The following is a 57,671-nucleotide window of genomic DNA, read 5'->3' as shown; positions in this document are numbered from 1 at the left end:
ACCAGCGGGTCTCCTACCTGGCCACCATCGAGAACCTGGAGGTGGATCCGGCCACCGAGTCCGCCAAGATCATCGTGAACTCGCGCACCGGCACCATCGTCATCGGCAGTCAGGTCAAGTTGCGACCCGCCGCCATCAGCCATGGCGGGCTGACGGTGACCATCGCCGAGAATCAGCAGGTCTCCCAGCCCAATCCGCTGGCGGGCGGGCAGACGGCGGTCACCAACAACTCCACCATCAACGTGCAGCAGGAGCCGGGCCGGATGTTCAAGCTCGATACCGGCGCGACCCTGGACGATCTGGTGCGGGCGGTGAATCAGGTCGGGATAGCGCCCGGCGATCTGATGGCGATCCTGGAGGCGCTGCAGCAGGCAGGGGCCATCCAGGGGCAGCTGGTCATTTTGTAAATGACGGGGCATGACATCGGGTTGACCCCCTTCGAGGGCTCGGGTGCATTGAACAAGGTGTTGGGCGGCAAGGGTTTGCCACGGGCGGCAACGAGGTAGGTTATGGCAGAGTTCGACTCCCAGAGCGGGATCAATCTTGGCATGGTGCAGGATGTCCAGAACCTGGACAAGCTGCGCCGGATGAGCATGAGCAAGGAGGGGAAGGCCGATGCGCTGATGGCGGCGGCTCGCCAGTTCGAGTCCATCTTCACCCAGACCCTGTTCAAGGGGATGCGTCAGGCCAACTCGGTGCTGACCGAAGACAACCCCATGAACAGCAGCTACACCCAGTTCTACGAAGGGATGCTGGACGAGCAGCGGGTCGCCGACATGTCGAGCAAGGGCGGCCTCGGCATTGCCGAGATGGTGGCCAAACAGTTCTCCCCCGAGAAGAGCTTCACCCACGATGACGGGCGGGTGCTCAAGCTGCCCCAGCGCACCGAGCGTGTCTACAAACCCTATCAGCCGCCGACCTCGGCCCCCAATGATTTGATCGCAGCCTCAAAAGTTGGCAAAGATTTTGCTGAAAAAGAGATGAATAGCGAGCTGAATGGGGCCGAGCCCCGGTTTGCCCCGCCCAGACGCCCCCACCGTACCGTGCCTCCCATGGGAGATAGCCAGCGTCTGAGTGGCAGTCAAGGGGTAGAGGGGGCGGGTGGCAGCGCCAAGGTGTTCGACAGCCCGGAAGAGTTTGTGCATCGGTTGATGCCGCTGGCCAAGAAGGCGGCGGACAAGCTGGGACTGAGCCCGGCAGTGCTGGTGGCTCAGGCGGCGCTGGAAAGCGGCTGGGGCAAGCGGGTGATCAAGGACGGGGAGGGACAGATGACCCACAACCTGTTCGGCATCAAGGCCGATCCGCGCTGGGATGGCCCCAAGGCGGTGGTCAGCACCCTGGAATATGAGCAAGGAGTGGCGTCTCGCCAGAAGGCGGCGTTTCGTTCCTATGAGTCGTTTGAAGAGAGCTTCAACGACTATGTGGATTTCCTCACCTCGGGCTCCCGCTACAAGGGGGCACTGGCCAAGGCGGATAGTCCGGAACGCTATTTCGAGGCGTTGCAGCAGGCCGGTTATGCCACCGATCCCCAGTACGCCAGGAAACTGAAACAAGTGTTGCGCAGTGATGCCATTGCCGGCTACGCCGCGACCAGGAACACAGAGATGGAGCTGTAAGTTATGGCAAGCGATCTGCTTGGAATTGGAACCTCGGGTGTGATGGCCCAGCAGCGACTGCTGCAGACCACCAGTAACAACATCGTCAACGTCAATAGCCAGGGCTATGTACGTGAACGCACCCTGATCTACACCAATTCCGTCGGATTGGGGACGGGGGACATGATCAGCGAGCGGGTCATCAACGCCTATGCCCAGGGGGAGGTACGCCGCGATACTTCCGCCTACAACGCCTCGAACACACGCTATAATCAGCTGTTCCAGCTGGACAGCCTGCTCGGTGACACCAGTAACAGCGTGGGCACCACCATTACCTCCTACTTCAAGGCTTTCCATACCGCCAACGAGTCGCCGGCCGAGATCGGCGGGCGCAAGACGACCCTGAGCGAGCTCAACGGCATGGTGGACAGGTACCACACCCTCTCTGCCCAGCTCGACAAGCAGTCAGACACCATCAACGCCACCATCAGCGACGAGACCGACAGGGTCAACAGCCTGCTAAACAGCATCAACGATCTGAACCAGGCCATCGTCCGCACCAAGGGGACGCCGGAAGAGAGCCTGATGCTGTTCGATCAGCGCGACGAGGCCGTGCGCCAGCTCTCCGAGAAGATGGAGATCCGCACCGTGACCCAACCCAACGGCAGCATGCTGGTCAACATGAGCACGGGCCACTCCCTGGTGCTGGATGGCGGCGTGGCCCAGTTCAAGGTGGTGGCGGGGGATCCCGACTCTCGCGAGTCGGCCCTGCAGCTCAACCTGGGATCCAACAAGGTCAACATCAACGACAAGGACATCGGGGGCGGCATCGGCGGGCTGTTCAGCGCGCGCCGGGATCTGGAGCCCTCCAAGCGGGAACTGGGGCAGCTGGCCGTCGCCATGGCCGATGCCATGAACCAGCAGAACCGGCTGGGGATGGACTTGGACAACGAGTTGGGAGGGGATCTCTTCTCCCTCAAGGACAGTCAGGGGCTCCCTTATGGCAGTAACACCGGCAATGGTGCCGCCAGCGTGAGCTTCGTGCCCGGCAAGGGGACAGAGGTGACCACCTTCGACTACGAGGTCAAGTTCAGCAGCGCCACCGGCTATGAGGTGTTCTCCATCGACGGCACCGGCAAGCGCACCTCGCTCATGACGGGGGCTACCCCCCCCGCCAAGTTCGAGGTGGCGGGACACGGCATCGAGATCGATATCGAAGGTACTCCGGCCGCCGGTGACAAGATATTGCTGCAACCAACCAAGCATGCTGCAGCAGGTCTCGAGGCCGCGATCACCCGACCGGAAGATATTGCGCTGGCCTCACCTATAAAAGCAGATAAAAACTCTCAAAATATAGGCTCTGGTGAGATAAAGATGACCGGTGTCTATCACACCGGCACGGGGTCGGGTTTTGGCGCCAACAGCCTGAATCCAAACGCGCCTCAGGCCGTCAAGATCGACAACGGCGGCAACTACGAGGTCTATGACAAGAACAACAACCTCATCGGGGTCGCCCCGGCATCCAGCAAGGGCCAGAACCTGATGGCCGCCCTCGAGAGCCCGCTGGGGGGGCCCAAGGTCTATGCCGATCCGACCCAGACCCCGGGCTACGACTTCAGCATCACCGGCAAGGTGGAGGCCAAGGACAGCTTCACCCTGAGCTACAACAAGGACGGCTTCGCCGACAACGCCAACGGGCTGGCGCTGGCGGAGCTGCAAAACAAGACGCTGGTGCGCAAGAACAACAACGCCGCCACCAGCAACGACAAGATGACCTTCAACGATGCCTACAGCGCGCTGGTGACCGGGGTGGGCAACAAGACCAGCCAGGCCAAGACCCTGCTGCAGGCCAACGAAGCCAAGTTGACCCAGAGCACCGGCATCTACGAGAGCGTCTCCGGCGTCAATCTGGAGGAGGAGGCGGCCAACCTCATCCGCTTCCAGCAGTCCTATGCCGCCTCGGCCCAGATAGTCAGCACCGCCAAGGCCATCTTCGATACCCTGTTGTCTTCCGTGAGGTAACGCATGCGCATCACCACCAACATGATCTATGACCGCAACCTCGCCACCATGAGCAAGGTCAGCGAGCGCCAGAACACGGCCTACAACCAGCTGATGTCCGGGGACAAGTTCACCCGGGCGGGGGAAGATCCCTCCGGCATGAGCCAGAAGATGGCGCTGACCAAGGAGATCGACTTGTTCAAGCAGTACAGCGTCAACGGTAGCCTGCTGGAGAACAGCCTGGGCCACGAAGACACCGTCCTCACCTCCATCAACACCGCCATGCTCAGCGCCAAGACCCTGATCCAGAAGGCGAACAGCTCGGCCATGGGATCCGAGGAGCGCGGCGCCATCGCAAGCGAATTGGAGGGGCTGCAAAAGCAGATGTTCGACCTGATGAACAGCAAGAACTCCCAGGGGGAGTACATCTTCGGCGGCAACCAGAGCAAGACCCAGCCCTTCGTCAAGGACGCCAGCGGCAACTACGTGTTCCAGGGGGACACGGGCCAGCGCAGCATCCAGGTCTCCCCCACGGTGCAGATCCCGGCCAATGACTCCGGCTTTGATCTGTTCGAGATGGTGGGAACCCGGCGCACCGCCAGCGCCGCCAGCGCCAACATCAAGGTGGGCGTCGGGGATCAGGCGAACTTCGAGAGCTTCTATCGCAACCACTACGACTCGTCTCTTGCCAGCAACCAGTTCACCGTGAGCACCCTGGCGGGTCCGCCGGACACCTACGAGATCAAGGACAGTGGCGGCACTGTGGTGCAAAACGGCGACTACAGCACGGGTAACAAGATAGCCTTCAACGGGCTGGAGCTGACCCTGGACCTGCCCGCAGGCGGCGCGGATCAAAACTTCGTGCTGGATGCACCGAAGAACGACAACGTGCTCAACGGCATGTCCGACTTCATCACGGCCCTGCGCGACCCCACCCTCTCGGCGGACAACTTCCAGCTGGCGGTGGCCAATGCCACCACCCACATGGACAACGCCAGAACCAAGGTGGACAGGGGACAGGGGGACGTGGGCAGCCGGCTCAACAGCCTGGAGCAGGTGATGAGCTCGAACGATGGCCTCAGTACCCTGAACCAGCAGGCGCGAGCCAAGGTCTCGGAGGCCGACATGTACGAGGTGATAGCGACCCTCTCCAAGGAAGACGCAGCCATGAGCGCCACCCAGCTCGCCTTCAGCAAGATAAGCAAGCTGACCCTGTTCGACTATATCCGCTGACATACGCTGAAATAGTGCCCCCCCGTGGCCCGGGGGAGCCTTGTCTCCTCTCCCGCCGTCTGCCGTCCGTTTTCCCACACCGTCGCTCAATTTGTAACAACCCGTTGCCAGGGGCCCTACTAGCTTGACTCGGGCCAGCCTCTGGTCGATGATGCCGCCCGCACAGCCCAGGGCTGTGGCTATTTTTTCGCAGCATCTCGTTAGGCGAGGCTCCTGCATAAACACAGGCCACTGATCTCACGACGTCCAGAGACGCCCAAGATCAGGACAGTTTTCATCGGATTAAGGTGTAAACCCAAGTGGCTTCCGGCATGCCGGATACGTTATGCAGTGCTAAAGCTGGTACGTGGGGATGAAGACACGCCGGACGGCGTCATTTCCTGCCTGTTACTCGTCAATCAAATTGCTGTTTTCTTGCAAACGGCGGCCGGTATGACCGGTTGCTCCCGGGCTCGACCCGGGATCACATGAGGATATCTGTGATGAAGAAAACACACCACCTGCTCAATCGTCATCAACTGCTCGACCTGGCCGCTCTGCAGGGCTGGCTCGCCCGCAACCTGGATCCGGTTGCCCGCGCCGACCAACTGCTGACCCTGCGCCCGGAAGAGCTCAACTGTATCTTCGATACCCTGCCCACCCCTGACGGTGCCGAACTGCTCGTCTCATTGCCAGCGGACTGTGCCGGCCGATTGCTGTTGCGGCTGCATGCCAGCATCGTCGGCCTGTTGCAGGGCGCCATCCCCAGACGGGATCTGCTGGCCATCTTGCGCAGGCTCGATGACGACGATCGCCACCAGCTGCTCGCCCGTTTCCCGGAGCCCGTACAGACCAGCTTCCATTCGCTGCTGGACTGGCCGAGTGAATCGGTCGGCGCCAACATGCGTCACGAATACCTGGCCATCGACGGGCAGGAGACGGTGGGCTGCGCCAAGCAGCTGATCCACGACGCCTGGGACAAGGCCCAGCTGTTTCAGGACTTGTATGTGATCGATGGTGAGCGGCGGCTGCTTGGCAGCGTCTCCCTCAAGTCACTGCTGATAGCGGATCCCCTGCTGCCAGTCAGCGAGTTGATGGAGCGGGAGACGGTGCGCATCGATGCCCGTGCCGATCAGGAGCTGGCCGCCCGTCTGCTGATCGATCGCGATCTCTCGATCCTGCCGGTGGAGGCCCAGGGCCGCCTGGTGGGGGTCTTTCACGTGGACGATGCCGCCGACATCCTGGAGCGCGAGTCCACCGAGGATGCGGAGCTGCAGGGAGGCTCCTCGCCGCTGGATATTCCCTATCTGCAGGCGACGCCCTGGCAGCTGTGGCGCAAGCGGGTGGGTTGGCTGCTCATCCTGTTTGTGGCCGAGGCCTATACCGGCACTGTGCTGCGGGCCTTTGAGGAGCAGCTGGAGGCGGCCATCGCCCTGGCCTTCTTCATCCCGCTGCTGATCGGCACCGGCGGCAACAGCGGCACCCAGATCACCACCACCATAGTGCGCGCCATGGCGGTGGGGGAGGTGAGCCTGAAGAACCTCGGCACCGTCTTGAAGAAGGAACTCTCCACCGGTCTGTTCATCTCGATGACCATCGCGGTGGCGGCCTGGGTGCGGGCCTGGAGCCTGGGAGTGGGTCCCGAGATCGGCATGGTGGTCACCCTGACCATAGTGGCTATCGTGCTCTGGAGCGCCACCGTCGCCTCGGTGATCCCCATGGTGCTGCGTCGTTTCAGGATAGATCCGGCCGTGGTCTCGGCCCCCTTCATCTCCACCCTGGTGGATGGCACCGGCCTCATCATCTACTTCGAGATAGCCAAGCAGATACTGCCCGACTTGCGGTGAGCGGAAATAACAGGGAAAAAACAAAGAGGCAGCCGATGGGCTGCCTCTTTTCGTCTGAGGTGAGGGATCACCCGAGCTGGAACAGCAGGGGCCAGCCCTGCTCCTGGCAATAACGGTGCTCTTTTTCCAGGTTCTGCATCAGCAGGCGGTTTTCGTCGCACCAGTCGAGTGGCAGGGTGACCACCAACTGATCTTCGGCGGCCTGTACGCGCCACTCTGGCAGCAGGTTGTCCTGGCGCCTGTGGTGGGCCGCGACCGCGAGGCGCAGGATACGGATGCAGCGCAGCACCGTCTGTTCGTCGTGGTTGGGCAGGGCGGGCAGCTCGGAGAGCTTGAGCCCCTTGCGCTGAAAGCGCACCAGGGCCGCCAGCAGGGCCTGATCGTCCTGGTTGAAACCGGGTAGATCGGTGTTTTGCAAGATGTAGGCGGAGTGGCGATGGATGCCGCTGTAGTTGATGGCGAGGCCAATCTCGTGCAACCGCGCCGCCCAGCCGAGGATGGCGCGGTAGGGTTCGATGGGCATCTGCCAGGGATCGCTCAAGGCATCGAACAGGGAGAGCACGCTGTGCTCGACCCGGGCCGCCTGGCGCTTGTCGATGCGATAGTGGGTGGACAGTGCCAGGGCGGTGCGCTCGCGGATGTCGTGATGCTGCAGTCGCTCCTCGAACTCGTACAGCAGCCCCTCGCGCAGGGCGCCGTCGGAATATTCCATCCGATCGATGGGCAGGGAGGTGAAGAGCCCGAGCAGTATGGCCACCGCCGCGGCGAACACCTCCTGGCGCTCCTCGGTCAGACCCGCGAGCTTGAGCTGATCGACCCTCTTGTGTGCGAGCATCTCCTGTTTGAGGCGCTCCAGCCCCGCCAGCGTGATGCTGCCATCGGTCCAGCCTTCCCCCTGCAACACATCCCGCACGGTACGAATGGAGCCCGAGCTGCCGAGGCAGCTCTGCCAGCCGAGCTTGCGGTATTGGTTGACGATGGGGGCGAGCTGATGCTGCGCTTCCAGCACGGCGTTGTTGAAAGCCCTCTCGCTCAGCTTGCCGTTCCCAAAGAAGCTCTGGGTGAAGCTGACACAACCCATCTTGCGGCTGGTCAGGGCCTTGTGATCGAAGCCCTCGCCGATGATGAGCTCGGTGCTGCCGCCGCCGATGTCCACCACCAGCACCTGGCCCTCGACGTGCTGGGTGTGAGCCACCCCCTGATAGATGAGGCGCGCCTCTTCCTGGCCGCTGATGATCTCGATGGGATGGTTCAAAACCTTGACCGCCTCGCTCACGAAGGCGCGGGCGTTGCTGGCGCGGCGCAGGGTATAGGTGCCAGCGATGCGGATCTGATCCGGCTTGATGTTGGTCAGCCGCTCGGCGAACAGGGCGAGGCAATCGAGGCCTCGTGCCATGGCCTCGTCCGACATGCGGCGCTGCTCGTCCATGCCCTCCGCGAGCCGGACCCGTTCCTTGAGGCGATCGACGATCTGCATCCGTCCCTCATTGAGGCGGGCGATGACCATGTGAAAGCTGTTCGAGCCCAGATCGACAGCGGCGTACAGACTATTGTCCATGGTTTGACTCTATGCGTTTGAGGTAGTCGTAAATCGCGACCTGAGAACGCACCTTGCGGCGGTTGCCCCGCTTCACGTATTCGTTGCTCTGGCCTGCATCGATGACCCTTGCCTTGCAGGTATCGCTGAGCTGCAGCTGGAGAATATCCAGGATGCGTTGTTTCAGACGCTCGTCGTAGATGGGGGTCCCCACCTCGATCCGGCCGTCGATGTTGCGGCTCATCCAGTCGGCGCTGGAGATGAACAGCTGGGGGTTGCCCCTGTTGTGGAACACCATGACCCGCGGGTGCTCGAGGAAGCGGTCGATGATGCTGATGACCTGGATGTTGTCACTCAGGCCCGGCACGCCGGGGCGCAGGGCGCACATGCCACGGATGATCATCTGGATCGGCACCCCGGCCTGGCCGGCGGCGTAGAGCCGGTTGATGAGGTCCCTGTCCACCAGGTTGTTGATCTTGAGGGTGATGCCGCTGGGCTGACCCGCCTTGGCGTTGGCGAGCTCGGCGTCGATGAGGCGATAGAGCTGGCGGCGGCTGTTGATGGGGGAGACCAGCAGGTGGTTGAACTTGTAGCGCCGGTAGGGATATTCGATGTATTCGAACACCCCCTCCACCTCGGCGGTGATGTCCGGGTGGCGGGTCAGCAGGGAGAAGTCGGTGTAGATCTTGGCGGTCTTCTCGTTGAAGTTGCCGGTGCCGATGTGGGCGTAGCGCACCGCCTCGCCATGCTCGTGGCGGGTGATGAGGCAGAGCTTGGAGTGGATCTTGAGGCTCGGCACCCCGAACACCACCTTGACCCCCGCATCGGTGAGGATGTTGGCCCAGTCGATGTTGGCCGCCTCGTCGAAACGGGCGCGCAGCTCGACCACCACCGTCACCTTCTTGCCGTTGTTGGCGGCGTCGATGAGGGAGTGGATGATGCGCGACTTCTTGGCGACCCGGTAGATATTGATGCGGATGGCGCTCACCGCCGGATCAAAGGCTGCCTGACGCACCAGTTCCGTGAAGTGGTGGAACTTGTGATAGGGGTAATACAGCAGAATATCCTGCTTGGTGATGGCGTCGAAGGCGTTGACGAAGCCGTCGAAGTCGCGGCAATCGAGGGCCGGCAGCTTGGGGTTTTCCAGATAGTCCCGGCCCACGTTGGGGAAGCCGATGAAATCCTTGAAGTTGTGATAACGACCGCCGGGCATGATGGCGTCGTAGGAGCTGATCTGCAGCTTGAGCTTGAGGAAGCTTATCATGGCGGCGGGCATCTCCCGCTCGTAGACGAAGCGCACCGGCATGGCGGTGAGGCGCTGCTTCAAGCCGTCACTCATCTTGTCCACCAGGCTGAGGTCGAGCTGGTCGGAGAGATCGTACTCCGCATCCCGGGTCAGCTTGACCGCGTAGGCCGCTATCTCGTCGTAGTCGAAGAAGCCCTTGAAGATCTCGTCGAGGCAGAAGCGGATGACGTTATCCAGGATGATGATCTGCTTCTTGCGGCGGGTCCCCTCCGGCGGCAGCTGGAAGAAGCGGGGCAGATCGTCGGTCGGCACCTCCACCAGGGCGTACTGGATCACCTGGCCGTTCTTCTTCATCTCGATGGCGAGGTAGGTGTGCTCGTCTTTCAAGAACTTGACCGGGTTGACCTCCTTGTTGAGCAGGATGGGGATGATGTGACGCAACACCTTCTCCCGGAAGAAGACCCGCAGCCACTGCTGAATGGAGTCGGAGATCTGGCTCTCGTTGACCAGGAAGATGTTGTGACGGGCGAGCGCTATCAGCAGCTCTTTATAGGTGTTGTCGAATGCCTCGCCGAGCGCCATCACCTTCTGCTGGATGGCGCGCAGCAGCACCTTGGCCTCGTCGTCGCCGCCGTGCACCTCGTTGATGAGGATGCGGCGCTTGACGTCCGAGACCCGTACCTTGAAAAACTCGTCCTGGTTGGAGGAGAAGATCCCGAGGAAGCGGACCCGCTCGATGAGGGGGACCGTCTTGTCCATCGCCTCTTGCAACACCCGTTCATTGAATGAGAGCCAACTCAGCTCTTTCTCTTCATACTGCTTGTCGGTGCTCATCTGGTGCCTCTGTGATCAGGTTGCGTCTGCGCGGCAGTTATGGCGTCAAACCATGACAATTTTATGACGGCCGGCACTATTCGGTCAGGTCTTGATCGATGTCGACGACGAGATCATCGGAGAGGGACTCCAGCGCCGCGACGAGATCGTCTTGCTCGAGCTGGGGGGGCAAGGCGACCAGGGCATGGGCGTAGAACAAGGGGGCGCCCGAGTGGGGCGCGGGCTCGCAGCCGGTGGTGAGATCGGCGACGTTGATGTTGAGCTGACGCAGTATGCTGGCCACCTCGTGGACGATGCCCGGCCTGTCGTTGCCGGTGACGGTCAGCATCATCTGGCGTGCGGGTTCCTGGCTGAGTTGGCCTTCGGCAAAGCTCACGGTCAGACCCGGCAGCATCACCAGCGCCTCGCACAGGCTGCGGTAGTGTTCATCGGGGACGCTCACGTGCAAAATGCCGGCAAATTGTCCTGCCAGTTCACTCATGGAGCTGGCCAGCCAGTTGCCCTGCTGGCGGCTGATGGTATCGGCCAGACTCTCGACGATGCCGGGCTTGTCTGTTCCGATGACGGTGACGACCAATTGCTTTTGCATCCTGCTCTCCTGTGAGTGGGTTCCCCCCTCATTGTGCCTGCTGTGGCAGGCCATATGAAGCCCCGCCTCGTGCAAAAGTGGTGAAAAAACGCGGAGGCAGGAGGAGGGCTCCATTTCTGCTCTGCCTGTGCAAGGCCCCCCGTGCTAGAGTGTTGCCCCTTCTTCTCCACGTTTTGTGAACAGGATATGTCTTGTGAATGGGATCTGCGCTTATGAATAGCCTTGTCGTATCGGGATTGGTGTTGTTGGTACTGCTCCTGCTGGCGATCGTCTGGGGCAGAGGCAAGAAAGGCAAGGTGTCGCCCTATGATCTGCAGGAGACCCTGTTCAGCCCGGCCGAGCGATCTTTCCTCGGGGTGCTGGATCTGGCGGTGGGCGACCGGGCGCGAGTCTTTGCCAAGGTCCGGGTCGCCGATGTGTTGACCCCACAAGCGCGCATGGGCAAGAGCAAGTGGCAGCAGGCATTCAACCGGATCAGTGCCAAGCACTTCGATTATCTGCTCTGCCATCCGGCGGATCTCTCCTTCCTCTGCGCCATCGAACTCGATGACAGCTCCCACCGTCACCAGAAGCGCAAGGCGCGGGATCTGTTCCTGAAAGAGGCCTGTGATGGCGCGGGTCTGCCCCTGTTGCAGATCCCGGCCAGCAGCCACTATCAGGTGGATGAGCTGCGCGAGCAGCTGTTGCCGCTGCTAAGCAAGGCCACTCCTCAGGTTGAGGATCTGTTGCCAGGGGAGCGCCGTGAGCCCACCTTCAGTCCGCTGCTGCTCGATGGCGTGGATCTGAGCGAACCGCGTCATGGGGGGCAGGCGCCGGTCGCATCGGTGTCGCAAGCCGCCAAGCCGGTGTTGGTCGAGCCGGATCCCGAGCTGGTGGACAACCTGTTCGGCAGCCTGGACGAGGAGGAGGATCAGCCTTCAGCCACGCCGCACTGCCCTCGCTGCGATGCCCCTCTGGTGGAGCGGGAGGCCAAGAAGGGTCCCCATGTCGGCCGTCTGTTCCTGGCCTGCAGCCGCTTCCCCCAGTGCCGTTACGCCGCCCCCCACGGTCAGCTCAAGCACTGAGTCCCGAGTTTGGCTCCGACCTCGGTCGGAGCCTGTCCCCGCTCTGCCTCCCGCCCCTGTATCGGCGGTCTTACCGCCAGCTATCAATGATTAAAATACGCCGGTTGTGATCCCCATCCCGATGAACGGAACAGATCGCGACAGCTTTTGACAATCCGCCATTATTTTGGCACTTTGTGCCCCTTAAAACGTGCATGGCTAGCCATATAAGCACGAGAAAAACAAACAATTTGGCTTCAGGTGCAGAAAAGGATGGAGAGGATGGCAATGGAGGTATTGATTGTCGATGCCGATGAACAGCGGCGCCAGCAGCTGGGGACAGTGCTTTCGTTCATGGGGATCCCCTGGCAAGAGGTGGCGGAGCCTGAGCTGGATGTGGCCATCGAATCGTCCGGCCCGCTGCAAGGGATATTGACGGGAGAACTGCAGGAGCGCCCCCTCGGCGAGCTGCTCGCCGCCTTCCCCCGGATCCCGTTCCTCTCCCTGATTGAGGCCAGTCATCCCAACAGCAACTTCATCGGTGGCAGTGATACCCCCTTCACCTACGAGTCGTTGACTCGCCACCTGCATTTCTGCCAGGCCTTCATCTCATTGCACCCGCGCCAGCAACTGCACGACAAGGGTCAGACCCTGTTGCGGCTGCTGGTGGGCAAGGGCAGGGGCATTCAGGAGGTGCGTCGCCTCATCGGTCAGGTCGCGGAAACCGAGGCCAACGTGCTGATCCTGGGGGAGTCCGGGACCGGCAAAGAGGTGGTGGCCCGCGCCATCCACGAACTCTCCTCCCGCAGCGGCGGCCCCTTCGTGCCCATCAACTGTGGCGCCATTCCGGCTGAGCTCCTGGAGAGCGAGCTGTTCGGGCACGAGAAGGGCGCCTTCACCGGCGCCATCGCGGCCCGTCGCGGCCGCTTCGAGCTGGCCCAGGGTGGCACCCTGTTCCTCGATGAGATAGGCGACATGCCGCTGCCGATGCAGGTCAAGCTGCTGCGGGTGCTGCAGGAACGCCTGTTCGACAGAGTGGGCGGCGGCAAGCCGGTGCAGGCAGACGTGCGCGTCATCGCGGCGACCCACAGAGATCTGGAGGCGATGATCCGCACCCAGCTGTTCCGCGAGGATCTCTACTATCGCCTCAACGTCTTCCCCATCGAGACGCCGCCCCTGCGCGAGCGCTGCGACGACATCCCCTTGCTGCTGCAGGAGCTGCTCAATCGCCATGCCGAGCAGCACAGGGGGATCATCCGCCTGACCCAGCGCGCCATGGAATCCATCATGCAGTACCCCTGGCCCGGCAACGTGCGCGAGCTGTCGAACCTCATCGAGCGGCTGCTGATCCTCTATCCGAACCAGATCGTCGATGTGGTGGACCTGCCGAGCCGTTATCGCCTGCTGCCCTGCGAGCCTCGCGATGAGCGGCTCACCGAGATGGACGAGCGCGATGCCCTGGCCGCCGTGTTCCAGACGCCCCTCGAGCCGGAGCCCGGCAGCGGTGTCTCGCTCCCCATGCAGTTGCCACAGGAGGGGGTCAATCTCAAGGAGATGCTGGCCGATCTCGAGGTGGAGCTGATCCGCCAGGCTCTGGAGTCCCAGGAGGGGGTGGTGGCCCGCGCCGCCGACTTGCTCAGCATGCGTCGCACCACCCTGGTGGAGAAGATGAAGAAGTACGGCATGAGCAAGGACATCTGAACAGCGGCCATGGCTCTGGCTGCGAGATCCTGAGCAAGGACCCTGCGTGGCTCTCCCTGCCGAGGGCCTCTGGCGACAGAGCCTGAACCGATCCTGAGGTCAATGCTTTGACACCAAATGTCTAATGCATTGATATGTAGTTGTTATTTTACTGGCATGAAAATTGAATAACCTGATCCCAAACCCAGTTTGAGGTCAGGTTTATGACAATCGCCCAGCAGGACAACCCGCTCCAGTCTCACGAGGTGAGCCAGCTCTACGCCATCTTCCAGGCACTGCCGACCGGCGTGCTGCTGCTCGATGGGGAAGGCCGGATCACCCGTGCCAACCCGGCCGCCCTCGCTTTGCTGGGAGAGCCGCTGCAGGGTCAACTCTGGCGCCAGATCATCGACCGCTGTTTCGAGCCTCGCGAGGACGACGGTCACGAGATCTCCCTGCGCGATGGACGTCGGGTTCAGCTCTCGACCCAACCGCTGCAGGATCAACCCGGCCAGCTGGTGTTCATCACCGATCTCACCGAGACCCGCCAGCTGCAGGACAGGGTCAACCACATGAAACGGCTGTCGGCCCTTGGCAACATGGCCGCCTCGCTTGCACACCAGATCCGCACCCCGCTCTCCGCCGCCATGCTCTATGCGGCGAACCTCGCGAACCGCACCCTCAAGCCCGAATCCCGCAGCCAGTTCCAGCAAAAATTGATGGCCAGGCTGCAGGATCTGGAAAAACAGATCAACGACATCCTGCTGTTCGCCCGCAACGGCGACAACCAGGTGGTCGCGCCCGTGTCCGTACAGGGGTTGCTGGCGGAGGTGCAGGCCGGTGCCGAGGCGTTCTGCCAGCAACAGGGCTGCACCCTGCAGATGGAGGCTCCGGAGCCGGATCTCTGGCTGCTGGCCAACAGCAATGCCCTGGCGGGCGCCATCAACAACCTGATCGCCAACGCCCAGCAGGCCGGGGCCAACTCGCTGCTCATCAGCGCGGTGCGCAGCAGTGGCCGGGTGGAGCTGCGCATTCTCGACAACGGCAAGGGGATGCCCGCCCAGTTGCTCAACCAGATCTTCGAACCCTTCTTCACCACCCGCTCCCAGGGCACAGGCCTCGGGCTTGCCGTGGTGCAATCCGTGGTGCGTGCCCATCAGGGAGAGGTCAGCGTGGCCTCGGTCCCCGGAGAAGGGACCTGTTTTACCCTGTCGTTCCCCCTGCATCAGCAGGCGGTGCGGCTTGGAGGTGTGGCATGAGCCGCGTCGGATCCCGCGTGCTGGCCGAGGCCAGCCGCTCTGCGGGTATACATCACGATAAGGCCAGGTTGGCCGTGGGAGCAGTAGCATGACCCAGGCCCGTATTCTGGTAGTGGAAGATGACAACGGCCTGCGCGAGGCGCTGGTGGATACCCTGCTGCTCGGCGGCTACGAATGCCGTGAAGCCGACAGTGGTGAACGGGCCCTGCTCTCCCTGTCGCGCCAGCGCTTCGACATGGTCATCTCGGACATCCAGATGGGGGGCATGGACGGCCTGACCCTGCTGGCCAACATCCGCCAGCAATATCCCCAGGTGCCCGTGCTCTTGATGACGGCCCATGCCAACATCGATGGCGCCGTGCGCGCCATGCGGGAGGGGGCCATCGATTACCTCGCCAAGCCCTTCTCCCCCGAGGTGCTGCTCAACCAGGTCAGCCGCTACGTGCCGGCCCAGAAGGTCGAGAAGCGGGCCGTGGTGTACGGGGATCCCAGGACGGCCGAGCTGTTCCAGCTGGCGACCCGGGTGGCCAGAAGCGAGGCCACCGTCATGGTGACCGGCCCGAGCGGTACCGGCAAAGAGGTGCTGGCCCGCTACATTCACGACAACTCCAGCCGCGCCGAGCAGAGCTTCGTCGCCATCAACTGCGCCGCCATTCCGGAGAACATGCTGGAGGCGACCCTGTTTGGCTACGAGAAGGGCGCCTTCACCGGCGCCGTGCAGGGGTGCCCGGGCAAGTTTGAACAGGCCCAGGGCGGTACCCTGCTGCTGGATGAGATCACCGAGATGGATCTGGGGTTGCAGGCCAAGTTGCTGCGGGTGTTACAGGAAAAAGAAGTGGAGCGGCTCGGCAGTCGCAAGATGATCCCCCTCGATGTGCGGGTCATCGCCACCAGCAACCGGGATCTCAAGAAGGCGGTGCAAGACGGCCTGTTCCGCGAGGATCTCTACTACCGTCTCAACGTCTTCCCCCTGCGCTGGAGCTCGCTCTGGGAGCGGCCGGGGGACATTCTGCCCCTGGCGGAGCACCTGCTGGCGCTGCATGCCAACCAGATGGGCCTGCCCGCGCCGCAGCTGCTGGATGATGCGCGCGCGCGCCTGCTGGCCCACCCCTGGCCCGGCAACGTGCGCGAGCTCGACAACGTGGTGCAGCGCGCCCTGATCCTGAGTCCGGACGGGGTGATTGGCTCCGCTCAGCTGATCCTGGAAGAGACGGACGAGGCGCTGGTGCGTCCGCTCGAGCGGCTGGCGGGGGGCGATGGCTTGGGGAGCGAGCTGAAGTTGCAGGAGCACCAGATCATCCTGGACACCCTGCAGGAGTGCAACGGTAGCCGCAAGGCCGTCGCCGACCGACTCGGCATCAGCCCGCGCACCCTGCGTTACAAGCTGGCCCAGATGCGGGATGCGGGCATAGAGTTGTCTGCCTGAGTGCCATGGCCTTGATGGCCCGGCTCGATTATCATGGGTACCTGACGATTTAACCCAGGACCTTGCTGTTGCCTGCAGGAGCAGGGTCTGACTGTGTTAGGAGACCCTTATGATCTCTCATCGAAAACTGGAAACCCTGCTCAACCACCTGCTCGAACCTCATGCCATCAAGGACTACTGTCCCAATGGCCTGCAGGTGGAGGGGCGCGAGCGCATTCGCCACGTGGTCACCGGCGTCACCGCCAGTCAGGCGCTGATCGACGCGGCCGTGGCGGTCAACGCCGATGCCATCCTGGTCCATCACGGCTACTTCTGGAGCGGTGAACCCGCCCAGATCACCGGCATGAAGCAGCGTCGCCTCAAGACCCTGCTGACCCACGACATCAACCTGTTCGCCTATCACCTGCCGCTGGACGTGCATCCCGAGGTGGGCAACAACGCCCAGCTCGCCAAGTTGCTCGGTATCAAGGTGCGCCGCGGCCTCGAGCCCTGGAACAGCAAGAGCGTGGCCATGGTGGGCAAGCTGGAGGAGCCCATGAGCGGCGCCGATTTCGCGAAACGCATCGCCGAGCGGCTCGGCCGTGAACCGCTGTATTGCGGCGACACTGGTCCCGAGCTTATCCGCTCCGTGGCCTGGTGTACCGGTGGCGGCCAGAGCTACATCAACCTGGCGGCGGAGCAGGGCATCGATGCCTTCATCTCAGGTGAGGCCTCCGAGCAGACCATCCACACCGCCCGCGAGATGGGGATGCACTTCTATGCCGCCGGCCATCACGCCACCGAGCGTTACGGTATCAAGGCGCTGGGGGAGTGGCTTGCTACCGTGCACGGGCTGGAGGTGACCTTTATCGACATCGATAATCCGGTCTAGAAAAGGCAGCGGTTTGTATTAGTTAATGACCGTTTTATGAAGATTTTTAGCTGTAAAATTCAATCTTATCATTCATAAATGCTGGCTGTTGAGTGAGTTAAGAAACAAAAAGGAGGCCATTGGCCTCCTTTTTCACATGTTGTCCGGTCACTCGCTGGCATAACCCGCCGGGCCGAGTACTGCACCATCCAGCAAGGCCGCATCCGCTTGCATCCGCAGCCTCCCCTGGCAGAACCACTGCACCACCAGGGGGTAGATGCTGTGCTCCTGGGCTTGCACCCTGGCCGCCACGTCATCGGCATCATCGCCCTCGAAGATGGGCACACGAGCCTGCAGGATCACCGGGCCGCCGTCGAGCTCCTCGGTGACGAAGTGGACGCTGGCGCCGTGCTCGCTATCACCGGCGTCGATGGCGCGCTGGTGGGTGTGCAAGCCCTGGTATTTCGGCAGCAACGAGGGGTGGATGTTGATCATCCTCCCCGCGAAATGACGCACCAGGGGGGCGCTCAGGATCCGCATAAAGCCGGCCAATACCACCAGATCCGGCTTGTAGTCCGCCATCAGCGCCTGCAGGGCGAGATCGTAGTCATCCCGGCTGGCAAATTGCTGCTGGGCCAGGATGGAGGTGGCCACCCCGGCTTCCTTGGCGCGCACCAGCCCATAGGCATCGGCCTTGTTGCTGATGACGCCGACCACTTCGCCCGCGATCTTGCCGCTGGCGCAGTCGTCGAGGATGACCTGCAGGTTGCTGCCGCTGCCGGAGATAAGGACCAGAATGCGTGTCATCGGGCTCATCGGATGATGACCTGCTCCTCGCCATCGGCCGCCTTGGCGATATGGCCGATATGCCAGGCGTTCTCCCCTTCGGCCTTGAGCAGGGTCAGCGCCTTCTCAAGCTGGGAGGCGGGCAGCGCGATGATCATGCCGACGCCGCAGTTGAAGGTGCGGTACATCTCGTGGCGGGTGACGTTGCCGGCCTGTTGTAGCCAGCTGAACACCGCCGGCCACTGCCAGCTCTGCTCGTCGATCACCGCCTGGGTGTTGGCGGGCAGCACGCGGGGGATGTTCTCCCAGAAGCCGCCACCGGTGATGTGGGACAGGGCGTGGATCTCGCACTCCTTGATGAGCTTGAGCACGGGTTTCACGTAGATGCGGGTCGGCTCCAGCAGGGCATTGGCCAGGGTGGTATCGCCCAGCGGCTGATGTACGTCGGCCTTGGAGACTTCCAAAATCTTGCGCACCAGGGAGAAGCCGTTGGAGTGGGGGCCACTTGCGGCCAGGGCGATCAGGGCATCCCCGTCGCCGACCTTGCTGCCGTCGATGATCTCGCTCTTTTCCACCACACCGACGCAGAAACCGGCGATGTCGTAGTCTTCCCCTTCATACATGCCCGGCATCTCGGCGGTTTCGCCGCCCACCAGGGCGCAGCCGGATTGCTCACAGCCCACACCAATCCCGGTCACCACGGCGGCGGCGGTGTCAACGTCCAGCTTGCCGGTGGCGTAGTAGTCGAGGAAGAACAGGGGCTCTGCCCCTTGGACGATCAGATCGTTGACGCACATGGCCACCAGATCGATGCCCACGGTGTCGTGCTTCTTCAGGTCGATGGCCAGACGCAGCTTGGTGCCCACCCCGTCGGTACCGGAGACCAGCACCGGTTCCTTGTAGCCAGCAGGGATTTGACACAGGGCCCCAAAGCCGCCAAGACCACCAAGGACTTCGGGACGACGAGTACGTTTTGACACGCCTTTGATACGTTCAACCAGTGCATTGCCGGCATCGATATCTACGCCAGCATCCTTGTAGCTCAGTGAGGTTTTGTCAGTCACGCGTATTCCCCGTCATATAAAGAAGTGGAGGGTAAAATTCGGGGCGTATTCTACCAGTGGGCGGGTAAAAGCAGAAAGGAAATCGTTTGCGCGTTTTTGCGTGGAAAAGCTCTACAAGCCGCGGCTTTTATTGTATGATTCCGCGATTTTTTGGCGCCGGTTTGAGGAGATAATAATGAAAGTCGTTGAAGTCAAACACCCCCTGGTCAAACACAAGATCGGGCTGATGCGCGAAGGCGATATCAGCACCAAGCGTTTCCGTGAACTGGCCAAGGAAGTGGGCAGTCTGTTGACCTACGAAGCGACCTCTGACTTCGAAACCGAGAAAGTTACCATCGATGGTTGGAACGGGCCAGTAGAAGTTGACCAGATCAAGGGCAAGAAGGTCACAGTCGTGCCCATCCTGCGCGCCGGTCTTGGCATGATGGATGGCGTGCTGGAGCACATGCCGAGCGCCCGCGTCAGCGTGGTCGGCATCTACCGCGATGAAGAGACCCTGCAACCCGTCCCTTACTTCGAGAAGATCGTCAGCAACATCGAAGAGCGCCTGGCGCTGGTCATCGATCCCATGCTGGCCACCGGTGGCTCCATGATCGCCACCATCGATCTGCTCAAGAAGAAGGGCTGCCAGTCCATCAAGGTGTTGGTGCTGGTCGCAGCGCCCGAAGGCATCAAGGCACTGGAAGCCGCTCACCCGGATGTGGAGCTCTACTGTGCCTCCATCGATCTGGGTCTGAACGAGAAAGGCTACATTGTCCCGGGCCTGGGCGATGCCGGTGACAAGATCTTCGGCACCAAATAAGTCTTGGTTCTGTCTCCGTGAAGCCGGCCCCGTGCCGGCTTCACGCTTTTTGGTGCTGCACCTGCCGGTTGCCTTGCTGGGAGGCGCGCCTTGCCGCTACCATAAGCACCATCTCCCATTTCGAGAATCTTCTTTATGCTTAAACGCTTAGCGACACTCCTCTGCTGCTGCTGCCTGCCGTTTGTGGTGTCGGCCGCCCAGGTGGCGGATCTCTATCAGGGCAAGGCGCCCACCAGCGGCGACATGACCGCTGCCCAATCCCAGGCGCTGGGAGAGGTGCTCATCAAGGTGACCGGCAAGCGGGACATTCTCACCCAGCCGGAGGTGGTCAAGGCGCTGGCCGCCCCGGGGGACTATGTGCAGCACTACGGCTATCAGGATCTGGGGCCGGTCAAGTTCCTCAAGGCCGACTTTGACGTCACCAAGGTTAACGCCCTGATCGCCCAGAGCAAGTTTGCCCTGCTCGGACCCGCGCGTCCGCAGTTGGCCATCTGGCTGGTGCTCGATCAAGGGGAGCGTCGCATCCTGCCGGATCAGTCCAGCGATGGCTGGGCCGCCGCCCTGCGAGGCCAGACGCAAGCCATGGGCCTGCCGGTCAGCATTCCGCTGATGGATCTCGATGACAACATGGCGGTCAATGCCACCGATGTGTGGGGGCGTTTCGCCGATCCCATCCTCAAGGCGAGCCAGCGTTACGGCGCCGAGATGGTGGTGCTGGGCAAGCTGGCCCCTGATGAGAAAGAAGAGGGCAAGTGGAGCATCGACTGGGGCCTGTACGGGCCCAAGCCGGGGACTCAGGCCGGTGGTGAGCTGGTCGAGCTGACCAAGGGCGCAGGATCCGGTTCTCAGGCCGAGGTGGCCCAAGGCTTCGCCGATGCCCTGGCCGGCTGGCTGGTGCAAAACTACGGCACTCGCCTCTCAGGTACCATCTCCAGCCAGACTCTGGTGGTGGAAGGACTCGCCGGCATCGACGGCATGATCCAGCTGCAGAAGATGCTGCAAGGCATGGCCAGCGTCAGCAAGGTGGCGATCGGCAAGCTGGAAGGGGACAAGGTCACCTTCAACCTCTCCCTGCAGGGGGACAAGGCCGAGCTGGTGCGGGGGCTGCAATTGGAGAGCCGGCTGCGCCAGATCGAAGACAATGAGAGCGGCTTGCGCTATCAATGGTCGCAGCCTTGATCCTGAGGAAGGGTCCGGATCACCGGTATTGGCAGGGGGCTGAGTCCAGCCTGCGCTACCCATGGTCGCAGGCTTGATCCTGTCAGCTTTGTTATCACCGCCCGGCCGAGAGCATCTGTGCGGTTCTTCGAACGATCTGAGAAGTAACCGTCTGCGCTACCCATGGCCGCAGGCTTGATCCTGTCAGCTTTGTTATCACCGCCCGGCCGAGAGTATCTGTGCGGTTCTTCGAACGATCTGAGGAGTAACCGTCTGCGCTCCCCATGGCCGCAGGCTTGATCCTGTCAGCTTTGTTATCACCGCCCGGTCGAGCGTTGCTGTGCGGTGCTCCGAGCGGTCTGAGAAGCAGCCACCTGCGCTACCCATGGTCGCAAGCTTGATCCTGTCAGCTTTGTTATCACCGCCCGGCCGAGTCCGGGCGGTTCTCTATCTGCCGCTTGGATGATACACTTGGCCTCAAATATCACAGTCAAAGCCCAACGAGTGAAGCAACCGGCCCAACTGTCTTTAGCCGTACAATTACCGGATGATGAAACCTTCGTCAGTTTTTATCCCGGCAACAACGCCCATCTGATCACCGCCCTCAAGAATGCGGCCATCGGTCAGGGCGCACCTTTCCTCTATTTCTGGGGTGCCAAAGGATCCGGGCGCTCGCATCTGTTGCACGCCACCTGTGCCGAGGTCAACGCCCGCGACGCGGCGGCGGCCTATCTCTCCCTCGATCAGTTCGAACAGCTGGATCCCAGCATGCTCGATGCCCTCGAAAGCCTGCCCCTGGTCTGTCTGGACAGTCTGGAAGCCATCGCCGGCAATGCGCTGTGGGAGCGGGCCCTGTTCGATTTCTACAATCGCTGGCGGGAGAAGGGGGAGGGGACCCTGGTGGTCACCGGCTGCAGCGCGCCGCGCAAGCTGGGTCTGCAACTGCCGGATCTCGCCTCCCGCCTCGACTGGGGGGTGAGTTTTCATCTCGACGAGCTGGACGACGAGGGCAAGCTCAGCGCCTTGCAGCTGCGCGCCGAGCTGCGGGGTTTCAAGCTGCCCATCGACGTGGGCCGCTTCCTGCTCAACCGGCTGTCGCGTGACATGCGCACCTTGCTCGCCACCCTCAATCAGCTCGACAACGCCTCCTTTCGTGCCAAACGCAAACTCACCATCCCCTTTGTCAAAGAGATCCTCGAGCTCTGACCCGGCGGTATTGCCCCGTTTCATGTCTCACGCGCAAAAAAGAAACCCCGGCACCAGGCCGGGGTTTTTGTTTTAGCGATATGGCTCGCATCATGCAGTCATCAGTGGAACTGATCTTCTTCGGTGGAGCCGGTTAGTGCAGTGACGGACGACTGCCCACCCTGGATGACGGTAGTGACCTTGTCGAAGTAACCCGTGCCCACTTCCTGCTGGTGCGCCACGAAGGTGTAACCACGGCTGGCGGCGGCAAATTCCGGCTCCTGCACCATCTCGACGTAGTGTTTCATCCCCTCACCACGGGCGTACTGGTAGGCCAGCTCGTACATGTGGAACCACATGTTATGAATTCCAGCGAGCGTGATGAACTGGTACTTGTAGCCCATGTCGGACAGCTCCTGCTGGAAGCGGGCGATGGTGGCATCGTCCAGGTTCTTCTTCCAGTTGAAGCTGGGGGAGCAGTTGTAGGCCAGTATGGTGTCCGGGTACTGGGCCTTGATGGCTTCGGCAAACTGGCGCGCCTCGTCCAGATCCGGCTTGGCGGTTTCACACCACACCATGTCGGCGTAAGGGGCATAGGCGAGGCCGCGGGAGATGGCCTGCTCGATGCCGGCCTGCACCTTGTAGAAGCCCTCGGCGGTACGCTCACCGGTCAGGAAGCCAGCATCGTAAGGGTCGGCGTCCGTGGTCAGCAGGTCGGCGGCATTGGCGTCGGTACGGGCGATCACCAGCGTGGTAGTGCCACAGACATCCGCTGCCAAACGTGCTGCGACCAGCTTCTGCACCGCTTCCTGGGTGGGGACCAGCACCTTGCCACCCATGTGGCCGCACTTCTTGACGGAGGCCAGCTGATCTTCGAAGTGCACGCCGGCGGCGCCCGCTTCGATCATGCCCTTCATCAGTTCAAACGCGTTGAGCACGCCACCGAAACCGGCCTCGGCATCCGCCACGATCGGCAGGAAGTAGTCGATGAAACCGGCATCCTGCGGACCCACTTTGTTGGCCCACTGGATCTGGTCGGCGCGGGCGAAGGAGTTGTTGATGCGCTCCACCACGGACGGCACAGAGTTGGCCGGGTAGAGGGACTGATCCGGATACATGGTGGAGGACAAGTTGTTGTCCGCCGCCACCTGCCAGCCGGAGAGGTAGATGGCCTCGATGCCCGCCTTGGCCTGCTGCACCGCCTGACCACCGGTCAGGGCGCCGAGGCAGTTGACGTAGCCCTTCCTGGCGCCGCCGTGGATCAGCTCCCACAGCTTGTCGGCGCCGCGCTGGGCCAGGGTATGTGCTGGCTGCAAGCTGCCGCGCAGGTTCACCACGTCTTCGGCGCTGTAGCCGCGCTTGATCCCTTTCCAGCGGGGGTTCTCCGCCCAGTCTTTCTCGATAGCCTGGATCTGTTGCTCACGGGTCAGTGCCATATCAGTTCCCTCTTTCATTGATTTCACGTTTCCATTGATTTGTTATGGACGAGCCCCGCCCGGGGCCCGGATTCAGAGCCGCTCGTAACCGGGCAGCGTCAGAAAATCGATCAGGGTGTCGGCGCAGGTGATCTGCTCCATCAGCTCGCTCGCCTCGGCAAAGCGACCGGCCTGCCAGCGGGCATCGCCCAGCTCGGCTTTGACCACCTCCTGCTCCTCGGCCAGCATCTGGCGGAACAGCGCCTTGGTCACCACCTTGCCGTTGGAGAGGCTCTTGCCGTGGCGGATCCACTGCCAGATGGAGGTGCGGGAGATCTCGGCGGTGGCCGCGTCTTCCATCAGACCGTAGATGGGCACGCAGCCGTTGCCGCCGATCCAGGCCTCCAGATATTGCAGGGCGACCCGGATATTGGTGCGCATGCCGGCCTCGGTGCGCTCACCCTCGCAGGGAGCCAGCAGCTCGGCGGCGGTGATGGGGGCATCCTGTTCACGCAGCACCCCGATCTGGTTCCTGGCGCCAGCCGGGATGGCGGCGTTGAACACCGCCATGGCGGTATCGGCGAGGCCGGGGTGAGCCACCCAGGTGCCGTCGTGACCGTTGTTTGCCTCCCGCTCCTTGTCCGCTTTCACCTTGGCGAAGACCTCGGCGTTCACCGCCGGATCCTTGGCCGGGATGAAGGCGGCCATGCCGCCCATGGCCAGGGCGCCGCGGCGGTGGCAGGTCTTGATCAGCAGGCGCGAGTAGGCGCTCAGGAAAGGTTTGTCCATGGTGACTACCTGCCTGTCCGGCAGGACGCGATCCGGGTGGTTCTTCAGGGTCTTGATGTAGCTGAAGATGTAGTCCCAGCGGCCGCAGTTGAGCGCGACTATGTGATCCTTCATCTGATAGAGCAGCTCGTCCATCTCGAACACTGCAGGCAGGGTCTCGATGAGGACCGTGGCCTTGATGGTGCCGCGGGGCAGGCCGAACTTGTCTTCGGTCCAGGCGAACACCTCGCTCCACCAGCGACCCTCCAGGTGGCTCTGCAGCTTGGGTATATAGAAGTAGGGGCCTGAGCCCTTGGCCAGCAGCGCCTTGTGGTTGTGCAGGAAGTAGAGTGCGAAGTCGAACAGGCCGCCTGGGATGGGGTCACCGTCGAAGGTGACGTGCTTCTCCGGTAGGTGCAGGCCGCGCACCCGGCAGATGAGCACGGCGGGATCGGCCTTGAGGGTATAAGCCTTGCCCTCGGGATTCTGGTAGGAGATGGTGCCGTTGACGGCATCACGCAGGTTGATCTGACCCTCGATCACCTTATTCCAGGCCGGCGCCAGAGAGTCCTCGAAGTCCGCCATGAACACTTTCACGTTGGCGTTGAGGGCGTTGATCACCATCTTGCGCTCGACCGGTCCGGTGATCTCCACACGGCGGTCCTGCAGATCGGCGGGGATGCCACGCACTGCCCACTGGCTCTCGCGAATATGGGCGGTTTCCGGCAGAAAATCGGGGAGTTCCCCCCCATCGATGCGGGCCTGACGGGCGACCCGCTGCTTCAGCAGTTCGTTGCGCTGGGGGGCGAAGCGTTCCACCAGTTCGGATACCAGGGCCACCGCATCCGGCGTCAGGATGTGCGCGTACTCGGGAAGCATCTCGCCTTGAATGCGCAGACGGCTGCTGCTGATGGTCTGGGCCGGTGCCGACATAGGGTTCACTCCTTTGAAAGTTACATTTTGAACTTATTAACTACGACTAACGTCGATTCCTGTTTTCATTAAACTCCCCGTAACAGCGGGGTAACACGACTCATAAGGTGCAAAAGTTTGTCCGGCCCGTCAACCTGATTTTTAAAACAGCTGTTTTCGAGCGGTATTTAAGTTTATGTTTTTAATGGATTTACCTGATTAGCATAAAAGCTCTACGTAGATGGTTATGCTCTTGGTTATTCCCCTCGCCTGGTGGGCAGAATGAGCGCCGTGTCGAGCAGCAAAAATGTAATAAATTACGTAATAAAATTACCAATGCAAAAACAAATCCCGACCTTACTCCAGGCTTTGCGAAAACATCTGTATGAAATTCATTCTGCGAATGCAGTCGTTATCTAGCGCCCAGCAAGGTTGGCTGGCGAACTGTTGTTTAAAACTTGATGGCGAGATCCGTGGATAGGGAGGGGCTGGCGCACCCAGGGTTGAAATGACGCGCAATAACGTAGGTTTGTATCAAGGAGTCGAAGGGGCAGGGGAGCCGGAGGTAGGTATGTGACCAGTGAATTATACCGATAATATCTAATTAACCAGCATTTTATGGTTATTTTTTGTCGGCGGTGATTTGGCGGGATTCAAGAAGCGGTGCCGGACAACAAAACCGGCCCTTCATCCGCGGCGTTGATGGGAGAGGGGGAGGCCTTCTTCGCCTCAGTAGTCCTCGTCCGGGGCGGCGAGATCGATCACATCAAGGCGTACCATGCTGCCGCCTTCGGCATCACCGGACTCGAGCGCGGGATGGGAGGGCGAGAGAAGGGGCTGGTCGGGTTGAGTATCAACTGCTTGCGTCATGGGTGCTTGCCTCATTGGATTGCAAGCCGGTCGGTGACTCCCTCACCCGAATATCCACCTCCCTGTATGCATGGCCGGCGGAAAAGTTGCGTATCCTAGCGGCACTTTATAAAAGCTTCAAGTGGTTCTGTATAAAAAACATGCCAATGCTGTGTTTGCGGTCGATGGCAGCAGGATGCGGGTGTAAAGAAGGGAATAAGAGAAGAAGATAGCGAGGGAGAGATGCAGACAAAAAAATAGCCCAGTCACGAGACTGGGCTATTTTCGGGGAAAATGGTCGGTGTGAGAGGATTCGAACCTCCGACCCTCTACACCCCATGCAGATGCGCTACCTGGCTGCGCTACACACCGACGAGGTCAGTTCGAGCTGACGGAAGGGAGTCTAATGATATGAACAACTGGGTGCAACTCCTTTTTTATCAGACAGATGCCGACTGCTTCTTTATTGCGCAGCCCCTCCGTTTCACGGGGAAGTGCGACTTGGGCCCGGGCGAGAGATTTGGCATAATCGCCGCCCACCTCGCCCGGTGCCGGTGGCCCTGGATCCGGGCCGAGCGGGCAGGGCCGTCTTTGATGATGAATACAGATAAATGAGAGGAACGGCCGTGGAGCCAACTCAGAAGAACGCAGCCGAGATGCAGATCACCCAGGACGAGCGCTGGATGCGCCACGCCATGGCGCTGGCCAGCAAGGCCGAAGGGATCGGCGAGATCCCGGTGGGGGCCGTGCTGGTGCTGGGGGACGAGGTGATAGGCGAGGGCTGGAATCGCTCCATCAGCGAGCATGACGCCTGCGCCCATGCGGAGATCATGGCGATCCGCGCCGCCGGCACCCGGCTGCAAAACTACCGGCTGCTCGATACCGTGCTCTATGTGACCCTCGAGCCCTGCTGCATGTGCGCCGGCGCCCTCATCCACAGCCGCGTCAAGCGGGTGGTGTTCGGCGCCCGGGATCTCAAGACGGGGGCGGCGGGCTCGGTGTTCGAGATCCTGCAGGATCCCCGCCACAACCACAGGGTCGAGCTCTGTGGGGATGTGCTGGCGGATGCCTGCTCGGCCCAGCTGTCGGCTTTTTTCAAACGGCGCCGGGCCGAGAAGAAGGCGCAGAAACTGGCATCACAACCCGCGAGCGACACGCCCGCCTGACTCCCGCAGGGGGGCGTCCGCCATCCTGTCCTACTCCCTTTTAAATACCTTATATAAACAAGCGGTTGGCGCTCTCTCACCGAGATGGGTCCAGCCTTGTTTGTCCTTGAAAGAACCTGCGTTTCATCGCGTCCGATGTAACAAAACTGTCATGCAACCGCCATATAATGCCGCCAAGCCTAGCTCACATTGAGGTTTTGCATGTCATCGGAATCGATCAACCTGGTCATGGCGGGCAGTAGAAAACGCCGGATCAAGGACAAACTGGCCAAGTACGGAGTCACCACTGGGGGTGGTCTGGTACTGGTGGCCTTGCTGCTTATATTCTTCTACCTGCTCTATGTGGTGAAGCCCATCTTCAATGGCGCCAGCATGGACGCGACCTCTTCCTTCACGCTGCCGGTGCAGGGCAAGACCGCCTGGCTCGGCGTCGAGGAGCAAAACGAGATAGGTTACCGCTTCAGCGACAAGGGAGAGGTCAGCTTCTTCGTGGTGCAAGCCGATGGCAACCTCAAGGTAGGTCAGGTACTGGGTCAGACCCAGATCCCCGGCAACATCAGCGCGGTCGCGACGCCGGCCCCCGGCCAGAAGCTGATCGCCTACGGCTTTGCCGATGGCAAGGCGCTGGTCGTTCAGCCCTATTTCAAGGTCTCCTATCCCAACGACGTGCGCGTCATCGAGCCAAGCCTGCAATATCCCTTCGGTGAAGAGCCCATGGTGCTCGATCCACAGGGCAAGGCGCTGCAACGCATGGTGTTCGAGGCGACCAAGGACAAGATGGCCGCCGCCGCCGTGACCGAAGATGGCCGTGGTGTGATGGCGGTGCTGAGCGGTGAGGAGAACTTCCTCTCCGGGGAAGTAGAGTGGAGCAGCCAGAACTACGCCATACCCTCCCTGCCGCGCCAGGTGGATCAGATGTTGCTGACCCCCAATCTGCGCATCCTGTTCGTGCGCGAGGGCAACCGCCTGTCGGTCTATGACATCCACAACCTGGATGACATCTCCCTGCGCGACGTCATGGAGATCAATGCTCCGAACGCCAACGTGACCCAGGTCGCGCTGCTCTCCGGCGCCTCTTCCCTACTGGTGGGCAATGACAATGGCGTCATCTCCCAGTGGTTCGAGGTGGCCAAAGATGGCAAACGTGCATTCACCCAAATTCGTGACTTCAAGAATGATGGCCCGGTCGACTTGCTGACCCCTGAGCACTTCCGCAAGGGCTTCATCAGCAGCGCCAAGGACGGTACCGTCAACTTCTTCCACGCCACCGGCGAGACCAAGCTGCTGAGCGAGAAGGTCGAAGGCGGTGCCATGGCGGCCCTGGCCATCTCCCCGCGTCACAATCTGCTGCTGGCGCAGCAGGAGAACAACTTCAAGCTGTTCTCCGTCGAGAATGATCACCCCGAGGTGACCTGGTCGGCGCTGTGGCAGCAGGTGTGGTACGAAGGCTATCCCGAGCCGCAATACGTGTGGCAGTCCACCTCCGCAAGCAACGACTTCGAAGCCAAGCTGAGCCTGGTGCCCCTGGTGTTCGGGACCCTCAAGGCCTCCTTCTACGCCATGCTGTTCGCGGTGCCCCTCGGCGTGGCCGGTGCCATCTACACCGCCTACTTCATGTCGGCGGGCCTGCGCAAGTACGTCAAGCCGACGGTGGAAATCATGGCGGCGCTGCCGACCGTGATACTGGGCTTCCTGGCCGGTCTCTGGCTCGCTCCCATCATCGAAGGGGCGCTACCCGGGGTGATCCTGCTGCTGATCCTGCTGCCCATGGGCATGTTGCTGACGGCGCTGGTCTGGAACTACCTGCCGGAGCGTGGCCGCTTGTGGCTGCCAGAGGGCTGGCACGCCATCCTGCTCATTCCGGTGCTGCTGTTCATCGGCTGGGGGGCCTTCGCCCTGAGCCCGCTCATCGAAAACGCCTTCATGCACGGGGATTCCCGCATCTGGCTGACCCACGAGATGGGCATCAAGTTTGACCAGCGCAACTCCCTGGTGGTCGGCATCGCCATGGGCTTCGCGGTCATACCCACCATCTTCTCCATCGCCGAGGATGCGGTGTTCTCTGTGCCCAAGCACCTCACTCAAGGGTCCCTGGCACTCGGTGCCACTCCCTGGCAGACCCTGAGCCGGGTGGTGATCCTGACCGCGAGTCCGGGCATCTTCTCGGCGGTGATGATGGGCCTTGGCCGCGCCGTGGGCGAGACCATGATAGTGCTGATGGCGACCGGTAATACCCCCATCATGGACTTCTCCATGTTCCAGGGGCTGCGCACCCTGGCGGCGAACATCGCGGTGGAGATGCCGGAGTCGGAAGTGGGCAGTTCCCACTACCGGGTACTGTTCCTCGCGGCCTTCGTCCTGTTTGTATTCACCTTTATGTTCAACACCCTGGCCGAGTTCATTCGTCAGCGGTTGCGCGAAAAATACAGCTCTCTGTAATGAGCCGTTCTATTAAAAAGCGGCGTTCTGTATATGGACAAGGAATCAACAATGGGTAAGTGGTTTAAATCAGGGGCCCCCTGGATCTGGATGACAGGCGGCGCCGTCAGCCTGAGTCTGGTGGCCGTACTGGGTCTGTTGCTGCTGATCGGCTGGCGTGGTCTGGTCTACTTCTGGCCGCACCCCATCTATGAGTGGCAGCTGGAAGACGCGGCCGGCAACAAGAGCGTGCTGATCGGCGAGATCAACGATCGCGAAGAGGTGCCGGTTGAGCGGCTGCGTGCCGCCGGCCAGGCGCTGGCCGGGGAAGAGCGCGAGCTGTTGACCCGTTATCTGGTCAAGACCGGCAACCGTGAATTCGTCGACCTCGATTTCCGCTGGGTGCTGGAGACCGACATCAAGTCCCGCACCCTGCCGGCCGAGCTCGCCATGGTGGAACGCACCACCAACGGCAACTTCTACGGCTACATCACCTCGGTGAAGGAAGATGGCAAGGAGCTGACGTCGGATCTGCACCCTGCGCTGCAGCGGGTGCTGGCTCGGGCCAACGCGCTTTCCGAACAGGCCAACGACCTGCAAAAGGGTGACATCGGCAGCATCAACTATCAGCTCGAGAAGCTGCGCCTCAAGGAGCGCAAGGCCGAGCTGGATGGCAAGCTGACCGATCAGCTGAAATCCCAGCTGGCCGCCGAGCGCCAGGCGCTGGGCGAACGTTACCAGGGGCTGGAGAAGGAGCTGTTCTCCCTGCGCAGTCAGGCGGACAGGGACAGCATCGTCGTCAAGGATATGCGCGGCGAGCTGGTCACCATGCCCATGTCCAAGGTATTGGACGTGGTCTGGCCCAACGACATGAGCCTGCCGGCCAAGGTGGGACACTGGTTCCATCAGATTGGCAAGTTCGTCTCCGACGATCCCCGTGAGGCCAACACCGAGGGCGGCGTCTTCCCGGCCATCTTCGGCACCGTGTTCATGGTGCTGCTGATGGCGATCATCGTGACTCCGCTGGGGGTGGTGGCGGCCGTCTACCTGCACGAGTACGCGGGCAAGAACAGCCTGACCAAGATCATCCGCATCGCGGTGATCAACCTGGCGGGCGTGCCCTCCATCGTGTACGGCGTGTTCGGCCTGGGTTTCTTCGTCTACACGCTCGGTGGTTCGTTAGACCAGCTGTTCTACCCGGAAGCGCTGCCGAGCCCGACCTTTGGTTCCCCCGGCGTCATCTGGTCGGCGCTGACCCTGGCCATCCTGACCCTGCCGGTGGTGATCGTCTCCACCGAAGAGGGGCTGGCGCGGATCCCGAGCACCATTCGTCAAGGCTCCCTGGCACTGGGTGCCACCCAGGCCGAGACCCTGTGGCGCATCGTGCTGCCCATGGCGAGCCCGGCCATCATGACCGGCCTTATCCTGGCGATAGCGCGCGCGGCGGGTGAAGTGGCACCGCTGATGCTGGTGGGGGTGGTGAAGCTTGCTCCCACGTTGCCGATGGATGGCAACTTCCCGTACCTGCACGTGGAGCGCAAGTTCATGCATCTGGGCTTCCACATCTACGATGTGGGCTTCCAGAGCCCGAACGTCGAGGCGGCGCGGCCGCTGGTGTATGCCACCTCCTTCCTGCTGGTGACGGTGATCGTCGGCCTGAACCTGACGGCTATCGGTATTCGTAACCACCTGCGCGAGAAATTCCGGTCGCTGGAGCATTAATCCGGCCACCCCAGAGACAAGAGATGCGCGGCCAGCGGCCGCCATCAACAGCATGATGGTCGCCGGAGTGCATCCGGCCACCTTGAACCGATTGAGGTAACAGATGATCAACGTAACACCGACTTCGACCCAGCATACCGCCCTGGACTTGCTCAATCTGAGCCCGGAACAGACCGCGCTCGAGGTCAAGGATCTCAACCTGTATTACGGCAACAAGCAGGCGCTGTTCAACGTCAACATGAAGATCCCGAAAGGGCAGGTGACCGCCTTCATCGGCCCGTCCGGCTGTGGCAAGTCGACCCTGCTGCGCTGCATCAACCGGATGAACGATCTGGTGGAGATCTGCCGCATCGAGGGGGAGATCCAGCTGCACGGCCACAACATCTATGACAAGGGGGTGGATGTCTCCGCCCTGCGCCGTCAGGTGGGCATGGTGTTCCAGCGTCCTAACCCCTTCCCCAAGTCCATCTACGAGAACGTGGTCTATGGCCTGCGCCTGCAGGGCATCAACGACCGCCGTACCCTGGATGAGGCCGCCGAGCGTTCACTGCGCGGCGCCGCGCTGTGGGAAGAGGTGAAGGATCGGCTGCATGACAATGCGTTTGGCCTGTCCGGTGGTCAGCAACAGCGGCTGGTGATCGCCCGGGCCATCGCCATCGAGCCGGAAGTGCTGCTGCTCGATGAACCGACCTCGGCGCTGGATCCCATCTCCACCCTCACCATCGAGGAGCTGATCAACGAGCTCAAGAGCCAGTTCACCGTGGTCATCGTCACCCACAACATGCAACAGGCGGCGCGGGTGTCGGATCAGACCGCCTTCATGTACATGGGCGAGCTCATCGAGTACTCGAACACCAACACCATCTTCACCACTCCGGCCAAGAAGAAGACCGAAGACTACATCACAGGTCGTTACGGCTAAGGGGTGAGGGAAAGAGTGGTATGAACAGCGTGAATTTCAGCGAACACATTAGCGGTCAGTTCAGTGGCTAAGGCATAATCGGAGCATAAGGATTATTTGTATGGACAATATGAACCTCAATAAACACATCTCCGGTCAGTTCAATGCCGAGCTGGAGAACGTACGCAATCAGGTGCTGGTGATGGGTGGCCTGGTGGAGCAGCAGCTGACCGACGCCATCTCGGCCATCCACATCCAGGATCTGGACGCGGCGCGCAAGATAGTGGCCAACGACCATAAGGTCAACGCCATGGAAGTGGCCATCGACGAGGAGTGCACCCGCATCATCGCCAAGCGTCAGCCGACCGCGTCCGACCTGCGACTGGTGATGGCCATCATCAAGACCATCACGGATCTGGAGCGCATCGGCGACGTGGCGGACAAGATCGCCCGCATGCTGACCGACAACGCCAACAAGCCGCAGCCGCCGTTGGTGTCGCTCGAGAACATGGGCCGCCGCACCATCAAGATGCTGCACGACGTGCTCGACGCCTTCGCCCGCATGGATCTGGAGGCGGCCATCGCCGTCTACAAGGAAGATGACAAGGTGGATCGGGAGTACGAGTCCATCATCCGCGAGCTGATGACCTACATGATGGAGGATCCGCGCACCATACCCCAGGTGCTGAACGTGCTGTGGGCGGCGCGGGCCATCGAGCGGGTCGGCGACCGTTGCCAGCACATCTGCGAATACATCGTCTACTACGTCAAGGGCAAGGACGTACGCCATACCAAGGCGGACGAACTGAGCGATCTGCTCGGCAAGCATTGAACCAGAAATGAATAAAAAGGCGCGTTGAGCGCCTTTTTTGTTGCATTGGGCGACAGGTTAAGATAACGCCACCCAATGGGCGCTTTTCTGCTAGAATACTGCCCCTGTGTGAGTCCCGGATGGACTCACGGTCTGGTATCCCGGGCCCAGTTTGCCGTCTTGTGCTAAGGCGGCTGTCGCAATAGGTTAATCATGAGTTTTGCCGATAGTTTATTCTTTTTGATGCTGCTGGTCGCCGGCAGCGTGTTCTTCTCCCTCTCCGAGATCTCTCTCGCCGCCTCCCGCAAGATTAAATTGCAGGTGATGGCCGACGAGGGAAACCGCCATGCCGAAAAAGTGCTGGCGCTGCAGGCCCAGCCGGGTAATTTCTTCACCGTGGTGCAGATTGGCCTCAACACCGTCGCCATCCTGGGCGGCGTCTTGGGCGAATCAGCCCTGAACCCGGCCATCAAGACCTTCATCGCCGGCTTCTATCAAGGTCCCTGGCTCTCCCAGCTGAGCTCGGTCGTCTCCTTCGTGGTCGTCACCAGCCTCTTTATCCTGATCGCAGACCTGATGCCCAAGCGTCTGGCCATGAGCATGCCGGAGCGGGTTGCCGTGGTGGTAGTGCGCCCCATGCTGCTGTGCGTGACCCTGCTGATGCCGCTGGTGTGGTTCTTCAACGGCATGGCGAACGCGCTGTTCCGCCTGCTGCGGGTCTCCATGATCCGCAACGACGAGATCACCTCCGACGACATCTATGCGGTGATGGATGCGGGTGCCGAGGCGGGGGTCATCCAGCGCGAGGAGCATCAGCTCATCGAGAACGTGTTCGAGTTGCAGTCCCTCGGCGTCACCTCCGCCATGACGGCCCGCGAGAGCCTCATCTACTTCACCCTGCAGGAAGGTGAAGAGAGTATCAAGGCCAAGATCGCCGAGCACCCCCACAACAAATTCCTGGTGTGCGATCACAATCTCGACAGCATCAAGGGCTTCGTCGATGCGAAAGAACTGTTGATCCGCGTCATCAGCGGCCAGAGCATCGATCTCAACAGCGGCTCCCTGGTGCAGAACGTCATCATCATCCCCGACACCCTGAACCTCTACGAGGCGATGGAGTACTTCAAGAATCATCGGGGCGACTTCGCCGTGGTGATGAACGAATACGCCCTGGTGGTGGGCATCGTCACCATGAACGACCTGATGAGCACCGTCATGGGGGAATGGGCCACTCATGCGATGGAAGAGCAGATAGTGCAGCGGGACGAGAACTCCTGGCTGGTGGATGGAGTGACCCCCATCTCCGACGTGATGCGGGCCTTCGACATCGAGGAGTTCCCGGGGAACCAGAACTACGAGACCATCGCCGGCTTCATCATGTTCATGTTGCGCAAGATCCCCAAGCGCACCGACTCGGTGAAATACGCGGGCTACAAGTTCGAAGTCGTCGACATCGACAGCTACAAGATCGATCAGCTGCTGGTCACCCGGGTCGAGCCCGTCAGCACCGACAAGTCGGGGCCGGAGTCACACCCCGCGGTCTGATCATCGGGCTGCCTCGAGATAAAAATGGCCCTGTATGGGCCATTTTTCGATAAGATGTGCAGCCGACAAGTGTGAAGGGGTGGCCAGGTCGGGATTTGCCGCTGACCACCGGAGTGGAACCCATGAATGGAAACCATAGTGACCGAGAAGGTCGTTCAGGAGTCATGAAGATGCCGTCTTATTCCCGTGCGCTCGGCTGTGTGGCGCTGGCCCTCGCCTTGGGGGCCTGTAGCCAGAGTGCCCCGCGCAAGCCTGCCGCCACGCCCAAGCCCGTTGCCCCCCAGGCCGCGGTGGTGGTCCCCCAGCCGGATCCCGATGCCGTGGTGCAAAGCGCCGTGGCAGAGCCGAGCCCGGTCTTCGATGAAGAGTATCAGGGGCCGGATCAGGGCTCTCTGGAGTCGGTGACCGCCCTGTTTGCCCGCGGCTACATCGAGTCCGCCATGCGTGAGACCATGCTGGCGGCGGTGCACAGCGACTACCCGCTGCTCGGCATGCGGGATGTGCGCCTCACCGATCCCGTCTCCAAGTTCCTCACCTCCGCCCAGGCCCGCACCACGGCCCACGACTACCTCTATGCCGGGGTGCAGCGCCGCTTGGGCCGGCCCCTGAGCCCGGCGCAGTGGGAGCAGGTCTGGCAAGGCTTCCCCCAGCAGGGGCGTGTCTCCGACTGGGTCAAACAGACCAAGCGGGTGCTGGCGGGGCGATAAGCCGTCATGACCGGACAAGCGATGAGGCCACCCTTGGGTGGCCTCATTCATTGGGTGCGCAGCGCTTGCTCAGGACGCGGCAGGGCCTGCCGGCTTGCCAAACAGCACCTTGAGCTTCTCTCGCCAGGGTAGGCCTCGTGCCTCGCGCAGCATGTCGCGCCACTCGTGGAAGGTGAGGATGAGCGGGTTGAAGCTGCGGATGGGCTTGGTGATGCCGAAACGGCAGGGCTCGGCGGGATCTTCTTCCACGAAGGTGCCAAACAGCCTGTCCCAGATGATCAGCACCCCGGCGAAGTTGCGGTCTATGTACTTGGCATTGCTGGCGTGATGCACCCTGTGGTGGGAGGGGGTATTGAGGATCCACTCCAGTCGGCCAAGCTTGCCCACTACCTGGGTGTGAACGAAGAACTGGAAACCCAGGCTCAGCAGCACTGTGGTCACCACGGCCTCTGGCGGGAAGCCGATGAGGATCATGGGGATCCAGAACAGCCACATGCCGGAGATGGGGTACATCAGGCTCTGGCGAAAGGCGGTAGAGAGATTGAGTCGCTCCGAGCTGTGATGCACCACGTGGGAGGCCCAGAGCCAGCGCACATGGTGGCTGGCGAAGTGGAACAGCCAGTAGCAGAGATCCTGCAGCAGAAACAGCAGCAGCAGGCTCCAGACATTGAGCTCTATGTCCAGCAGCCGCCAACCCCAGAGCCCGTCGTAGAGGTAGGCGATGGCGATGGCCGCCAGCGCATCCCCTCCCTGATGCATCAGCGCCAGGGAGGCATTGGCGAACAGGTCCCGCCATTGGTAGCCGGCGGTGGGGAAGGCTGCACCGTGCTTGCGCAAATAGAGCATCTCCCAGCCGATGAAGGCCAGAAAGACGGGGGAGAGGTAGAGCAGCAGCAGTTGCACATCCATGTGAGCTATCCGGTTGGACCAGTTGGCTCCCAGCATACCGAATGAATTTAAAAATTCATTAACATTTCATGACCTAGGTGGCGACGGGCCCACCGCCCTCTCCCGACGGGATCCTCACATACACTGGAAGAGAAGGCGCGCGAGTGGGTGGCGCCAAAAGCGGCATGATGTCAGCTGAGGAGGAGAGGATGAGAGCAAACCATGTTTGCGTCATGCTCAGCCTGTTGACCGCGAGTGCAGGGGCCAATGACAGTTTCAACAGCGAGTTGAGTCATTTTGCCGGCGGCGCGGCCATGGGGGCGGGCTTTACGGCCATCGCGGATCACTATGGCTATCGGGAGCACAGGGGCTGGATAGGGTTTGGCGTCTCCACCGGCATCGGCATCGCCGGAGAACTCATCGAGCGGGCAACGGGTCGCGGTGACTTCTCGGCCCTGGATGCGGGTGCCAATGCGCTGGGCGCGGCGGTGGGGGCCTACAGCACGGATCGCTGGCTATTGGCGCCGGTCGTGTTGCCAGAGGCCCACTATGTGGGGCTGATGAGCCGCTACCGCTTCTGATGGCAAGGTGGCCTGGAGCCGTCTGAATGAGAGGAGGGAGCCTGAGCTCCCTCTTTTGTTAGTTGATTCGCAGGATTACAGCACCTGACTCAGGAACTGGCGCAGCCGCGGGGAGGGGGGATTGTCGAAGAAGTCGCTGGGTTTCTCATCCACCAGCAGCTCGCCGCTCTCCATAAACAGCACTCTGTCCGCCACTTCCCGGGCGAAGCCCATCTCGTGGGTCACCACCACCATGGTCATGCCCTCGCGGGCCAGCCCCTTCATCACGTCCAGCACCTCGCCCACCATCTCGGGATCCAGCGCGCTGGTGGGCTCGTCAAACAGCATGATGCGCGGCTGCATGGCGAGCGCCCTGGCGATGGCCACCCGTTGCTGCTGGCCGCCGGAGAGCTGGGACGGGTAGCTCGCGGCCTTGTTTGACAGCCCGACCTTGAGCAGCAGCGCCTTGGATCTGTCCTCGGCCTCCTTGCGGGAGAGTCCCCGCACCTTCTGGGGGGCGAGGCTGATGTTCTCCAGCACGTTGAGGTGGGGGAAGAGGTTGAAGGACTGGAACACCATGCCCACCTCTTCACGCAGCTTGTTGACGTCGCCGGGCTCGGTCAGGCAGATGCCATCGACCCAGATGTCGCCGTCGTTGATGGTCTCGAGCTGATTGAGGGTGCGCAGGAAGGTGGACTTGCCAGAGCCGCTCGGCCCGACGATCACCACCACTTCCCCCTCCGCTACCTGGGTGCTGACGTTCTTGAGGGCGTGCACTTCGCTGCCGTAGAACTTCTCGACCGCCGTCGCCTTGATGATGGGATCAGTGGCTTTTCGCATGTTTCACCTCCAGCTGATGGACCAGGCAGGCGCGGGGCGTGCCGGTCACAGCAGAACTTCTCGACTCCTGTCGGGCTTTGATGATGGGGTTAGTTGCCTTTCGCATGTTTCACCTCCAGCTGATGGATCAGGAAGGCGCGGGGCGTGCCGGTCGCAGCAGGATGTCTCGACTCCTGCAGGGCGTGCCGGTCGTAGCAGAATGATTCGATTCTTGCCGAGCTCGGATAATGGGGGTTAGTTGCTTTTCGCATATTTCACCTCGAGACGGCGTACCAGGAAGGAGAGGGTGCCTGTGAGCACCAGGTAGAGCAGGGCCACGGTGAACCATACCTCGAACGGGCTGAAGGTGGAGCTGACCACCTCACGCCCGGCCTTGGTGAGATCCGTGATGGAGATGACCGAGACCAGTGAAGAGTCCTTGATCAGGTTGATGAACTGGCCCGCCAGGGGGGGCAAGACCCGCTTGAACGCCTGGGGCAGGATAACGTAGCGCATGGTCTGGGCCGAGGTCATGCCAAGGCTGCGGCCCGCCTCCATCTGCCCCTTGTGGATGGAGCTGATGCCGGCGCGCACGATTTCGGCCACATAGGCGCCGGTGAAGACGGCCAGCGCCGCTACCCCGGCGGTGAATCTGTCGAGGTTGAGCACAGTGCCGATAAAGAAATAGACGATGAAGATCTGCACCAGCAGCGGAGTGCCGCGAATGAGCTCCACATAGGTGACCGCCAGGTTGCGAAGGGCGGGATTGGGGGAGAGGCGGGCGAGGCCGGCCAGGGTGCCGAGCAGGATGGCGAAGACGCCCGCGACCAGGGAAAGCTTGACCGTGACCCAGACGCCCCAGGCGATGGGGCCGGCGGTCCAGCTCAGTTGGGTGTCCAGGGTGTCGCCCTGGAAGACGGTATCCCCTTCGGCAACCTGGGCGCCCTTGGCGGCGATGGCCTGACGGTGCTTGGCATCGAGATCGTCTTGCAGGAAGAGCTGGCCCTTCTCTGCGGCGGTGGTGCCAGCCACCACTGTGCCGTCAAATTCTGCGTACTGTTTCTGTTCGGCCTGGTAGGCGATGTACTGGGGAATGCGTTCCCAGCGCCAGGTGTAATCCACGGCCTGCACGGCCTTGTAGATGCCGAAGACGGCGACCAGCAGCATCAGCAGGAAGACGCCGTGCCAGAGCAGCCGGTTGGGTTGTTTTTCCATCTGTCTTGTTGGGTTGTGCACTGTCGCAACCTCTTTGTAGTTATTGTGTGGGGATCATCTGCGTGAAGGGGCGGCAAGCCGCCCCTTGAGAGGTTATTTCAGCTGGTTGAGCCAGGTGTTGGACTCAAACCATTTCTTGTAGAGACGGTCGTAGCTGCCGTCGCCCTTGATTTGGCGCAGGTAGTTGTTCAGCCAGTTGAGGGTGTCCTGATCACCCTTGCGGATGGCCCAGGCCAGGGGTTCGAAGGTGAACGGCTTGTCCAGGTGCACCACGGCGCCCTTGTTCTGGGACGCGAAGATGGCGTTGTAGGGCAGGTCGTAGATGAAGGCATCCACCTTGCCGTTGATCACTTCCAGCTTGGCGTCGTCCTGGGTTTCAAACTGCAGCAGGGTGGCTTTCGGGATCATGCGCTTGACCGCTTGCTCGCCGGTGGTGCCGAGTTTGACCGCGATCTTGTACTTGGGATCGTTCAGATCGCTGAAGGACTTGATCTCGCCCGCCTTGTCCTTGCGCAGCACTATGGTCTGACCAACGACGATGTAGGGGTCGGCGAAGTTGACGCGCAGGTTGCGTTGGGGGGTGACCGTCATGCCACCCATGATGACGTCGAACTTGTCGGTCAAGAGGGCCGGGATGATGCCATCCCAGGCGGTGTTGACGAATTCCACCTTGACCCCCATCTCCTTGGCGACCATTTTGGCAAGATCCACGTCAAAGCCGATGTATTGGCCCTGCTTGTTGGTCATCTCGAAGGGTTGATAGCCGGCATCGAAGCCGACCCGCAGCACACCGCGCTCCAGCACGGCATCCAGGGTAGAGCTGGGCGCGGCGTTGGCCAGCCCGCACAGCAGCAGGGTAGAGAGAATGAGTTTTTTGATCATAAGTGACGTCTCTGTCGAAAAGTGTGTTCGGCCTTGAACCTGCTCCCGTGCGACTCCATGGCACAAGAGACTGCTGCATCCGGCAACAGGCAAGACAGGATTATTGTCTTGGGTCGGGCAAAAGCCCCATATGAGATTCTATGAATGGTCGGCTGAGTGAAAAATGTACCAAAAGTTGATTGTGCCAGAAGACTCAATAAGTTAGTGGGACTTTTTCCTCGCGGCTTGGCTCATAAAACCACATGAAAACAACATATCTATCTAATGGCGTGGGTTCAAGTGCAAAAGTTTGCGCGGGGCACTTTGCGCCCTTTTCCCCGACAAACGGGAATCAAATGGACTCGCTTATCGCCACCCGTCGTTGAATTTCTCTCCCTCTTTCCCCTGGCGGTGGAGACCCGGAAAATTATTTCATCGGGAAGGATGGCTCCCTCTGTGTCTTGTCATGGGCTTCCAATATACTCAGCCATCCTCATCGGAAGGCCTGGGTATGGACGCCTCAATACTGCTCAAACTGGATGTGTTCACCCTGATGCTGATGGCCCTCGGGGGCTACGCCCTGGGTTTCATCACCCTCTCCATCATCTGGCTGACCCACAGGGAGATCCCGGGCCTCGGGCTCTGGTGGTGGTCCAGCCTGTGCGCCCTGGCGGCCCAGTCCCTGTTCTTCCTGCAAGCCTTCATGCCCAACATGACGGGGATCTGGCTCGCCAATCTGCTGATCACCCTCTGCATCGCCCTGATGCCGCTGGCCTTGCAGCGCTTCTTTGACAAGGCGCCGAGCTGGCGGGCATTCGCGGCGTTCATGGTGGTCTATGTGCTGTTGTTGAGCTGGAGCGTGCTGTTCAACGACGAGATGGCGCCCAGGGTGCTGCTGGCCTGTTTGAGCTACATGGTGCTGGGGGCGGTGATCGTCCTGCTCATCTGGCGCCACGGCTATCCGGCCTACCTGCCCGCGGTGCTGGTGTTTACCGTGGTCAACATACTGCTATATGGCTTCAACCTGGTGCGCATGGGGGCCCTGCTCAGCGGCGAGGTGCGGGTGCTGATGGATCAGCATGCGGTCAACGTGCTGCCCTTCCTCTCCATGCTGATGGGCAACTATCTCTCCACCTTCGGGGTGTTGTTGCTCTGTACCCAGTACCGGGCCCTGGCACTGCGCCAGCAGGCCAGCCAGGATCCCCTGACCGGCCTGCTCAATCGGCGGGGCTTCATGGCGCGCTGCGCCAAGGCATCCAGACGCGGCGCACTGGTGGTGCTGGATCTGGACGACTTCAAGCAGATCAACGATCGCCACGGCCATGAGGCGGGAGACAGAGTGCTGGCGGCGGTGGGGACTTATCTGGCGGGCCAGCGGGATCTGGTGGCGAGCCGCTTCGGTGGCGAGGAGTTTGTGTTGCTGCTGCCACAGGTCGAGGCGACTGCCCAACAGGCCCGTTGCGAGCAGATCCGGCAGGGGGTGGCGACACTGGCGCTGGATGGCATAGGCGTGACCGCCAGCCTGGGGCTGGCGCCTTGCACCCAGGGCTGGCACTTCGACACCCTGTTCAGTCAGGCCGATCGGGCGCTCTATCAGGCCAAGCGCAGCGGCAAGAACCGGGTCTGCCAGAACGCCTGACTCGGGTCGTTATTCACATTCGCTCGGTAGCCAGGGCACGCTGGGCCTTGAGTTTGAAGAAGTGCAGCCGCCACGGGGTCGGGCTCCCGGCCGCCCCGTCCAGCTCAGCTCAGTCCGGCGCGGCGACGAGGGTGCGTGGCGCTTGGGCTTTGAGGAAGGGCAGCAGCAACAGGGCTGAGACCCCGGCCGCCACCGAGATCACCACGAAGAAGCCGTTCCAGTGCCAGATCTCCATCACCTTGGCCAGGGGATAGCCCGCCAGCGCCGCCCCCATGTAGGCGAACAGGCCGACGAAGCCGGTGGCGGCCCCGGCGCAATCCTTGTGGGAGCACTCGGCGGCGGCCATGCCGATCAGCATCTGCGGGCCGAACACGAAGAAGCCGATGGTGAAGAAGCAGGCCGCCTGCATCACGTAGCTGAAGAAGGGCATCAGCCAGAGCGATCCCACCGCCAGCAGTATCCCCACCGCGAAGATGAGGTTCATCGGTCCCCGGTTGCCGTTGAACAGCTTGTCCGATCCCCAGCCCGCCACCAGGGCGCCGATAAAGCCCCCCACCTCGAACATGGAGATGGCGGAGTTGGCGCTCATCAGGTTGAAGCCGCGCTGCTCCGTCATGTAGAGGTTGCCCCAGTCGTTGATGGCGGTGCGCACCACGTAGACCAGCACGTAGCAGCAGGCCAGCAGCCAGATGTAGGGGTTGCCGAGCACGTATTTGCGCAGGATCTGGCGCGGCGTCAGATCGGCATCCTGGGTCTGCTGGGCTATCTCCAGCGCATCGCTTCGCCACTCGCCGACCGTGGGCAGCCCCAGGGTGCTCGGGGTATCCCGCAGTCGCCAGCACAGGATCAGCCCGACCAGTATGGCGATGAGCCCCGGCACTATCATGCCGTAGCGCCAGCCATGCTGCAGGGCTATGGTGCTGACGATGAGCGGGATCAGGGCGCCGCCCACGTTGTGGGCCGTGTTCCAGGCCGACCACCAGAAGCCGCGCTCGGTGCGCGAATACCAGCTGGTCAGCAGCTTGGAGCAGGGGGGCCAGCCCCAGCCCTGGAAGAAGGCGTTGGCGACCCAGAGTGCCGCGAACAGCCAGAGCGACGAGGAGAGGCCGAACAGTATGTTGATGACCCCGGTCGCCATCAGCCCCAGCCCCATAAAGTAACGGGGGTTGGCCCTGTCGCTGATGATGCCGGAGAAGAACTTGGAGCAGCCGTAGGTGAGGTAGAACAGGGTCCACAGCATGCCGATGTCGGCCTTGTCCAGGATGCCGCTCGCCAGCATGTCCGGCATGGCGAAGTTGAAGCTCTTGCGGGTGAAGTAGAACACCGCGTAGCCCAGATACATGGTCAGCAAGATGTGCAGGCGCCAGTGGCGATAACTGGCATCGATCTCGCGCTGATCCCGCACCAGGGGGGCGGCCGGGCGGCTCTTCATAAAGTTCAGCATGGTACTGGGCTCGTCCGGAGTGGGTCGTTACGCATGGGGCTCGTCTCGCTTGCGGCTGGGCAGGCTCAGGGTCAGCTGGGTGCCGTGGAGGCAGGAGAGCTGCAAGTTGCCCCCCAGCGCCTGCACCCGCTCGCGGATGCCGAGCAGGCCGTAGCCCTGGGCCGTCTGCTCGGGCAGGCCGCAGCCGTCGTCTTCCAGCAGCAGTTGCAACCGCTCCCCCTGCTGCTGGGCGCTAATGCGGACCGAGCTGGCGTTGGCGTGCTTCACCACGTTGTTGAGCCCCTCCTGGCAGACCCGGAACAGGGTGGCCCGCTGGGCATCGGAGAGATCCTCGTCCGCCAGCCGCCATTCGAGCCGGGTGACTATGCCGTGGCGTTCCAGCTCCAGCTCCCGCAGCAGGCTCTGCACCGCCTGCTCCAGGCTCATGTCGTCGAGCTGGCGGGGACGCAGCCGGCCGAGCAGGCCGCGCACGGCGTCATAGATGCCGAGCGACAACGTATCGATGAGGGCGCTGCTCTGGCCGACCCCAGGGTTGTCAGGCGCCAGCCGGCGCACTATCCCCGCCTGGGTGCGGATGGCGGTGATGGTCTGGCCTATGTCGTCGTGCAGCTCGCGGGCCACCTCCTTGCGGATGCTCTCCTCGGTCTCCAGCAGCCGCTCGGTGAGTTGGCGGTTGTGGGCGAGCTGGCGGGTCAGCGCCTGGTTCAGCTCGCGCTGGCGCTGGATGCCGGCGCCGAGCAGCAGGCCGGTCAGGCTCTGGGCCAGCAGGGAGAGCAGCAGGTCCAGCGGGTGATCGTGCCAGGCCTGGCCCGCCATCAGCGCCACCGTGTTCATCAGGGTGGCGAGCAGGGCGCCCTGCCAGCCGTAACGCCAGGCCATGGCCATGATGGGAATGGCGAGGCAGAAGGGGGTGAAGCGCATCAGCGAGTCCGGCAGACCGAGCTGCAGCCAGAGGCTGAGCACGAACAGCAGCAGGTACCAGATGAGGTGGCGAAAGCGCCAGTCCACCGGCTGATCGATCAGCGCCGGGCCGAGCGGCACCCAGGTGGCGCGGGTGAGGTAGTGCCAGATCAGCATGCAGGTGGAGGTGAGGGTCAGGCCGCCGGTCAGGGTCAGCAGCAGGGCGGTGAGCCCATCCTCCCCGGCCAGGTGCCAGAGCAGGGATTGCAGCAGCGCCGCCGCCGTGACTGTGGCCAGCAGCACCAGCAGCTGTTGCCAGTCGTTGCGCACCCGCTGGCGGCGGGCGATGAGCAGCGGCAGCAGGGTGAGCAGGGTGCCGGCCTGGATCAGCGGCCAGGCTGGCAGGCCTATCTCGCCGTCGAGCCAATAGAGCAGCAGGGTTTCACACAGCAGCAAGGGCGGCCAGTAGGCGAGGGGGCTTTGCAGCAGCAAGCCGAGCCGCAGCCCGAACGGGAACAGCAGCACCGCCAGCACCGGGCCGCCCGCCAGGTGCAGGCCGATGCTCCACAGGCAGAACCAGCCGGCGGCGAAGATGAAGCAGGCCGCCAGCGAGATGGTGACATAGCTGGCAAGGCGGGGGATCACCAGCTGTCCAGCATGCGGTGGGCCAGCTCCACGTTGTTGCTGACCTGGAGTTTGTCCATCAGGTTGGCGCGGTGGACGTGCACCGTCTTGGGGGAGAGCCCGAGCTGCTCGGCGATGGCCTTCACCTCCAGCCCGTGGGCCAGCAGCTGTGCCACCTCCCGCTCTCTGTTGGTGAGGGGATCCCGGCTGTGGCTGGCGAGCTTGTGGGCGATGTCCGGGGTCAGGTAGCAGCCGCCGTGGGCGGCGGTGCGCACCGCGGCGATCAGCTCCTCCGGGCTGCAGCGCTTGGAGAGAAAGCCCTTGGCCCCCGCCTGCAGCGCCTGCTCGATCAGCGCCGGGCTGTCGTGCACCGACAGCATCACCACGGCGAGGCCGGCGGGCAGGCGCTTGAGCAGCTCCAGCCCGGACTGATCCGGCATGGAGATGTCACACACGCACAGCTGGACGCCGCTGCCGGGCAGGCCCGCCAGCGCCTCGGCGGCGCTGCCGAATTCGGCAACGACCCGCAGATCGGGTTCGAGATTGAGCAGTTGGGCGAAGCCGGAGCGGACGATCTGGTGATCGTCGATGAGGGCAATTTTTATCATGATGTCAGCCTGAAATCTGCGGCCAGGGTGCTGGCGCGGCCAACAAGATACCCGTGGCCGAGGTCAGGCTCAAGGGGGAGGGCAAAGAGTGACCAAGATAAGTGGCGACGTGCACCCAAAGCTTGATCGGGATCAGGAGGACAGGCGCCTGGCCACTCAGCAAGGGACGCGCCGCCCGAGGCTGACGCGCGTCCGCGGCGACTAGCGGTGCAGCTCGCCCGCCCGCTCCGGCTGGTAGACCACTTCCAGGATCTCGACCTGGATGGTGCGACCGGCGGGACCTGGCCAGGCGATGCTGTCACCCACCTTCAGGCCCAGCAGGGCGCTGCCGACCGGTGCCAGCACCGAGATCTTGGATTCGTCCCCCTGGGCATCCTTCGGATAGACCAGGGTCAGGCAGAACTCGGAGCCGCTGTTTTGCATCTTGAAGCGCACCGTGCTGTTCATGGTCACCACGTCCGGCGGCATGTCGGCGGGCTCGCGGATCTCGGCGCGATCCAGCTCCTCTTGCAGGGCCAGGTGCTGGGGATGGTTGCCGAGCAACTGTTCGATGCGATCCAGATCCAGGCTGGAGATCACGAGATGAGGTTGTTTCATAGGGCATTCCTTATCAATGGCGGACAGGACCAGGATGGCGGGCAGGCTGGTCGGTCGAAAAAGTCAGAGGCTGTAAAGAGATCGCACAGGCGGTGCCCCCGAACGACTCGCGGTCAGGGGCGAGGGCGGGGGCTCAATGGGGTGTGAGCAGACTTGAAAAAATCATGAGCGCTTTCATGTGGATACCATAACCATTCTGGACGGCTTTGGCAATTGCCCCGGCCGAGGGCTCAGGGCGCCTGATAATCGTACTGCTTGATGATGTTGGCCAGGCTGCCGTCCCGGCGCATGGCCTGGATCGCCTTGCGCCAGCGAGCCGCCTCGCTGGGCGGGAAGTCGGGGTGGGCGGCGAGGTAGATGGCCGTGCGCTGCAGGGTCTCGCCGCGCACCAGGCTGGCCAGCGGCAAGCCGGCCTGCTGCTGGGTATAGCGGGCGGTGTTCCAGGCCACGGCCCAGCCCTGGATGCGGCCCAGCGCCAGCTTGTTGGCGTTGTTGGCTTCCGCTGCCACCGGCTCCACCCTGGTCTCGGCGATGGACTGGATCAGGCTCTGGCCATAGGAGCCGCGCATCACCCCTATGGTCTGCGCGGGCAGCTCCTCGATAGTGAGCGGGGCGGGATGATGCTGGCGGTGGCTGACCAGCACGAAGGCCTCGTCCAGCAGGGGGGTTATCCAGAGAAACTGAGACTCGCGCTGGGGGCTGCGCACCGGCGGCAGCAGCAGCACGTCCGGTCGGTGGCGGGTCTGGATGAGGGCGCGGGCCATCGGCATCAGCTCGAAGGTCAGGGGTTCATCCAGGCGGCGGGCCGCCTCCTCCAGCACCTCGATGGCCATGCCGCTCGGGGCGCCCTGGTAGGAGCGAATGACGAAGGGGGGCACCTCGGCCGCGATGATCACCACGGCGTGAGCTGACTCCGTGGTCAGCCAGAGGGTACAGAAGGCAAGCAGCAAGACGGGAATACGCATAACGGACCGGGACAAGGATGAGTACGCGAAGTGTACCATCTCTGCCCGTAAAGTGAGCGCCTCCCGTGGCGGGGGCGCCCTCAGTCGAAGAAGTCGCGCAGGTCCAGGGTCTGGTAGCCGTCCAACTGCTGCCAGGGCAGCTGCTTGGGCAGCGGCTTGAGGGTCAGCGTCATGCGGTAGCTACGATAGCCGTCCAGGCTCGCGGACTCCACCACCAGGGGGATCTGCCATTGGCTCGACCAGAGGATGCGGGTGCGCTGCTTGCCCTCTCGCTTCTCGTACCAGCGCGCCTGCTCGGGCGCCGTCTCGTCGAGGGCGGTCATGCCTTGCAGCAGGGCGGGATCCACGAGATGGCGAATGCGCGTCCAGTCGGGCTTGAAGGCGACCTGGCCATACTCCTCGGCGGGCACCTCCACCAGCTGATTGTGCCAGGCATCCGCGTAGCGCAGCTGCAGCTCGCCATCCTCGGCGCGGCTGACCCAGCGGGCCGCCATCTGGTGGGTGAAGTGCTTGTGGCCGGGGTTGGCGTCGTGGCTGGCGTGGTAGGCGCGGGCCAGGGGCAGCGGGATCAGCCGCTGGCTCCACACCTGGTTGCCGACCCGCATCCACTTCTCCTGCCACTGGTTCGCCCGGGCTATGCCGTCGCTGCCGGTGACGCTGTCCTGATAACTGATGCGGGCGGCGAGATCCGGCGCCTCGTCGGCCCGCGCCTGCGTAAAGAGGGTGCTGCCGAGTAGCAGCAAGGGGAGCAAGAGTCTTCTCATCATCTGTCGCTCGAAAGAGCAGGGGCCCGTGCGGACCCCTGCCACTTACAGGCCGAGCGCCTCCCGCAGTTTGCCGAACACTCGGGTATTGTCGAGCGTGCCCTTGAAGCGGTCACTGCCCGCGCCATCGGCAAACAGCATCACATCACCGCCGCCATGGGTCTCGGCGCCGAGCTTGACGCCGGTCTCCTGCAGGTAGTCGTCCCCCAGCACCTGATCGCTGGTGAGGGTGGGGCGCACGTCGGCGCGGTTGGGACCGTTGCCGAACACCAGGGTGGTGAAGGGCTTGCCATCCACGTCGTTCTGGGTAGTGCCATCGCCGTTCTTGACCAGATCCAGCACCTTGTTGCCCTTGGCGGAGTAGCCGTTGATGGTCATGGTGTGGTCATGATCGGCGGTGACCACGATCAGGGTATCGCTCAGGTCCACCTTGCCGAGGGCCGTCTTGACCGCCTCGTCCAGCGCCACCGCATCGGTGAGGGAGCGCTTGGCGTTGGTGGCGTGCAAGGCATGGTCGATGCGACCCCCCTCCACCATCAGGAAGTAGCCCTGGCTGTTCTGGCTCAGCAGATCAATCGCCTTGGCGGTCATCTCGGACAGGGACGGCTGGGTGTTGGCGGCCCCCTTGGCGACGCGGTCCAACTCGTAGTCGAGGTGGGACTTGGCGCTGAACAGGCCGAGCACCTTGCCGCTGCTGACCTTGGCCAGATCGCCCTGGGTGGTGACGTATTGATAGCCCTGGGCACTCAGCTCGGCGGTCAGATCCCGGCCATCGGCCCGGCCGCCCTTGTTGCTGGCGCTGTAGGGGGTCCAGTGATTGGCACCGCCCCCCATCAGCACGTCGACCCCGTCCCCGAGAGCGGTGTTGAAGCCGGCACCGCCCGGTACCGCCTGCTCGGCGATGGCGTAGGCCGCGTCCCGGTGGCAGATGTGGGAGTAGGTGGCGGCCGGGGTGGCATGGGTCAGCTCTGTGGTGGTGACGGCACCGACCGATTTACCCGCCGCCTTGGCCAGCTCCAGTATGGTCGGCACCGGGGTGCCGTTGTCGCCGGTGCAGTTGTTGATGCCCTTGTTGCCGTTGATGTCCTTAGCCGGGGCGACCGCCTGGGTATCGCTGCTCATGGCGATCACCTCGTTGTTCATCTTGACGCCCGTGGTGTAGGCCGCCATTGAGGGGGCCGAGTCCGTGGTCTGGGCGTCGTTGGAGAAGGTCTTGATGCGGGCGCTGCGGGGCAGCTTCATGATCTCCAGGTTGCCCTCTTCCCCCACCTTGAACAGCCGGGTGGCGGTGAGCACTGTGGGGCCCATGCCGTCACCGATAAACAGGATCACATTCTTGGCGTCGCTGGCCTGGGCCTGGGACAGGCCACCCAGGGCACCGAACAGGGCGGTGCACACCAGGGTCTTTTTCATGGTTGTTGTCATGCTTGTTCTCATGGAATGCTCCTTACAGCTTGGCCGCAGCTTTGACCTTGCCGAACACGGCGGTGTTGTCGAGAGAGCCGTGGAAGCTGTCCGCTCCCTGGCCGATGGCGCCGAGGAAGACGTCGGTGCCGCCATGGGTTTCGTTGCCTATGTCGCCCACCTTGACCACCACCTCCTGGTGATAGTCGTCGGCCGAGACGGTGGCATCGTCCAGCGCGGCCACGCTGCTGCGCGAGCCATCCACCCGGTTGTAGCCGTTGCCGAAGCCGATGATGGTGTAGGGCATGCCGTCGGCATCCTTGCTCGGTTCGCCGGTTTCGTAGTTCTTCACCAGCCCGAGCACGCCCGGGTTGTCGGCGGTGGTCTTGCCGGTACGCTTGGCATAACCGTTGAGCACCAGCGTGTGGTCATGGTCGGCGGTGACCACGATCAGGGTGTTCTTCAGCTCGGGGTCGGTCTTCTTCACCTCGTCGATGGCGGCCTTGATGGCGTCGTCGAAGGCGAGGGTGTCCTGCAGGGCGCGCTTGGCGTTGGTGTCATGCAGGGCGTGATCGATGCGGCCCCCTTCCACCATCAGGAAGTAGCCCTTCTCCTTGTCCTTGAGCTGCTTGATGGCGGCCAGGGTCATCTGGGCCAGTGATGGCTCACTGGCCGGCCTGTCCAGGTCATATTTCATGTGGCTGGAGCCAAACAGTCCCAGCAGCGGCTTGCCCGCCTCGGCCTGGTTCAGCTGATCCAGGTTGCTGGCGAACTGGTAGCCCTTGGCCTGCATCTCGTTGATGAGGTTGCGGCCATCCTCCCGCTTGCCCTGGTCGGCCGCCGGCAGGAAGAAGCTGCTGCCACCCCCCAGCACCACGTCCAGCCCCTCTTTCAAGGCGCCGTTGTAGCCGGCACCGCCCGGCACCAGCTGGGCGGCGATGTCCGCCTCCAGATCCCGGTTGCAGATGTGGGCGTAGGTGGCGGCCGGGGTGGCGTGAGTGACCCGGGTGCTGGTGACCACGCCGGTGCCGCGGCCGTCGGCCTTGGCCAGCTCCAGCAGGGTGGTGACCGGCTTGCCGGCGCTCTGGCTGCAGTCGCTCTCCTGGGTGGCATCACTGTCCATGCTGATGACGCCGTTGTTGCTCTTGACCCCGGTCATGTAGGCGGCCATGGAGGGGGCCGAGTCGGTGACCTGGGAGTCGTGGGAGAAGGTCTTGATGAAGGCCGTCTCCGGCAGGGTGTCTATGGTGAGACTGCCCTCTTCCCCGACGCCGTAGATGCGGGCCGCGGTCAGGGTGTTGAGGCCCATGCCATCGCCGAGGAAGAAGATCACATTCTTGGCGCTGGGTTCAGGGGTGTCGCTGTCGTTTGTGGAGTTGCAGCCGGCGGCCAGGGCGGCGCCGATCATCAATGCAAGTCCTGCCATTTTTCTCATTGGGGTTCGCTCCTTGTAAAACCTGAGCGAAGCCTAGAGGGATCAGATGACACTTTTAGTGAATGTGGATGACAATCCGATGAAGGCAGGATTTAAATGTGATGTTGTATCAATCACTTATTTATGTAGGCAACATGGCGGTCGACACCCCGGACCCGACCCGACCGCCGGCTTGGTGGTTCCCGTGCCACGGGCTAGAATGGCCTGTCAAATTGGGGCTCCAGCAGGTAAAATGCGCCCCCTTGCGACGCCCGACGTCCGCTCCAGCCGCCACAGCGCGCCCGCAGCCCCTTTTAGAGAGTAACGGATATGTCCATCAACTGGTTCCCCGGCCACATGCACAAGGCCCGCAAAGAGATTGCCGAGGTCATGCCCCAGGTCGATGTCATCATCGAGATGCTCGATGCCCGCATCCCTTTCTCCAGCGAAAACCCACTGGTGCCCGAGCTGCGTGGCGATACCCCGGTGATCAAGGTGCTGAACAAGGCGGATCTCGCCGATCCGGCGATCACCGAGCTGTGGGTGGCGCACATGGAGAAAGAGAAGGGGATCAAGGCGTTGCCCCTGACCCAGCAGGAGCCGGAGAAGATCAAGAACCTGTTGGCCCTGTGTCATGAGATGCTGCCGGAGCGTAACTTCGACCTGCGTGGCGTGCGGGCCATGATCATGGGCATCCCCAACGTGGGCAAGTCCACCCTGATCAACACCCTGGCGGGGCGCACCATAGCCCGCACCGGCAACGAGGCGGGGGTGACCAAGTCCCAGCAGCGGATCAAGCTCGACAACAACGTCATCCTGACCGATACCCCGGGCTTCCTCTGGCCCAAGCTGAACCCGCCCTCCTGCGGTTATCGGCTGGCGGTCACCGCGGCCATCAAGGACACGGTATTCGACTATGCCGACATCGCCATGTTCGCCGCCGATTACTTCATCAAGGCCTATCCGGAGCGCATCAAGGCGCGCTACCAGATTGCGGATCTGCCGGAGACCGAGATCGAGCTGCTGGAGATGATCGCCCGTCAGCGCGCCTTCGTGCGCAAAGGGGGCCTGGCCGATCTGCACAAGGCGTCCGAGATCCTGGTCAACGAGTTCCGCTCCGGCCTGCTCGGTCGCATCTCGCTGGAGACCCCGGAGATGGTGAGCGCCGAGATAGTTGCGGCAGCAGAAGAGGCTGAGGAGAAGGCCAAGGAGAAGGCCGAGCGGGAAGAGGAGCGCCAGGCGCGCGCCCGTCGCAAGTACGCCAAGAAGCGTCAGAAATAGCCGATATTGTGCCAGATATAGAGAAGAGGCGGCCCCAGGGTCGCCTCTTCTGTTATGGCGTCCATGGTCAGGGCAGGGGCGAGGCAAGGCGAAAGAGCGGAACGCCTTGGCTGAGACGATGGTGTGCCTCATCGAACAGGGAGAGGGGCCGCGGGGAGGGCTACTGCCAGTCGCGCCGGTCGCCGTCCCCCCGTGCTTTTTGCTGCCTCACCTCCTCGCGCAGCGCCAGCAGCACGTCTTCATCTTCATACCGTCGCTAAAAGATGGATGAGGATCCTCAATCGACCATATCCCTTCCTTGCTAGCCCAAGGTCCAGTTAATCAATGGGATAATCCTGCTGCTGAGCAGGCGTTGCAGGGGCAGATCAATGAGGCAACGCCTGTGCGAAGCCAAACCTGGCTGCCGCTCGTTCAGTGCCGATTGACAATGGATTTGGCAGTGGCATGATGCGCTCGCATTTTGACTCTCCTCACGGTTTTATCCATGACCACATACTCCCGGCCAGTGCTGTTATTGCTCTGTGGCCTGCTGCTGTTGACCCTGGCCATCGCGGTGTTGAATACCCTGGTACCGCTCTGGCTCGCCCATGACAATCTGCCGACCTGGCAGGTGGGCATGGTCGGCTCCTCCTATTTCAGCGGCAACCTGCTGGGGACCCTGCTGGCGGGAGCGCTGATCAAGCGCGTCGGGTTCAACCGCAGCTACTACTTGGCCTCCGCCCTTTTTGCCGCAGGCTGTGTCGGGTTAGGGCTCACCCTTGGCTTCTGGAGCTGGCTTATCTGGCGATTCATCGCAGGCGTCGGCTGCGCCATGATCTGGGTGGTGGTTGAGAGTGCGCTGATGTGTAGCGGTAACGCGCGCAATCGGGGGCGCCTGCTCGCCGCCTACATGATGGTCTATTACATGGGGACAGTGCTCGGGCAACTGCTGGTCAGCACGCTGCCGACCGGTCTGATGGATGTATTGCCCTGGGTGACTGGCCTGGTATTGGCCGCGATCCTGCCGCTGCTGTTCACCCGCATTGTCAACGAGCACAGCGAACAGCAGGGGACAACCCGGGTGTGGCCGATGCTGCGCCTGCGTCAGGCGCGCCTTGGGGTCAATGGCTGCATCATATCCGGCATAGTACTGGGGTCGCTCTATGGCCTGATGCCACTCTACCTGAACCACCAGGGGGTGAGTGATGCCGGTATTGGCTACTGGATGGCGGTGATGGTGAGTGCTGGCATCCTGGGGCAGTGGCCGATAGGCCGTCTGGCAGATCGCTTCGGGCGATTGCAGGTGCTGCGGGTACAGGTATCTGTCGTGATCCTGGGCTCTCTGGCGATGCTCGGCAACGCGGCCATGGGCCCGGCGCTCTTCATCCTTGGGGCCGCGGGTTTTACGCTCTATCCGGTTGCCATGGCCTGGGCCTGCGAGAAGGTCGAGCAGCATCAACTGGTGGCGATGAATCAGGCGCTGCTCCTGAGCTACACCATTGGCAGCTTGCTTGGCCCGACCTTTACTGCACTGCTGATGCAGCATTACTCGGATAATCTGCTGTTTGTCATGATCGCCTGTGTGTCGTTTATCTATCTGCTGATGCTGCTGCGTAAAATGGGCGAGCATCCGACGCCGGTGGCCCATGCCTGACGGCCACCAATGAACAACGAATAAAGCCACTCACTGGTCACCCTTGTCCATGTTGATAGGCTCAGGACATCACTACTGTGTTTTATATAAAGAAGAGGCGACCCTGGGTCGCCTCTTCTTTTTGGAAATTGAAAATTGGGAAATCATATTCTCTCAACGGCGCGGCGTAAGGGGCTAGCAAAAGCGGCGCCGGGCTTCCTCAAACAGTGACAGGTGCAGCGGGATCAGCTGCGGCCAGTCGCGCCGGTAACCGCCCCCCGGCACGGCGGCGATGGGTAGGCCCTGCTGCCACGCGCAGTCGAATACCATGGCGTCCCGCTGGCGCACCCCGGCATCGCTCAGGGCGAGATAGCCGAGATCATCGGCCTGATGCACATCGACCCCGGCCTGATAGAGGATGAGATCCGGGCCGTACAGGCGCAGCGCCAGTGACAGCGCCTGGGCCAGGGTGTCGAGGTAGGCGTCATCCTGCATGCCGCTTGGCAGGGCGAAGTCCAGGTGGGAGGCCGGTTTGTCGCGGGGGAAATTGTGCTCGCCGTGCAGGGAGAGGGTGATGATGTCACGGCTGCCGGCGCACAGCGCGGCGCTGCCATCCCCCTGATGGACGTCGAGATCCACGATCAGCACCCGCTCGCAGCGTCCCTCGTCCAGGCAGGCCCGGGCCGCGATCACCAGATCGTTGAACAGGCAGAAGCCGCTGCCAAAGTCCCGGTGGGCATGGTGATAGCCGCCGGAGATCTGCAGGCCGCAGCCTTGCTCGAGGGCGTGACGACTGGCGGCGATAGTGGCTCCGACCGAGTGCAGGGTGCGTTCAATCAGCAGGGGCGACCAGGGAAAACCGAGCCGGCGGATGGCCTGCTCATCGAGCCGGCCGGCGAGGGCCGCGTCCACATAGTCGGCATCGTGGACCCGCACCAGCTGTTCATGGCTGGCGGGGCGGGCCTCCTCCAGCGGATACCCTAGCGCCAGGAGTCTCTGGTAGAGCGCCTGATACTTGGCCAGCGGAAAGCGGTGGCGCTCGGGCAGCGTCAGGGCGGAGTAAGTGGCGTGGTGAAAGATGCGAAGGGACATAGGGTCAGGCGGGGGCGGATATGAAGAAGGGGAGCCTGGCTCCCCTTGTTTGCTGGCATGAAGACGCCATTACTGCTGCTGGATCACCCAGATCTGGAAGGCTTTGCGGGTTTCCGCATCGGCCTTGTTGTACCAGTTTTGCAGCTGGGTCAGGGCTTCCGGATTGCTCTGGGCCTTGCTTGGGGCTGCTGCGACCGGGGCGCTGGTGGCGGCCATCACGGCGGCGCTGGAGACGGCAACGGCGGCAGGCTGATTGAAGGCCTTGCCTATTTTCAGCAGCTCCTGCTGGTAGTCGCGGGTCAGCTGGAAGCCTTCCACTTTCGGCAGCACGAATTGCTCGCTCTCCAGCACCTTGCCGCTGGCCTTGTCTTTGAGGACCACTTTCTGATCCTGGACGAACAGCTTGGCTTCGCTCTCGTTGCGTGGCTTCTTGTAGTCCAGCACCAGGGTCTGGTTGTCGGCGGCGGTGAAGTTGATCACCAGCGGCTCGGCGGTCACCAGCTTGATGTCGTTGCGGTTGGAGTAGTTACCTTCGAAGGCCACCACCAGCTGGTGCTTGCCGGCACTGATGGGGAAGCTGCTGGTCTTGTCGAGCAGCTTGGGATTGATGGACTCACCATCGATCAGCTGAGTGACGTAGGGATTGCTTATTTCCAGTTGGCTAACAGCCAGGGCGCTACCTGCCCACAACAGACCAGCCAGGGCCGGCACCAGAACAGTCAGTTTCATTTCATCTCCTTGAACAGTCAGGCAAGTGCCCACTGAAAAATAGGGGCTCATTTTTACAGGTTTGCCACAGGGCGGCAATAGCCGTTTATGGCGTTCCCGCCGGGGATTTTCGCGTTTTTTCTCTTCACGTTGCTTGCCGCCAGTCGATTGTCCGGCTTATTCGATCCGTCGGGTGAAGGGAGGCAGGGCGTCGAGCAGCCCCTTGCCATAGCGTTTGGTGAGCAGGCGCCGGTCGAGTATGGTGACCCTGCCCCGATCGGCCTCCTTGCGGATGAGACGACCGCAGGCCTGGATGAGCTTGCGGGATGCTTCCGGCACCGTCAGCTGCAGGAAGGGGTTGCCGCCGCGCTGCTCGATCCACTCGGCGGTGGCCTCCTCCACCGGGGAGTTCGGCACCGCGAACGGCAGCTTGGTGATCACCAGGTTGGTGAGGTAGTGGCCGGGCAGGTCCAGCCCCTCGGAGAAGCTGCCGGTGCCAAAGAGGATGCTGGCCTGGCCGCCGTCGCACTTCTGCTTGTGCAGTGTCAGCAGGGCGCTGCGGGATGCTTCCCCCTGTACCAGCAGGGACAGCCCCTTGGCCCGCAGCCCTTGCGCCACCTCGTTCATCTGCCGGTAGGAGGAGAACAGCACCAGGCTTGCCTCCTTGCCCGCCAGCAGACGGGGCAGGGTATCGACCAGTTCCTGGGTAAAGGCGGGGGCGCTCGGCTCGTGGGTCATCTTGGGCAGATAGAGCTCCGCCTTGTGGTACTCGAAGGGGGAGCGCAGCCGCAGATAGCGGGTACCGTCGTGTTCTTTCAGCCCCACCTGATGGCGGAAATAGCTGAAGGAGGAGAGGGCGGTGAGGGTGGCCGACACCAGCACGGCACCGAGGCATCTCGACCAGAGCCACTCCTCCAGCAGATAGCCCACTTCGATGGGGGAGGCGTGCAGCCAGATGTCCCCATCCTCCCCCTTGACCATCCAGCGCGCCATCGGCGTCTTGCCGGTCGGCACGTGGCGGCTCAGCATCTCCCACAGGGCACAGAAGCTCTCCAGCCGCTGCAGGTGAAAACCGCTCTCCGCCAGCAGGGGTTCGGCCTCCTTGCGACGGATTTCGCCGTCTTTGAGGGCCTCGCCGATGGCGCCCTGCATCCTGTCCAGTGCGCGCAGCGCCTTCTTGCTCGCCTCTTTCAGATTTTCCGCCAGCATGGGCAGCGGGTCGGGCAGCACGCCGTCGGCAAATCTGTGGTGCTGCTCGCGGCCAAACAGCTGCTCATTGCCAGCGAGCCACTGCTCCAGCGCCTTGAGGTCCGGTTGCAGAGAGGCCAGGGCATCCTGCAGTTTGAGCTGGGGATCGAGCAGGCTCTCCTTGTTGAGGGCCCGGGCCAGCTTGCCGGCACTCTGCACCAGCTTCTCCAGCCAGCGACGGGAACCCTTCACACTGGCCGAGGCCGCGCCGTGATCCCGCGCTATGGTGGGCAGGTGATGGGCTTCATCCAGCACGTAAATGCACTCGTCCGGGGGCGGCAGTATGATGCCACCCCCCATGGTGAGATCCGACAGCAGCAGGGCGTGGTTGACCACCAGCACATCGGCGGCGTCCATGTCGTTGCGGGCGCGGTGGAAGGGGCAGTGCTGGTGGTGGCTCAGCGCCTTGTTGCAGCTGTGGCGATCGGCGGCAATCCGCTCCCAGCACAGGTCCGGGATGGGCTTGGGCCAGTTGTCCCGATCCCCGTCCCACTTCCCGTCCGTGTAGGCCTGCCACAGCGCCTGATAGCGCTCCTTGTCGGCATCCGAGGGCTTGTGCTTGCTCAAAGAGCCGAAATCCAGCTCGAAGTTGGCCATCTCAACGCCGCTCGCGGCCTGCTCCAGCAGATGCTCGCAACAGTAGCGCTGGCGCCCCTTGACCAGCATAAAACGAAACGGCAGCTCGCTGTGGCGGTGGTAGAACGGCAGGTCCTTGTGGATCAACTGCTCCTGCAGGGCGACGGTGGCGGTGGAGATCACCAGTTTTTTCTGGGTGAGGCGCGCCACCGGGATGGCGCCCTGGGCATAGGAGAGGGATTTACCGATGCCGGTGCCCGCCTCGGCCACCAGAATGCGGCGGGCCCGGTCGTATTCACCGGTCAGGGTCTTGGCGATTTCGGCCACCAGAAAATTCTGCTCCTTGCGCGGCACAAAACCGGGTAAGCCATCGGCAATCTGGCGATAGGTATTGCGAATGGTGGTTTTGAGGCGAGTAGATAGCATGAATGAGGTGTGACCCTATCGGAGGTGAATGAACACAGGATACCCGCAACCGACGGGTGGGGTCGAGGCAAGCGGAGGCAGGCTCCGATGCCCGGACATTGCACTTATAGTATGCGGACTCATTGCGGTGCAATAAACCACCATAAAGTAGCGATTAAAGCAGAGACTATCGCTGTAAACGTTTTCCCTGAGGGGGCAAATATTGTGAGAGTCAGCTCACAAAATTTTCGCTATGACTATGCTTTTCGCAAAAAGTTCAAAGTTTTTTCATTGCGGATTGGAAAACCCGATGATAGTCTCGGCGCCATAGTGATGCAAAGAACATCGCTAACACAGGGAATAACAAGGACTTAGTGTTTAATTACAGTAGGCATTGGAAACAACTATGAAAAAGACAATTCTGGCAATCGCAATCCCGGCTCTGTTCGCTTCTGCTGCTAACGCTGCGGTCGTTTATGACAAAGACGGCACCTCTTTTGATATCTACGGCCGTGTTCAGGCTAACTACTACACCGACCACAACGATGCTGATGCAGAGCTGATCGGTACCTCCCGTCTGGGTTGGTCCGGTAAAGTTGCCCTGAACAACACCTGGTCTGGTATCGCCAAGACCGAGTGGCAAGTTGCCTCCGAGAACTCCAACAACAACGATTCTGACAGCGACACCTTCAAGGCTCGTCACATCTATGTTGGTTTCG

At 62.1% G+C, this 57,671-nt stretch carries 48 protein-coding genes, 1 tRNA gene and 1 riboswitch (2 of these 50 cut by a window edge); of the genes, 25 read left to right on the top strand and 24 right to left on the bottom strand.

The features are described from left to right. From MM194_RS07855 to mgtE, 5 genes are all read left to right on the top strand, one after another. Nucleotides 1-407, top strand: partial view of a flagellar basal body P-ring protein FlgI gene (locus MM194_RS07855; RefSeq protein WP_033131138.1) — the 3' end only. The gene continues 691 nt to the left of window position 1, outside the view; 407 of the gene's 1,098 nt are visible here — the last part of the coding sequence; its start codon lies off the left edge, out of view; the stop codon is at nt 405-407. Nucleotides 408-509: 102 nt separating this feature from the next. Continuing rightward, the gene (gene flgJ, locus MM194_RS07850; RefSeq protein ID WP_241343242.1) at nt 510-1,616 is read left to right on the top strand and encodes a flagellar assembly peptidoglycan hydrolase FlgJ; all 1,107 of its coding nucleotides are present in this window, start codon (nt 510-512) and stop codon (nt 1,614-1,616) included. Nucleotides 1,617-1,619: 3 nt separating this feature from the next. Then, on the top strand, nt 1,620-3,617 hold the full coding sequence (locus tag MM194_RS07845; protein ID WP_241343241.1) for a flagellar basal body rod C-terminal domain-containing protein: 1,998 nt from the start codon (nt 1,620-1,622) through the stop codon (nt 3,615-3,617). A gap of 3 nt (nt 3,618-3,620) precedes the next feature. Further along, on the top strand, nt 3,621-4,829 hold the full coding sequence (flgL, locus tag MM194_RS07840; protein ID WP_033131141.1) for a flagellar hook-associated protein FlgL: 1,209 nt from the start codon (nt 3,621-3,623) through the stop codon (nt 4,827-4,829). A 189-nt stretch (nt 4,830-5,018) separates the two neighbouring features. After that, nucleotides 5,019-5,188, top strand: a riboswitch (M-box (ykoK) riboswitch). A gap of 123 nt (nt 5,189-5,311) precedes the next feature. Next, nucleotides 5,312-6,655 carry a magnesium transporter gene (gene mgtE / locus MM194_RS07835; protein WP_033131142.1) on the top strand — a complete coding sequence of 448 codons (1,344 nt, stop codon included), beginning with the start codon at nt 5,312-5,314 and terminating at the stop codon, nt 6,653-6,655. Between the two features lie 67 nt (nt 6,656-6,722). Here the strand turns inward: mgtE and ppx are convergent, their stop codons facing one another. The 3 genes from ppx to MM194_RS07820 form a co-directional block, all read right to left on the bottom strand. Then, on the bottom strand, nt 6,723-8,213 hold the full coding sequence (ppx, locus tag MM194_RS07830) for an exopolyphosphatase (protein WP_241343240.1): 1,491 nt from the start codon (nt 8,211-8,213) through the stop codon (nt 6,723-6,725). Further along, nucleotides 8,203-10,272, bottom strand: coding sequence for a polyphosphate kinase 1 (ppk1, locus tag MM194_RS07825; RefSeq protein WP_241343239.1), 2,070 nt, complete (start codon nt 10,270-10,272; stop codon nt 8,203-8,205). Before ppk1 ends, ppx begins: the two co-directional genes overlap by 11 nt. A 76-nt stretch (nt 10,273-10,348) precedes the next feature. After that, nucleotides 10,349-10,861, bottom strand: a complete 513-nt coding sequence (locus MM194_RS07820; RefSeq protein ID WP_033131145.1) for an ACT domain-containing protein — start codon at nt 10,859-10,861, stop codon at nt 10,349-10,351. A gap of 212 nt (nt 10,862-11,073) precedes the next feature. On the opposite strand from MM194_RS07820, the gene MM194_RS07815 reads away from it, so the two are divergent. The 5 genes from MM194_RS07815 (at nt 11,074) to MM194_RS07795 (ending at nt 17,140) form a co-directional block, all read left to right on the top strand. Further along, a complete protein-coding gene (locus MM194_RS07815) occupies nt 11,074-11,925 on the top strand; it encodes a DUF2726 domain-containing protein (protein ID WP_241343238.1) in 852 nt (283 codons plus the stop codon). A 261-nt stretch (nt 11,926-12,186) separates the two neighbouring features. Further along, entirely contained in the window at nt 12,187-13,605 is a 1,419-nt protein-coding gene (locus tag MM194_RS07810) for a sigma-54 dependent transcriptional regulator (protein ID WP_277605072.1), read from the top strand. A 203-nt stretch (nt 13,606-13,808) separates the two neighbouring features. After that, a complete protein-coding gene (locus tag MM194_RS07805) occupies nt 13,809-14,843 on the top strand; it encodes an ATP-binding protein (protein WP_241343236.1) in 1,035 nt (344 codons plus the stop codon). 88 nt (nt 14,844-14,931) lie between these two features. Further along, a complete protein-coding gene (locus MM194_RS07800; protein ID WP_241343235.1) occupies nt 14,932-16,269 on the top strand; it encodes a sigma-54 dependent transcriptional regulator in 1,338 nt (445 codons plus the stop codon). A 109-nt stretch (nt 16,270-16,378) separates the two neighbouring features. Further along, on the top strand, nt 16,379-17,140 hold the full coding sequence (locus MM194_RS07795; RefSeq protein WP_277605071.1) for a Nif3-like dinuclear metal center hexameric protein: 762 nt from the start codon (nt 16,379-16,381) through the stop codon (nt 17,138-17,140). Nucleotides 17,141-17,287: 147 nt separating this feature from the next. Here the strand turns inward: MM194_RS07795 and purN are convergent, their stop codons facing one another. Beyond that, nucleotides 17,288-17,926 (bottom strand): phosphoribosylglycinamide formyltransferase, encoded by a 639-nt coding sequence (purN, locus tag MM194_RS07790; RefSeq protein ID WP_033131223.1) that lies wholly within the window; start codon nt 17,924-17,926, stop codon nt 17,288-17,290. Between the two features lie 5 nt (nt 17,927-17,931). Continuing rightward, complete coding sequence (gene purM / locus MM194_RS07785; RefSeq protein ID WP_033131151.1) at nt 17,932-18,969, bottom strand: phosphoribosylformylglycinamidine cyclo-ligase; 1,038 nt, start codon at nt 18,967-18,969, stop codon at nt 17,932-17,934. 175 nt (nt 18,970-19,144) lie between these two features. Between purM and upp the strand changes: the two genes are divergently transcribed. From upp to hda, 3 genes are all read left to right on the top strand, one after another. Continuing rightward, nucleotides 19,145-19,771: a uracil phosphoribosyltransferase gene (gene upp / locus MM194_RS07780; protein WP_033131152.1), complete on the top strand. Its 627-nt coding sequence runs from the start codon at nt 19,145-19,147 to the stop codon at nt 19,769-19,771. Nucleotides 19,772-19,906: 135 nt separating this feature from the next. Further along, nucleotides 19,907-20,950, top strand: coding sequence for a DUF2066 domain-containing protein (locus MM194_RS07775; RefSeq protein ID WP_241343234.1), 1,044 nt, complete (start codon nt 19,907-19,909; stop codon nt 20,948-20,950). Between the two features lie 483 nt (nt 20,951-21,433). Beyond that, nucleotides 21,434-22,135, top strand: a complete 702-nt coding sequence (gene hda, locus MM194_RS07770) for a DnaA inactivator Hda (protein ID WP_241343233.1) — start codon at nt 21,434-21,436, stop codon at nt 22,133-22,135. Between the two features lie 101 nt (nt 22,136-22,236). Here hda and aceA read toward each other — a convergent pair whose 3' ends face one another. The 4 genes from aceA to MM194_RS07750 form a co-directional block, all read right to left on the bottom strand. Then, nucleotides 22,237-23,550 (bottom strand): isocitrate lyase, encoded by a 1,314-nt coding sequence (gene aceA, locus MM194_RS07765; RefSeq protein WP_241343232.1) that lies wholly within the window; start codon nt 23,548-23,550, stop codon nt 22,237-22,239. Between the two features lie 72 nt (nt 23,551-23,622). Beyond that, a complete protein-coding gene (aceB, locus tag MM194_RS07760; RefSeq protein ID WP_241343231.1) occupies nt 23,623-25,230 on the bottom strand; it encodes a malate synthase A in 1,608 nt (535 codons plus the stop codon). A 708-nt stretch (nt 25,231-25,938) separates the two neighbouring features. After that, nucleotides 25,939-26,079, bottom strand: a complete 141-nt coding sequence (locus MM194_RS07755) for a hypothetical protein (RefSeq protein WP_193354273.1) — start codon at nt 26,077-26,079, stop codon at nt 25,939-25,941. 274 nt (nt 26,080-26,353) lie between these two features. Continuing rightward, nucleotides 26,354-26,430: transfer RNA gene (locus MM194_RS07750), tRNA-Pro, on the bottom strand. Between the two features lie 284 nt (nt 26,431-26,714). On the opposite strand from MM194_RS07750, the gene tadA reads away from it, so the two are divergent. From tadA to MM194_RS07715, 7 genes are all read left to right on the top strand, one after another. After that, nucleotides 26,715-27,224 carry a tRNA adenosine(34) deaminase TadA gene (gene tadA / locus MM194_RS07745; protein ID WP_277605075.1) on the top strand — a complete coding sequence of 170 codons (510 nt, stop codon included), beginning with the start codon at nt 26,715-26,717 and terminating at the stop codon, nt 27,222-27,224. Between the two features lie 201 nt (nt 27,225-27,425). Beyond that, on the top strand, nt 27,426-29,663 hold the full coding sequence (locus MM194_RS07740; RefSeq protein WP_033131159.1) for an ABC transporter permease subunit: 2,238 nt from the start codon (nt 27,426-27,428) through the stop codon (nt 29,661-29,663). 51 nt (nt 29,664-29,714) lie between these two features. Next, complete coding sequence (gene pstA / locus MM194_RS07735) at nt 29,715-31,364, top strand: phosphate ABC transporter permease PstA (RefSeq protein WP_033131160.1); 1,650 nt, start codon at nt 29,715-29,717, stop codon at nt 31,362-31,364. 103 nt (nt 31,365-31,467) lie between these two features. Then, on the top strand, nt 31,468-32,286 hold the full coding sequence (pstB, locus tag MM194_RS07730; RefSeq protein WP_033131161.1) for a phosphate ABC transporter ATP-binding protein PstB: 819 nt from the start codon (nt 31,468-31,470) through the stop codon (nt 32,284-32,286). 100 nt (nt 32,287-32,386) lie between these two features. Beyond that, nucleotides 32,387-33,097: a phosphate signaling complex protein PhoU gene (gene phoU, locus MM194_RS07725; protein ID WP_025327511.1), complete on the top strand. Its 711-nt coding sequence runs from the start codon at nt 32,387-32,389 to the stop codon at nt 33,095-33,097. A 192-nt stretch (nt 33,098-33,289) separates the two neighbouring features. Then, the gene (locus MM194_RS07720) at nt 33,290-34,621 is read left to right on the top strand and encodes a hemolysin family protein (RefSeq protein WP_241343230.1); all 1,332 of its coding nucleotides are present in this window, start codon (nt 33,290-33,292) and stop codon (nt 34,619-34,621) included. A 164-nt stretch (nt 34,622-34,785) separates the two neighbouring features. Next, nucleotides 34,786-35,328, top strand: a complete 543-nt coding sequence (locus MM194_RS07715) for a hypothetical protein (RefSeq protein ID WP_033131163.1) — start codon at nt 34,786-34,788, stop codon at nt 35,326-35,328. A gap of 69 nt (nt 35,329-35,397) precedes the next feature. Here the strand turns inward: MM194_RS07715 and MM194_RS07710 are convergent, their stop codons facing one another. Next, nucleotides 35,398-36,237, bottom strand: coding sequence for a sterol desaturase family protein (locus MM194_RS07710; RefSeq protein WP_241343229.1), 840 nt, complete (start codon nt 36,235-36,237; stop codon nt 35,398-35,400). Nucleotides 36,238-36,425: 188 nt separating this feature from the next. Here MM194_RS07710 and MM194_RS07705 point away from each other — a divergent pair, with 188 nt between their 5' ends. Continuing rightward, entirely contained in the window at nt 36,426-36,797 is a 372-nt protein-coding gene (locus MM194_RS07705) for a hypothetical protein (RefSeq protein ID WP_033131164.1), read from the top strand. Nucleotides 36,798-36,872: 75 nt separating this feature from the next. Here MM194_RS07705 and MM194_RS07700 read toward each other — a convergent pair whose 3' ends face one another. From MM194_RS07700 to MM194_RS07690, 3 genes are all read right to left on the bottom strand, one after another. Further along, nucleotides 36,873-37,616, bottom strand: coding sequence for an amino acid ABC transporter ATP-binding protein (locus MM194_RS07700; protein WP_033131165.1), 744 nt, complete (start codon nt 37,614-37,616; stop codon nt 36,873-36,875). 234 nt (nt 37,617-37,850) lie between these two features. Beyond that, complete coding sequence (locus tag MM194_RS07695; RefSeq protein ID WP_241343228.1) at nt 37,851-38,810, bottom strand: amino acid ABC transporter permease; 960 nt, start codon at nt 38,808-38,810, stop codon at nt 37,851-37,853. A 93-nt stretch (nt 38,811-38,903) separates the two neighbouring features. After that, nucleotides 38,904-39,692 carry a transporter substrate-binding domain-containing protein gene (locus MM194_RS07690; RefSeq protein WP_033131167.1) on the bottom strand — a complete coding sequence of 263 codons (789 nt, stop codon included), beginning with the start codon at nt 39,690-39,692 and terminating at the stop codon, nt 38,904-38,906. Between the two features lie 490 nt (nt 39,693-40,182). Here MM194_RS07690 and MM194_RS07685 point away from each other — a divergent pair, with 490 nt between their 5' ends. Further along, nucleotides 40,183-41,310 carry a GGDEF domain-containing protein gene (locus MM194_RS07685; RefSeq protein ID WP_033131225.1) on the top strand — a complete coding sequence of 376 codons (1,128 nt, stop codon included), beginning with the start codon at nt 40,183-40,185 and terminating at the stop codon, nt 41,308-41,310. Nucleotides 41,311-41,419: 109 nt separating this feature from the next. On the opposite strand, the gene MM194_RS07680 is transcribed toward MM194_RS07685, so the two are convergent. The 8 genes from MM194_RS07680 to MM194_RS07645 form a co-directional block, all read right to left on the bottom strand. Further along, the gene (locus MM194_RS07680; RefSeq protein ID WP_033131168.1) at nt 41,420-42,754 is read right to left on the bottom strand and encodes an MFS transporter; all 1,335 of its coding nucleotides are present in this window, start codon (nt 42,752-42,754) and stop codon (nt 41,420-41,422) included. A gap of 27 nt (nt 42,755-42,781) precedes the next feature. Beyond that, nucleotides 42,782-44,299, bottom strand: a complete 1,518-nt coding sequence (gene uhpB / locus MM194_RS07675) for a signal transduction histidine-protein kinase/phosphatase UhpB (RefSeq protein ID WP_241343227.1) — start codon at nt 44,297-44,299, stop codon at nt 42,782-42,784. After that, on the bottom strand, nt 44,296-44,886 hold the full coding sequence (uhpA, locus tag MM194_RS07670; RefSeq protein ID WP_111910095.1) for a transcriptional regulator UhpA: 591 nt from the start codon (nt 44,884-44,886) through the stop codon (nt 44,296-44,298). Before uhpA ends, uhpB begins: the two co-directional genes overlap by 4 nt. A gap of 201 nt (nt 44,887-45,087) precedes the next feature. Then, nucleotides 45,088-45,483: a nucleoside diphosphate kinase regulator gene (rnk, locus tag MM194_RS07665; protein ID WP_033131171.1), complete on the bottom strand. Its 396-nt coding sequence runs from the start codon at nt 45,481-45,483 to the stop codon at nt 45,088-45,090. A 230-nt stretch (nt 45,484-45,713) separates the two neighbouring features. Next, on the bottom strand, nt 45,714-46,448 hold the full coding sequence (locus tag MM194_RS07660; RefSeq protein WP_241343226.1) for a transporter substrate-binding domain-containing protein: 735 nt from the start codon (nt 46,446-46,448) through the stop codon (nt 45,714-45,716). Nucleotides 46,449-46,528: 80 nt separating this feature from the next. Beyond that, the gene (locus MM194_RS07655; RefSeq protein ID WP_218291995.1) at nt 46,529-47,212 is read right to left on the bottom strand and encodes a hypothetical protein; all 684 of its coding nucleotides are present in this window, start codon (nt 47,210-47,212) and stop codon (nt 46,529-46,531) included. A gap of 45 nt (nt 47,213-47,257) precedes the next feature. Beyond that, nucleotides 47,258-48,649 carry an alkaline phosphatase gene (locus MM194_RS07650; protein WP_241343225.1) on the bottom strand — a complete coding sequence of 464 codons (1,392 nt, stop codon included), beginning with the start codon at nt 48,647-48,649 and terminating at the stop codon, nt 47,258-47,260. A gap of 10 nt (nt 48,650-48,659) precedes the next feature. Continuing rightward, nucleotides 48,660-50,051 (bottom strand): alkaline phosphatase, encoded by a 1,392-nt coding sequence (locus tag MM194_RS07645; protein ID WP_218291918.1) that lies wholly within the window; start codon nt 50,049-50,051, stop codon nt 48,660-48,662. 309 nt (nt 50,052-50,360) lie between these two features. On the opposite strand from MM194_RS07645, the gene ylqF reads away from it, so the two are divergent. Together ylqF and MM194_RS07635 are read left to right on the top strand one after the other, a co-directional pair. Next, complete coding sequence (gene ylqF, locus MM194_RS07640; RefSeq protein ID WP_042654573.1) at nt 50,361-51,311, top strand: ribosome biogenesis GTPase YlqF; 951 nt, start codon at nt 50,361-50,363, stop codon at nt 51,309-51,311. A 484-nt stretch (nt 51,312-51,795) separates the two neighbouring features. Next, on the top strand, nt 51,796-52,944 hold the full coding sequence (locus MM194_RS07635) for an MFS transporter (RefSeq protein ID WP_241343224.1): 1,149 nt from the start codon (nt 51,796-51,798) through the stop codon (nt 52,942-52,944). Between the two features lie 174 nt (nt 52,945-53,118). On the opposite strand, the gene MM194_RS07630 is transcribed toward MM194_RS07635, so the two are convergent. The 3 genes from MM194_RS07630 to dinG all read right to left on the bottom strand — a co-directional run bounded on the left by MM194_RS07630 (nt 53,119) and on the right by dinG (nt 56,973). Beyond that, complete coding sequence (locus tag MM194_RS07630) at nt 53,119-54,015, bottom strand: histone deacetylase (protein WP_241343223.1); 897 nt, start codon at nt 54,013-54,015, stop codon at nt 53,119-53,121. A 69-nt stretch (nt 54,016-54,084) separates the two neighbouring features. Then, nucleotides 54,085-54,744, bottom strand: coding sequence for a DUF2057 domain-containing protein (locus MM194_RS07625; RefSeq protein WP_033131178.1), 660 nt, complete (start codon nt 54,742-54,744; stop codon nt 54,085-54,087). A gap of 156 nt (nt 54,745-54,900) precedes the next feature. Further along, the gene (dinG, locus tag MM194_RS07620; RefSeq protein WP_033131179.1) at nt 54,901-56,973 is read right to left on the bottom strand and encodes an ATP-dependent DNA helicase DinG; all 2,073 of its coding nucleotides are present in this window, start codon (nt 56,971-56,973) and stop codon (nt 54,901-54,903) included. A gap of 385 nt (nt 56,974-57,358) precedes the next feature. Between dinG and MM194_RS07615 the strand changes: the two genes are divergently transcribed. Then, nucleotides 57,359-57,671 carry the 5' portion of a porin gene (locus tag MM194_RS07615; protein ID WP_033131180.1) on the top strand. It continues 722 nt past the right edge of the window, so 313 of the gene's 1,035 nt are visible here — the first part of the coding sequence; the start codon lies at nt 57,359-57,361; its stop codon lies beyond the right edge, outside the window.

Source organism: Aeromonas sp. MR16 (genome assembly GCF_022549315.1).
In the GTDB taxonomy this organism is placed as follows: Bacteria; Pseudomonadota; Gammaproteobacteria; order Enterobacterales; family Aeromonadaceae; genus Aeromonas; species Aeromonas aquatica.
The sequence above is the reverse complement of the archived record's forward strand: the minus strand, read 5'-3'. Positions and strand labels throughout refer to the sequence as shown.

Coding starts and splice junctions, on each gene's coding strand:
- MM194_RS07695 (WP_241343228.1), bottom strand. CDS start 38,810: ATGGAAAAACAACCCAACCGGCTGCTCTGGCACGGCGTCTTCCTGCTG.
- phoU (WP_025327511.1), top strand. CDS start 32,387: ATGGACAATATGAACCTCAATAAACACATCTCCGGTCAGTTCAATGCC.
- purN (WP_033131223.1), bottom strand. CDS start 17,926: ATGACACGCATTCTGGTCCTTATCTCCGGCAGCGGCAGCAACCTGCAG.
- MM194_RS07680 (WP_033131168.1), bottom strand. CDS start 42,754: ATGCTGAACTTTATGAAGAGCCGCCCGGCCGCCCCCCTGGTGCGGGAT.
- MM194_RS07815 (WP_241343238.1), top strand. CDS start 11,074: ATGAATAGCCTTGTCGTATCGGGATTGGTGTTGTTGGTACTGCTCCTG.
- MM194_RS07805 (WP_241343236.1), top strand. CDS start 13,809: ATGACAATCGCCCAGCAGGACAACCCGCTCCAGTCTCACGAGGTGAGC.
- MM194_RS07755 (WP_193354273.1), bottom strand. CDS start 26,079: ATGACGCAAGCAGTTGATACTCAACCCGACCAGCCCCTTCTCTCGCCC.
- ppk1 (WP_241343239.1), bottom strand. CDS start 10,272: ATGAGCACCGACAAGCAGTATGAAGAGAAAGAGCTGAGTTGGCTCTCA.
- MM194_RS07795 (WP_277605071.1), top strand. CDS start 16,379: ATGATCTCTCATCGAAAACTGGAAACCCTGCTCAACCACCTGCTCGAA.
- MM194_RS07655 (WP_218291995.1), bottom strand. CDS start 47,212: ATGAGAAGACTCTTGCTCCCCTTGCTGCTACTCGGCAGCACCCTCTTT.
- MM194_RS07660 (WP_241343226.1), bottom strand. CDS start 46,448: ATGCGTATTCCCGTCTTGCTGCTTGCCTTCTGTACCCTCTGGCTGACC.
- MM194_RS07800 (WP_241343235.1), top strand. CDS start 14,932: ATGACCCAGGCCCGTATTCTGGTAGTGGAAGATGACAACGGCCTGCGC.
- MM194_RS07710 (WP_241343229.1), bottom strand. CDS start 36,237: ATGGATGTGCAACTGCTGCTGCTCTACCTCTCCCCCGTCTTTCTGGCC.
- pstB (WP_033131161.1), top strand. CDS start 31,468: ATGATCAACGTAACACCGACTTCGACCCAGCATACCGCCCTGGACTTG.
- tadA (WP_277605075.1), top strand. CDS start 26,715: ATGCAGATCACCCAGGACGAGCGCTGGATGCGCCACGCCATGGCGCTG.
- MM194_RS07775 (WP_241343234.1), top strand. CDS start 19,907: ATGCTTAAACGCTTAGCGACACTCCTCTGCTGCTGCTGCCTGCCGTTT.
- ppx (WP_241343240.1), bottom strand. CDS start 8,213: ATGGACAATAGTCTGTACGCCGCTGTCGATCTGGGCTCGAACAGCTTT.
- MM194_RS07700 (WP_033131165.1), bottom strand. CDS start 37,616: ATGCGAAAAGCCACTGATCCCATCATCAAGGCGACGGCGGTCGAGAAG.
- ylqF (WP_042654573.1), top strand. CDS start 50,361: ATGTCCATCAACTGGTTCCCCGGCCACATGCACAAGGCCCGCAAAGAG.
- MM194_RS07845 (WP_241343241.1), top strand. CDS start 1,620: ATGGCAAGCGATCTGCTTGGAATTGGAACCTCGGGTGTGATGGCCCAG.
- pstA (WP_033131160.1), top strand. CDS start 29,715: ATGGGTAAGTGGTTTAAATCAGGGGCCCCCTGGATCTGGATGACAGGC.
- MM194_RS07810 (WP_277605072.1), top strand. CDS start 12,187: ATGGCAATGGAGGTATTGATTGTCGATGCCGATGAACAGCGGCGCCAG.
- upp (WP_033131152.1), top strand. CDS start 19,145: ATGAAAGTCGTTGAAGTCAAACACCCCCTGGTCAAACACAAGATCGGG.
- dinG (WP_033131179.1), bottom strand. CDS start 56,973: ATGCTATCTACTCGCCTCAAAACCACCATTCGCAATACCTATCGCCAG.
- rnk (WP_033131171.1), bottom strand. CDS start 45,483: ATGAAACAACCTCATCTCGTGATCTCCAGCCTGGATCTGGATCGCATC.
- MM194_RS07625 (WP_033131178.1), bottom strand. CDS start 54,744: ATGAAACTGACTGTTCTGGTGCCGGCCCTGGCTGGTCTGTTGTGGGCA.
- MM194_RS07820 (WP_033131145.1), bottom strand. CDS start 10,861: ATGCAAAAGCAATTGGTCGTCACCGTCATCGGAACAGACAAGCCCGGC.
- MM194_RS07740 (WP_033131159.1), top strand. CDS start 27,426: ATGTCATCGGAATCGATCAACCTGGTCATGGCGGGCAGTAGAAAACGC.
- aceB (WP_241343231.1), bottom strand. CDS start 25,230: ATGTCGGCACCGGCCCAGACCATCAGCAGCAGCCGTCTGCGCATTCAA.
- MM194_RS07685 (WP_033131225.1), top strand. CDS start 40,183: ATGGACGCCTCAATACTGCTCAAACTGGATGTGTTCACCCTGATGCTG.
- mgtE (WP_033131142.1), top strand. CDS start 5,312: ATGAAGAAAACACACCACCTGCTCAATCGTCATCAACTGCTCGACCTG.
- MM194_RS07650 (WP_241343225.1), bottom strand. CDS start 48,649: ATGAGAACAAGCATGACAACAACCATGAAAAAGACCCTGGTGTGCACC.
- MM194_RS07635 (WP_241343224.1), top strand. CDS start 51,796: ATGACCACATACTCCCGGCCAGTGCTGTTATTGCTCTGTGGCCTGCTG.
- flgL (WP_033131141.1), top strand. CDS start 3,621: ATGCGCATCACCACCAACATGATCTATGACCGCAACCTCGCCACCATG.
- MM194_RS07630 (WP_241343223.1), bottom strand. CDS start 54,015: ATGTCCCTTCGCATCTTTCACCACGCCACTTACTCCGCCCTGACGCTG.
- MM194_RS07715 (WP_033131163.1), top strand. CDS start 34,786: ATGAAGATGCCGTCTTATTCCCGTGCGCTCGGCTGTGTGGCGCTGGCC.
- MM194_RS07705 (WP_033131164.1), top strand. CDS start 36,426: ATGAGAGCAAACCATGTTTGCGTCATGCTCAGCCTGTTGACCGCGAGT.
- uhpA (WP_111910095.1), bottom strand. CDS start 44,886: ATGATAAAAATTGCCCTCATCGACGATCACCAGATCGTCCGCTCCGGC.
- MM194_RS07645 (WP_218291918.1), bottom strand. CDS start 50,051: ATGAGAAAAATGGCAGGACTTGCATTGATGATCGGCGCCGCCCTGGCC.
- flgJ (WP_241343242.1), top strand. CDS start 510: ATGGCAGAGTTCGACTCCCAGAGCGGGATCAATCTTGGCATGGTGCAG.
- MM194_RS07690 (WP_033131167.1), bottom strand. CDS start 39,692: ATGATCAAAAAACTCATTCTCTCTACCCTGCTGCTGTGCGGGCTGGCC.
- MM194_RS07720 (WP_241343230.1), top strand. CDS start 33,290: ATGAGTTTTGCCGATAGTTTATTCTTTTTGATGCTGCTGGTCGCCGGC.
- aceA (WP_241343232.1), bottom strand. CDS start 23,550: ATGGCACTGACCCGTGAGCAACAGATCCAGGCTATCGAGAAAGACTGG.